General features: G+C 47.7%; 58 protein-coding genes and 2 pseudogenes (1 of these 60 running past the window's edge). 11 read left to right on the plus strand and 49 right to left on the minus strand.

What is annotated here, in order from left to right; translation table 11 throughout:
* Positions 1–120: 120 nt before the first annotated feature.
* A complete protein-coding gene (acnA, locus tag KNO76_RS04655; RefSeq protein WP_214883047.1) occupies positions 121–2835 on the minus strand; it encodes an aconitate hydratase AcnA in 2715 nt (904 codons plus the stop codon).
* Positions 2836–3029: 194 nt separating this feature from the next.
* The gene (locus KNO76_RS04660; protein ID WP_026825862.1) at positions 3030–4628 is read right to left on the minus strand and encodes a peptide chain release factor 3; all 1599 of its coding nucleotides are present in this window, start codon (positions 4626–4628) and stop codon (positions 3030–3032) included.
* A gap of 178 nt (positions 4629–4806) precedes the next feature.
* Between KNO76_RS04660 and KNO76_RS04665 the strand changes: the two genes are divergently transcribed.
* Complete coding sequence (locus tag KNO76_RS04665; RefSeq protein ID WP_026825861.1) at positions 4807–5238, plus strand: DUF2621 domain-containing protein; 432 nt, start codon at positions 4807–4809, stop codon at positions 5236–5238.
* Positions 5239–5552: 314 nt separating this feature from the next.
* Here the strand turns inward: KNO76_RS04665 and KNO76_RS04670 are convergent, their stop codons facing one another.
* Together KNO76_RS04670 and KNO76_RS04675 are read right to left on the minus strand one after the other, a co-directional pair.
* The gene (locus tag KNO76_RS04670) at positions 5553–6005 is read right to left on the minus strand and encodes a CcdC family protein (protein WP_214883383.1); all 453 of its coding nucleotides are present in this window, start codon (positions 6003–6005) and stop codon (positions 5553–5555) included.
* A 19-nt stretch (positions 6006–6024) separates the two neighbouring features.
* On the minus strand, positions 6025–6723 hold the full coding sequence (locus KNO76_RS04675) for a cytochrome c biogenesis CcdA family protein (protein WP_012726450.1): 699 nt from the start codon (positions 6721–6723) through the stop codon (positions 6025–6027).
* A gap of 188 nt (positions 6724–6911) precedes the next feature.
* Between KNO76_RS04675 and KNO76_RS04680 the strand changes: the two genes are divergently transcribed.
* Positions 6912–7094 (plus strand): aspartyl-phosphate phosphatase Spo0E family protein, encoded by a 183-nt coding sequence (locus KNO76_RS04680; RefSeq protein ID WP_214883050.1) that lies wholly within the window; start codon positions 6912–6914, stop codon positions 7092–7094.
* A 77-nt stretch (positions 7095–7171) separates the two neighbouring features.
* Here KNO76_RS04680 and KNO76_RS04685 read toward each other — a convergent pair whose 3' ends face one another.
* Entirely contained in the window at positions 7172–8935 is a 1764-nt protein-coding gene (locus tag KNO76_RS04685) for an ABC transporter ATP-binding protein (RefSeq protein WP_214883079.1), read from the minus strand.
* Complete coding sequence (locus KNO76_RS04690; protein WP_214883386.1) at positions 8925–10679, minus strand: ABC transporter transmembrane domain-containing protein; 1755 nt, start codon at positions 10677–10679, stop codon at positions 8925–8927. The genes KNO76_RS04685 and KNO76_RS04690 overlap by 11 nt, the downstream gene beginning before the upstream one ends.
* Before the next feature lie 144 nt (positions 10680–10823).
* Between KNO76_RS04690 and tnpB the strand changes: the two are divergent.
* Positions 10824–11995: pseudogene (tnpB, locus tag KNO76_RS04695) on the plus strand (IS200/IS605 family element RNA-guided endonuclease TnpB).
* Between the two features lie 175 nt (positions 11996–12170).
* Here tnpB and KNO76_RS04700 read toward each other — a convergent pair.
* The 5 genes from KNO76_RS04700 to KNO76_RS04720 form a co-directional block, all read right to left on the minus strand.
* Positions 12171–12404: a YneF family protein gene (locus tag KNO76_RS04700; RefSeq protein ID WP_026825854.1), complete on the minus strand. Its 234-nt coding sequence runs from the start codon at positions 12402–12404 to the stop codon at positions 12171–12173.
* Positions 12405–12529: 125 nt separating this feature from the next.
* Positions 12530–14521 (minus strand): transketolase, encoded by a 1992-nt coding sequence (tkt, locus tag KNO76_RS04705; protein WP_026825853.1) that lies wholly within the window; start codon positions 14519–14521, stop codon positions 12530–12532.
* Positions 14522–14720: 199 nt separating this feature from the next.
* A complete protein-coding gene (locus KNO76_RS04710; protein WP_026825852.1) occupies positions 14721–14954 on the minus strand; it encodes a DUF896 domain-containing protein in 234 nt (77 codons plus the stop codon).
* A gap of 60 nt (positions 14955–15014) precedes the next feature.
* Positions 15015–15659 (minus strand): YneB family resolvase-like protein, encoded by a 645-nt coding sequence (locus KNO76_RS04715; protein WP_214883391.1) that lies wholly within the window; start codon positions 15657–15659, stop codon positions 15015–15017.
* Positions 15660–15730: 71 nt separating this feature from the next.
* Complete coding sequence (locus tag KNO76_RS04720) at positions 15731–15967, minus strand: hypothetical protein (protein WP_214883082.1); 237 nt, start codon at positions 15965–15967, stop codon at positions 15731–15733.
* Between the two features lie 203 nt (positions 15968–16170).
* Between KNO76_RS04720 and lexA the strand changes: the two genes are divergently transcribed.
* The 3 genes from lexA to KNO76_RS04735 all read left to right on the plus strand — a co-directional run bounded on the left by lexA (position 16171) and on the right by KNO76_RS04735 (position 18298).
* On the plus strand, positions 16171–16791 hold the full coding sequence (gene lexA / locus KNO76_RS04725; protein WP_214883085.1) for a transcriptional repressor LexA: 621 nt from the start codon (positions 16171–16173) through the stop codon (positions 16789–16791).
* A complete protein-coding gene (locus tag KNO76_RS04730; RefSeq protein WP_214883088.1) occupies positions 16791–17231 on the plus strand; it encodes a metal-binding protein in 441 nt (146 codons plus the stop codon). The genes lexA and KNO76_RS04730 overlap by 1 nt, the downstream gene beginning before the upstream one ends.
* A 191-nt stretch (positions 17232–17422) precedes the next feature.
* Complete coding sequence (locus tag KNO76_RS04735; protein WP_214883091.1) at positions 17423–18298, plus strand: AraC family transcriptional regulator; 876 nt, start codon at positions 17423–17425, stop codon at positions 18296–18298.
* A gap of 94 nt (positions 18299–18392) precedes the next feature.
* On the opposite strand, the gene glnA is transcribed toward KNO76_RS04735, so the two are convergent.
* From glnA to hflX, 4 genes are all read right to left on the minus strand, one after another.
* Positions 18393–19733, minus strand: a complete 1341-nt coding sequence (gene glnA / locus KNO76_RS04740; protein WP_026825847.1) for a type I glutamate--ammonia ligase — start codon at positions 19731–19733, stop codon at positions 18393–18395.
* A gap of 47 nt (positions 19734–19780) precedes the next feature.
* Complete coding sequence (locus KNO76_RS04745) at positions 19781–20185, minus strand: MerR family transcriptional regulator (RefSeq protein ID WP_214883095.1); 405 nt, start codon at positions 20183–20185, stop codon at positions 19781–19783.
* A 92-nt stretch (positions 20186–20277) separates the two neighbouring features.
* Positions 20278–21576 carry a methionine gamma-lyase family protein gene (locus KNO76_RS04750; RefSeq protein ID WP_214883098.1) on the minus strand — a complete coding sequence of 433 codons (1299 nt, stop codon included), beginning with the start codon at positions 21574–21576 and terminating at the stop codon, positions 20278–20280.
* A 2-nt stretch (positions 21577–21578) separates the two neighbouring features.
* Positions 21579–22826 (minus strand): GTPase HflX, encoded by a 1248-nt coding sequence (gene hflX, locus KNO76_RS04755; RefSeq protein WP_214883108.1) that lies wholly within the window; start codon positions 22824–22826, stop codon positions 21579–21581.
* Between the two features lie 101 nt (positions 22827–22927).
* Here hflX and KNO76_RS04760 point away from each other — a divergent pair, with 101 nt between their 5' ends.
* Positions 22928–23932 (plus strand): tyrosine-type recombinase/integrase, encoded by a 1005-nt coding sequence (locus KNO76_RS04760; protein ID WP_214883111.1) that lies wholly within the window; start codon positions 22928–22930, stop codon positions 23930–23932.
* A 68-nt stretch (positions 23933–24000) separates the two neighbouring features.
* Here the strand turns inward: KNO76_RS04760 and KNO76_RS14235 are convergent.
* Positions 24001–24438: pseudogene (locus tag KNO76_RS14235) on the minus strand (enoyl-CoA hydratase/isomerase family protein); the annotation flags it as partial.
* A 114-nt stretch (positions 24439–24552) separates the two neighbouring features.
* Between KNO76_RS14235 and KNO76_RS04765 the strand changes: the two are divergent.
* Complete coding sequence (locus KNO76_RS04765; protein WP_214883114.1) at positions 24553–25101, plus strand: DUF4256 domain-containing protein; 549 nt, start codon at positions 24553–24555, stop codon at positions 25099–25101.
* Between the two features lie 145 nt (positions 25102–25246).
* On the opposite strand, the gene KNO76_RS04770 is transcribed toward KNO76_RS04765, so the two are convergent.
* From KNO76_RS04770 to KNO76_RS04880, 23 genes are all read right to left on the minus strand, one after another.
* Positions 25247–26428: a glycine C-acetyltransferase gene (locus KNO76_RS04770; RefSeq protein ID WP_214883117.1), complete on the minus strand. Its 1182-nt coding sequence runs from the start codon at positions 26426–26428 to the stop codon at positions 25247–25249.
* Positions 26429–26441: 13 nt separating this feature from the next.
* Entirely contained in the window at positions 26442–27518 is a 1077-nt protein-coding gene (tdh, locus tag KNO76_RS04775; protein ID WP_214883120.1) for an L-threonine 3-dehydrogenase, read from the minus strand.
* 122 nt (positions 27519–27640) lie between these two features.
* A complete protein-coding gene (locus KNO76_RS04780) occupies positions 27641–28261 on the minus strand; it encodes a histidine phosphatase family protein (RefSeq protein ID WP_214883122.1) in 621 nt (206 codons plus the stop codon).
* Between the two features lie 90 nt (positions 28262–28351).
* Positions 28352–28612 carry a stage V sporulation protein S gene (locus KNO76_RS04785; RefSeq protein WP_026825833.1) on the minus strand — a complete coding sequence of 87 codons (261 nt, stop codon included), beginning with the start codon at positions 28610–28612 and terminating at the stop codon, positions 28352–28354.
* A gap of 26 nt (positions 28613–28638) precedes the next feature.
* A complete protein-coding gene (locus KNO76_RS04790; protein WP_214883125.1) occupies positions 28639–29433 on the minus strand; it encodes a TIGR00282 family metallophosphoesterase in 795 nt (264 codons plus the stop codon).
* A 48-nt stretch (positions 29434–29481) separates the two neighbouring features.
* Positions 29482–31044 carry a ribonuclease Y gene (gene rny / locus KNO76_RS04795; protein WP_214883128.1) on the minus strand — a complete coding sequence of 521 codons (1563 nt, stop codon included), beginning with the start codon at positions 31042–31044 and terminating at the stop codon, positions 29482–29484.
* A 187-nt stretch (positions 31045–31231) separates the two neighbouring features.
* Positions 31232–32281 (minus strand): recombinase RecA, encoded by a 1050-nt coding sequence (gene recA, locus KNO76_RS04800; RefSeq protein ID WP_026825830.1) that lies wholly within the window; start codon positions 32279–32281, stop codon positions 31232–31234.
* Between the two features lie 76 nt (positions 32282–32357).
* On the minus strand, positions 32358–33584 hold the full coding sequence (locus KNO76_RS04805) for a competence/damage-inducible protein A (protein WP_214883131.1): 1227 nt from the start codon (positions 33582–33584) through the stop codon (positions 32358–32360).
* Between the two features lie 62 nt (positions 33585–33646).
* Positions 33647–34225, minus strand: a complete 579-nt coding sequence (pgsA, locus tag KNO76_RS04810) for a CDP-diacylglycerol--glycerol-3-phosphate 3-phosphatidyltransferase (RefSeq protein WP_026825828.1) — start codon at positions 34223–34225, stop codon at positions 33647–33649.
* A 32-nt stretch (positions 34226–34257) separates the two neighbouring features.
* Positions 34258–35130 carry a helix-turn-helix domain-containing protein gene (locus KNO76_RS04815; RefSeq protein WP_214883133.1) on the minus strand — a complete coding sequence of 291 codons (873 nt, stop codon included), beginning with the start codon at positions 35128–35130 and terminating at the stop codon, positions 34258–34260.
* 27 nt (positions 35131–35157) lie between these two features.
* Positions 35158–35934, minus strand: coding sequence for a YmfK family protein (locus KNO76_RS04820; protein WP_214883136.1), 777 nt, complete (start codon positions 35932–35934; stop codon positions 35158–35160).
* Between the two features lie 93 nt (positions 35935–36027).
* Complete coding sequence (gene ymfI, locus KNO76_RS04825) at positions 36028–36741, minus strand: elongation factor P 5-aminopentanone reductase (RefSeq protein ID WP_251127893.1); 714 nt, start codon at positions 36739–36741, stop codon at positions 36028–36030.
* Positions 36720–37979 (minus strand): EF-P 5-aminopentanol modification-associated protein YfmH, encoded by a 1260-nt coding sequence (gene yfmH / locus KNO76_RS04830; protein ID WP_214883138.1) that lies wholly within the window; start codon positions 37977–37979, stop codon positions 36720–36722. Before yfmH ends, ymfI begins: the two co-directional genes overlap by 22 nt.
* Positions 37976–39214, minus strand: coding sequence for an EF-P 5-aminopentanol modification-associated protein YfmF (gene yfmF / locus KNO76_RS04835; RefSeq protein WP_214883140.1), 1239 nt, complete (start codon positions 39212–39214; stop codon positions 37976–37978). The genes yfmH and yfmF overlap by 4 nt, the downstream gene beginning before the upstream one ends.
* 7 nt (positions 39215–39221) lie before the next feature.
* Positions 39222–39773 carry a cob(I)yrinic acid a,c-diamide adenosyltransferase gene (locus KNO76_RS04840; protein ID WP_026825823.1) on the minus strand — a complete coding sequence of 184 codons (552 nt, stop codon included), beginning with the start codon at positions 39771–39773 and terminating at the stop codon, positions 39222–39224.
* Between the two features lie 49 nt (positions 39774–39822).
* Complete coding sequence (locus KNO76_RS04845; RefSeq protein ID WP_251129032.1) at positions 39823–41529, minus strand: sensor histidine kinase; 1707 nt, start codon at positions 41527–41529, stop codon at positions 39823–39825.
* Positions 41529–42245: a response regulator transcription factor gene (locus KNO76_RS04850; protein ID WP_026825821.1), complete on the minus strand. Its 717-nt coding sequence runs from the start codon at positions 42243–42245 to the stop codon at positions 41529–41531. The genes KNO76_RS04845 and KNO76_RS04850 overlap by 1 nt, the downstream gene beginning before the upstream one ends.
* A 160-nt stretch (positions 42246–42405) precedes the next feature.
* Complete coding sequence (gene ccsB / locus KNO76_RS04855; RefSeq protein WP_214883144.1) at positions 42406–43590, minus strand: c-type cytochrome biogenesis protein CcsB; 1185 nt, start codon at positions 43588–43590, stop codon at positions 42406–42408.
* Positions 43590–45134 (minus strand): cytochrome c biogenesis protein ResB, encoded by a 1545-nt coding sequence (gene resB, locus KNO76_RS04860; protein ID WP_214883157.1) that lies wholly within the window; start codon positions 45132–45134, stop codon positions 43590–43592. Before resB ends, ccsB begins: the two co-directional genes overlap by 1 nt.
* Before the next feature lie 19 nt (positions 45135–45153).
* Positions 45154–45735 (minus strand): redoxin domain-containing protein, encoded by a 582-nt coding sequence (locus tag KNO76_RS04865; protein WP_051545970.1) that lies wholly within the window; start codon positions 45733–45735, stop codon positions 45154–45156.
* 117 nt (positions 45736–45852) lie between these two features.
* Positions 45853–46629: a pseudouridine synthase gene (locus KNO76_RS04870; RefSeq protein WP_214883159.1), complete on the minus strand. Its 777-nt coding sequence runs from the start codon at positions 46627–46629 to the stop codon at positions 45853–45855.
* 4 nt (positions 46630–46633) lie between these two features.
* Positions 46634–47227 (minus strand): SMC-Scp complex subunit ScpB, encoded by a 594-nt coding sequence (gene scpB / locus KNO76_RS04875; protein WP_026825818.1) that lies wholly within the window; start codon positions 47225–47227, stop codon positions 46634–46636.
* A complete protein-coding gene (locus KNO76_RS04880; RefSeq protein ID WP_214883162.1) occupies positions 47205–47975 on the minus strand; it encodes a segregation and condensation protein A in 771 nt (256 codons plus the stop codon). Before KNO76_RS04880 ends, scpB begins: the two co-directional genes overlap by 23 nt.
* A gap of 83 nt (positions 47976–48058) precedes the next feature.
* Here KNO76_RS04880 and KNO76_RS04885 point away from each other — a divergent pair, with 83 nt between their 5' ends.
* Positions 48059–48526: a DUF309 domain-containing protein gene (locus KNO76_RS04885; RefSeq protein ID WP_214883165.1), complete on the plus strand. Its 468-nt coding sequence runs from the start codon at positions 48059–48061 to the stop codon at positions 48524–48526.
* A gap of 141 nt (positions 48527–48667) precedes the next feature.
* Here the strand turns inward: KNO76_RS04885 and KNO76_RS04890 are convergent, their stop codons facing one another.
* The 8 genes from KNO76_RS04890 to KNO76_RS04925 all read right to left on the minus strand — a co-directional run bounded on the left by KNO76_RS04890 (position 48668) and on the right by KNO76_RS04925 (position 55200).
* Positions 48668–49024 (minus strand): GCN5 family acetyltransferase, encoded by a 357-nt coding sequence (locus KNO76_RS04890; RefSeq protein ID WP_026825815.1) that lies wholly within the window; start codon positions 49022–49024, stop codon positions 48668–48670.
* An 89-nt stretch (positions 49025–49113) separates the two neighbouring features.
* Entirely contained in the window at positions 49114–49554 is a 441-nt protein-coding gene (locus tag KNO76_RS04895; RefSeq protein ID WP_026825814.1) for a peptidylprolyl isomerase, read from the minus strand.
* Positions 49555–49667: 113 nt separating this feature from the next.
* Complete coding sequence (locus tag KNO76_RS04900; protein ID WP_026825813.1) at positions 49668–50969, minus strand: pyrimidine-nucleoside phosphorylase; 1302 nt, start codon at positions 50967–50969, stop codon at positions 49668–49670.
* A 28-nt stretch (positions 50970–50997) separates the two neighbouring features.
* The gene (locus KNO76_RS04905; RefSeq protein ID WP_214883168.1) at positions 50998–51807 is read right to left on the minus strand and encodes a purine-nucleoside phosphorylase; all 810 of its coding nucleotides are present in this window, start codon (positions 51805–51807) and stop codon (positions 50998–51000) included.
* Between the two features lie 13 nt (positions 51808–51820).
* Complete coding sequence (gene deoB / locus KNO76_RS04910) at positions 51821–52987, minus strand: phosphopentomutase (RefSeq protein WP_026825811.1); 1167 nt, start codon at positions 52985–52987, stop codon at positions 51821–51823.
* A gap of 23 nt (positions 52988–53010) precedes the next feature.
* Entirely contained in the window at positions 53011–53895 is an 885-nt protein-coding gene (gene xerD / locus KNO76_RS04915; RefSeq protein WP_026825810.1) for a site-specific tyrosine recombinase XerD, read from the minus strand.
* A gap of 182 nt (positions 53896–54077) precedes the next feature.
* The gene (gene fur, locus KNO76_RS04920; RefSeq protein ID WP_214883170.1) at positions 54078–54557 is read right to left on the minus strand and encodes a ferric iron uptake transcriptional regulator; all 480 of its coding nucleotides are present in this window, start codon (positions 54555–54557) and stop codon (positions 54078–54080) included.
* A 112-nt stretch (positions 54558–54669) separates the two neighbouring features.
* Entirely contained in the window at positions 54670–55200 is a 531-nt protein-coding gene (locus KNO76_RS04925; RefSeq protein ID WP_214883173.1) for an NUDIX hydrolase, read from the minus strand.
* 72 nt (positions 55201–55272) lie between these two features.
* Here KNO76_RS04925 and KNO76_RS04930 point away from each other — a divergent pair, with 72 nt between their 5' ends.
* Complete coding sequence (locus tag KNO76_RS04930; protein ID WP_214883177.1) at positions 55273–56103, plus strand: aldo/keto reductase; 831 nt, start codon at positions 55273–55275, stop codon at positions 56101–56103.
* Between the two features lie 5 nt (positions 56104–56108).
* Here KNO76_RS04930 and KNO76_RS04935 read toward each other — a convergent pair whose 3' ends face one another.
* The gene (locus tag KNO76_RS04935; RefSeq protein WP_026825807.1) at positions 56109–56651 is read right to left on the minus strand and encodes a PadR family transcriptional regulator; all 543 of its coding nucleotides are present in this window, start codon (positions 56649–56651) and stop codon (positions 56109–56111) included.
* 129 nt (positions 56652–56780) lie between these two features.
* Here KNO76_RS04935 and KNO76_RS04940 point away from each other — a divergent pair, with 129 nt between their 5' ends.
* A complete protein-coding gene (locus KNO76_RS04940; protein WP_026825806.1) occupies positions 56781–57095 on the plus strand; it encodes a thioredoxin family protein in 315 nt (104 codons plus the stop codon).
* 36 nt (positions 57096–57131) lie between these two features.
* Here KNO76_RS04940 and KNO76_RS04945 read toward each other — a convergent pair whose 3' ends face one another.
* Positions 57132–57671, minus strand: partial view of an NAD(P)/FAD-dependent oxidoreductase gene (locus KNO76_RS04945; RefSeq protein ID WP_214883180.1) — the 3' portion only. Its footprint extends 387 nt past the window's final position; the window shows 540 of its 927 coding nt (coding positions 388–927); its start codon lies beyond the right edge, outside the window; the stop codon is at positions 57132–57134.

Below are 57671 nucleotides of genomic sequence, written 5' to 3' on the forward strand. Positions count from 1 at the left end.
TTATGGGGGCAGAACGCCTCAAGAAACCGGGAACCACAAAAAAGGACGAACCAGGTCGCAAGATGCGACCTGGTTCGTCAACAAGCTGAACCTTCCTTTTTTCAAAGGAAGGTGTGCAGCTTATTTCAATTTGTTGCGGAGAACCATCTGTAAGATTCCACCGTGACGATAGTAATCGATTTCAACTTCCGAGTCAAAACGAGCGATGACTTTGAATTCTGTCACCGTTCCGTTCTCGTGTGTTGCTTTAGCGTTTAAGATGTCACGCGGACGAACAGACTCATCGACTTGGATATCAATCGCTTCCTCACCAGTCAAACCGAGTGATTCTGAAGATTCCCCATCTAAGAACTGAAGTGGAAGTACACCCATCATGACAAGGTTTGAACGGTGAATCCGCTCGAAACTTTGCGCGACCACCGCACGAATTCCAAGAAGGTTCGTTCCTTTTGCTGCCCAGTCACGGGACGACCCCATTCCGTAGTCGTTTCCAGCAAGAACGATGAGACCAGTACCTTGCTCTTTATACTTCATCGCCGCATCGTACATCGGCATGATTTCTCCAGTTGGCCAGTAAGTCGTGAATCCACCTTCTGTACCCGGAGCGACTTGGTTACGGATTCGGATGTTCGCGAACGTACCGCGCATCATCACTTCGTGGTTACCACGTCGCGAACCGTACGAGTTGAAATCGATTGGCTCCACTCCTTTTGAAAGGAGATATTGACCTGCTGGTGTCGTCTTCGAGAACGACCCTGCTGGTGAGATATGGTCCGTCGTGACCGAATCAGCGAACTTCCCGATAACGCGTAAACCATTCAACGCGTGCACCTCACCCGCTTCCGGTTCGAGTTGTTCAAAGAACGGTGGGTTTTGAATGTATGTCGACTCATCAGAGAAATCATACAAGTTTCCTTCTGGCACTTCTAGCGCGTTCCAACGTTCGTTTCCAGTAAAGACGGTTTCGTATTCTTTACGGAACGCTTCAGGGGAAACAACGTCTTGAACGACCATCTTGATTTCATCATTCGATGGCCAAATGTCTTTGAAGTAGACTTCATTTCCATCTTTATCCGTACCGAATGAATCATTCATGATGTCAAAGTTAACAGTTCCCGCAAGAGCATAGGCGACGACGAGCGGTGGCGATGCCAAGAAGTTCGCTTTCACAAGTGGGTGAACGCGTCCTTCGAAGTTACGGTTCCCTGAGAGGACTGATGAGACGAGCAAGTCGTTGTCTGTGATCGCCTCTTCCACTTCACGGTCGAGTGGCCCGGAGTTTCCGATACACGTCGTACAGCCGTAACCGACCGTATTGAAGCCGAGTTCGTCCAAGTAAGAAGTCAAGCCGGCCTTATCGAGATAGTCCGTTACGACTTTCGAACCTGGTGCGAGTGATGTCTTCACGTATTTTGGAACCGTCAAACCACGTTCTACCGCTTTCTTCGCAACGAGTCCAGCACCGACCATGACGTATGGGTTTGATGTGTTCGTACAACTTGTGATGGCAGCAATCGCGACATCTCCTGTGCTCATGTCGACTGCGCCGTCTTCGTAGTTAACTGTCGCCTTTTTGTCGAGTTCTGAACGGTCGAGACCGAAACCGCTATTTCCTGCAGGAGCGCTCAAGCTATCGATGAAGGATGTATGAACGTCTGAAAGGTTGATTCGGTCTTGTGGACGTTTGGGACCCGCAAGTGAAGGTTCAACTTTTGACAAGTCGAGCGTCAACACTTTCGTGAACGTTGGATCCGCTTGATCTGGCGTATAGAAGAGGTCGTTCGCTTTTGAATATTCTTCAACGAGTGTGATCAACTCTTCAGAACGGCCTGTCGTACGCATGTAGTTCAGTGTTTCCGTATCCACTGGGAAGAACCCACATGTCGCACCGTATTCAGGTGCCATGTTTGCAATTGTTGCACGGTCTGAAAGTGGCATCGTGTGAAGTGATGGACCGAAAAATTCAACAAATTTCCCGACAACTTTTTCATGACGAAGCATCTCTGTCACGACGAGCGCAACATCGGTTGCCGTCACACCTGGGTTGACTTCACCGATGATTTTGACACCGACGACGTCTGGTACTGGGAAGTATGAAGGTTGACCGAGCATGCTCGCTTCTGCTTCGATTCCTCCAACACCCCATCCGAGAACACCGAGACCGTTGATCATCGTTGTATGAGAGTCAGTTCCAACGAGTGAATCTGGGTAAGCTACTGTACCTTCCGTATCGCTCTTCTCAAGCACGACTGATGCCAAGTACTCCAAGTTTACTTGGTGAACGATTCCTGTAGCTGGTGGAACGGCACGATAGTTATCGAATGCTGTCTGTGCCCAACGTAAGAACTTGTAACGTTCTTCGTTACGTTCGAACTCGATATCCATGTTTTTCATCAATGCACCAGCAAAGCCGTACGCATCTACTTGAACAGAATGGTCAACGACGAGGTCGACAGGAATTTCTGGGTTGATTTTGTTTGGGTCCCCGCCAAGGTCTGCCATCGCTTTGCGAAGTGAAGCGAGGTCTACAACCGTCGGAACACCAGTGAAGTCTTGAAGTACGACACGTGCCGGCTTGAACGGTACGTCAATATCTTTCGAGACGTCGGCAGTACCCCATTTTGCCAAGTTCTCGACATGTTCTTTCGTGATGGCACGACCGTCTTGTTGACGGAGTACCGATTCGAGCAGAACACGAATCGAATAAGGAAGACGGCTGATGTCCGTTAATCCCTCTTCTTCTAACTTTTTCAATCGATAAAAATCATACGATTGCCCGTTCACCTCGAATTTAGTCCGAGATGAGAAGGCGTCTAAAACATTCGTCTGTTCCATTGCAATTTCCCCCTTTTTGAAAGCGCCGACCACACGACAATGCGTAATCGCTTACTTTTCACATATTTATCATAATACAAGTATAGCGTGACGTAAAATACATTCCGTCACAAATTAGTCATAAGTAAAACTTATTACGTTATTCGTTAGGAGTTAAACACAAAAAAACACCTCAAAAACGAGGTGTTTACAACTTATTCTTCTGTACCAATCTCTTCATTGACGTCAAGTGCCTCGACGAGAGTCAAGTCATCGGCATGACGTTCTGCAAAACGCTCAAACGTGAACTCGTTCGCGAATAGGAAGACCGGACGTTCCCAACGGTCAGTGACGAGCATATTCCGTGAGTCTTGGAACGGTTTCAGTGCTTTCAATTCCTTGTCTTTTACCCAACGTGCAACACTGTATGACACCGGCTCCATTCGGATATCTACGCCGTACTCGTTGTTTAAGCGATATTCGAACACTTCGAATTGAAGTTGTCCGACAGCACCGAGATAAATCTCGTTGTACTCGTTACGATAGACTTGGATTGCCCCTTCTTGTGCGAGCTGCTCCACACCTTTGTGGAAGTGTTTTGACTTGAGTGAGTTGACCGGCGATACGCGCATGAATAATTCAGGCGGGAAAGTCGGCAACGCTTCGAACGCAATCTTTTGTTTCGATGTCGTAATCGTATCCCCGATTTGATACGTCCCCGAGTCATAGATCCCGATGACATCACCGGCAAATGCCTGATCGACCGTCTCACGGTCGTTCGCCATCAACTGTGTCGACTGGCTCAATTTAATTTTCTTTCCAGTCCGTGTGAGCGTCACGTCCATTCCACGCTCGAATACACCTGAACAGATGCGGACGAATGCGATCCGGTCGCGGTGTGCCGGGTTCATGTTCGCTTGAATTTTAAAGACGAATCCACTGAAGTCTTCTGACGTCGGATTGATTGGACCAACGTTCGACTTACGTGCCTCTGGGGCTGGCGACATCTTTAAATAATGATTCAAGAATGCAGTCACGCCAAAGTCGACAAGTGCTGTCCCGAAGAATACTGGGGTCAATTTACCACTTTGAATCTCATTCACATCAATCTCGTTCCCGGCTCCGTCGAGAAGGTCAATCTCGTCGCGAAGATTTGTCAAGTTCTCTTCTGATAGATGATCAGCGAGCACCGGGTCGTTCACCCCATCCTCGCCCAGTTGAAGCGTCGACTTCTCACCACGGAACAAATGAACTTCATTTTTCATTCGATCATACACACCTTCGAACTGCATCCCACTCCCGATTGGCCATGTGATGGCAACAGAAGGCATGCCGAGCACTTCTTCAAGTTCCTCCATCAATTCAAGCGGATCTTTTGCCTGACGGTCCAACTTGTTCATAAATGTAAAGATCGGAATCCCACGCATACGACAAACTTGGAATAGCTTTTTCGTCTGTGCCTCAATACCTTTCGCTGCATCGATGACCATGACCGCGCTGTCGACCGATGTCAACACGCGATATGTATCCTCACCGAAGTCATTGTGTCCAGGTGTATCCATAATCGACACGACTTTATCTTGATAAATAAATTGCATGACGGACGATGTAACCGAAATTCCACGTTGTTTCTCGATTTCCATCCAGTCAGATTTGGCGTGTTTTGAATTTTTTCGTGCTTTGACCGTACCCGCCTCACGAATCGCACCACCGTGCAAAAGTAACTTTTCTGTTAATGTCGTCTTCCCCGCATCCGGGTGAGAGATGATGCCGAATATTCGACGTCTCTCAACTTCCTGTTTCAATTGGCTCATATACTATAGACCCTTCCTTTCTCGACTCAGATCATGCTTATTCTCGTAGCAACGCTCTCTATTCTAACGAAATCGATTCAGTTCGTCTATCCTAACAGGACGTGCGCCTTTTGCAATTTGATTCTTTTTTGTATACTTACGATGAAAGTAAGTGAATGAATAGAACGGGGGAAAGACGATGCCAGAAAACTTGATGATGTATTTCATTATATTCTGGGGATTCGTCATGATTGGTCTCATGACGATTGGCGGGTACTTCATGTTCCGCAAGTTTTTAAAACGAATGCCGAAAGAAGATGGACGTTCCCTACTTGATATTGAAGATGATTATATAGAGAGAACGCTTCACCTATGGACCCCGGAAACTCGGACGCTACTAGACCGGCTCGTCTCACCGGTTCCCGAGTTGTTCCGCGACGTCGCCATCCGAAAAATCGCCGGGAAGATTGGGCAGTTCGCACTTGAATCCCGGGCTAAAAAGATGACGACCGAACTCGTTGTAAAAGGATATATCGCTGCAACGCCAAAACGCGATCACAAGTTTCTAAAGAAAGCACTGGCCGAAGAAAAAATTGACTGGACACCTTACGAACATTATTTTCAGCAGTAGACTCTATCCGATTCGGCTAGAGTTTTTTGTTTATTAAATTGGGCGATTTGACTATTTGGAAATAGTAACTTTTCTCCCGAATTATATGACCTAAGCCCATCGTTCAATTTCCAGACAGCATTGAGAACGCTCGTAACTATCGTTGCCGGACTCGTCTTCTCAGCCGCTTCCTCATCCACTCATGACTTTTTTGAACACATCATTAATAGAGGATGCAACAAAACTTAACAAATATAAGAATCGATACGGAGACAGAAGTCGCCATCCTAAAAGAGAGGTAAACAAAAATGGAGCGGCATTGAGCCACTCCATTTTCATGTGATTGCGATTCGTTTATACTTCTGATACATCGCAATTCGCCACGGAACAATCATCCCCCACGCAATTAAATAGAACAATCCTCCAGTGGAGAATATATCGACTTCATGCCCGACCCAAACTTTCATCGCCGTGCGAATCGCAAGTAGTGCAAAAACCACGATAAAAAATGCTTTCGAGCGGGACAGATACACTTCCCCATCCCGTTTTTCAAAGTTTGATGTTTTGATTAAGAACAGGCTAAAGATCAGTCCGACCGCTAGCGCTTCAAGTACTTCAATCCATGACAAGCGAAACGCAGGAATTAAAAACTGAATCATCCCTGTTGTCATCGCAAGCGGTGGAATCAAGATTTTTTTTGCATTCGTCGGTTTCGCCGATGCTTTCACACGAACGAAGCTTGCCACGATCCCCATCAATAATGCAATAAGAGTCAATCCCCATAACATTGACATCTCAATCAACCCCTTAAAATCCGGTGAATCCGACAAGTTCGCTCATCCAGGCCGCGAATCGATTCATCCCATCAAAATATAATAGTACGCCGAACGCCATCATCAAATAGCCTCCAACTTTTGCAACTTTCGCGCTGTTTCGTGCTAAGTACTTAATTTTGCCTACGAAAGCGACCATCACTAAAAACGGAATCGCAAAACCGATGACATACGCCAACATGTAGCCGAGACCTTGGCTCGGATTCGTTGCGGCAAGTGCAATCACGCCCGCTAAAATCGGACCCGTACAAGGCGTCCAACCAGCTGCAAACCCAATTCCGATTAATACGGTTCCAAAATACCCACTCTTTCGTTCGCCGATATCCATTTTCTTTTCGCGCATCATAAATTGCGGTTGCCAAAGGCCCGCCAAAAAAACGCCGAATACGAAAATCAAGATGGCTCCGAACATCCGTAGACTATCTTTATACTGGATGAAGACGTCTGCAATCAACGATGTCGATAATCCAAGTACGAGAAAGACAATCGAAAAGCCGAATAAGAACGAAAATGTGTGGAACCAAGCTGTACGCTGTTTCAATCCTTCATTTTTTAATTCAGATACGGAAACCCCGGTAATATACGATAGAAAAACCGGATACAACGGGAGCGTACATGGTGATAAAAACGATAAGACGCCCGCCCCAAATGCGAGCCATAATGTGACTTCCATGACGATTTCCACCTTTCACGACCATTATAGCGAAAACCTATTTAAATTGCTCGCATCTTTTCCTTCGCATCTCAATATCATTTTGTAATTTTTGAAATGGAAATGAAACTTGTCATCTGTAAACGAAGGTGCTAAGATTTGGATATTCTAGTTCACAAAATTCTAACTTACATGATGGGGGAACGAACGTGGCAGTCACCGCAGCAGATACACTACACCAAGCCATTGAACAAAAACGTGATGAACTGTATGAAATCGCGTCAGAGCAATCTTGGACCTCGCCAGAAGTCATTTTGGTCAGTCAAGAACTTGACTCGCTGATTACTCATCACGTCATACCAAAATATAAAAAAGAACAGCTCAATACTTAATTTTATTGGCTCGTCACCTTGGGTGGCGAGCTTTTTTTCCATGGAAAAAGGACACCTAGGTAGGTATCCTTTCCAATTCAAGACATCAGACGTTGACCAGACTGAAGTTCATACATTTTTTTATAAAGACCATCCTGTTTCAACAACTCCTGATGATTTCCCCTCTCCACGATTTCCCCTCGATGCAAAACCAATATCAAATCGGCATCTTGAATCGTCGACAGGCGATGGGCAATCGCAATTGTCGTACGACCACGGCGCATCCGATCGAGTGCAATTTGAACACGTTCTTCCGTCTCGGTATCGATTGAACTCGTCGCCTCATCGAGAATGAGTATTTTTGGATTTCGCGCGACCGTGCGTGCAAATGCAAGCAATTGCCGTTCTCCACTCGAGAAGGTAGCCCCACGCTCCCCGACGATATGTCCATATCCGGCATCCAACTTCTCGATAAACGTATGTGCCTGAACAAATTCAGCGGCCTCACGCGTCCGTTCTGAATCGATGTTCGGATTGAACAGTTTTAAATTTTCTTCAATCGTTCCCGTAAACAAAAACGGGTCTTGAAGTACCAGTCCAACTTGCTGACGAAGTTCTTGTTCTTCAAATTGTTCGAGTGGCTGTCCATCGATCGTGATTTTGCCAGATCCATATGGGTAAAAACGTGTCAATAAGTTAATGATCGAACTTTTCCCGCTACCGGTATGACCGACGAGCGCGACCGTTTCTCCTGGCTTGGCGACGAACGAGATATGTTTCAACACATCGACTTCACCGTCATAACTGAACGTCACATCTTCGAATCGCACCTCCCCATCCGAAACACGAGCTTCTCCTGGCAACTGTTTTCCTGGAGATGGCTCATTTGTATCTAAAATTTTAAAGACGCGGTCCGCAGATACGACAGCTTGTTGAAACTCGCTCAGTCGTTGCATGATGTCAAGCACCGGTCGGAAAATACGCTCGATATAACTGATGAACGCGTAGACGACCCCGACTTGAACTTGCTCAGTCATCGAGAGGACTCCATAATACCCGAGAAGTCCAATGATGGAGAAGGCGAGCAACAACTCAATAATTGGACGGAGTAACATACTATCGAGCTTTAAGTTCCGATATCGTGCCTCTTGGTGCGCCTCATTCGTTTCTTCAAACTGACGGATGAGTCGTTCTTCTTGGCGGAATTGTTGAATGATTTCCATTCCATTGATGGATTCGTTCAACTGGGCATTGAGTTGAGACAACAGGTCTCGAACTTGAGCAAAATACTTCGTCGAGAAACGACGATACGCCCAGATGATGAGCCAAAAGAGTGGCAGTAGGACAAGTCCCATCGTCGCAAGTTGCGGCTCTAGTATGTATAGGAATATATACGTCCCAATCAATTGGACAGCCGACTGAACGAACGTACTCATGACACCGACGTATAGCTCTTTTACGGCCTCGGTATCATTCGTGATGCGGGATACGAGGACACCGGCTGGGGTACGATCAAAATAAGCGAGACGCATCCCCATGACGTGACGAAAAATATCCATTCGAATGTTCTGGACAATCTTCAATGCAATCTTTTGGAAGGAGATGGACTGCAGATAGTCAAATAGAATAGCTGACAAGTGCAGAATCATATAAACAGTGAAGAGGGCAATCACCCAGTTCGTCGGATAGACACCTGGCGTGACAAACTCATCGATGAACACTTTAATGAGAAATGGACCGGCCAACTTGGCACCTGTCGCAATCAATAGAAAAACGAAGGCGATACCGAGAGGTTTACTGTACCGTTTCGCGTAACTCAGCAATCGTTTGATGACTTGCCATTCTTGAATATCATGCTTCATCGTGCCCACCCCCTTCTACGATCGCCTCAAGCTGTTGACGGTCATATGTTTCTCGATACCAGCCTATCTCTTGAAGGAGTAACTCATGCCGTCCACGTTGTACAATTTTACCGTCTTCGATGACGAGAATCTCATCGGCATGTTCGACTGCGGAAAGTCGATGTGCGACGATGACTCGTGCCTGTTCCGGATTGCCGACACGAAAATGCTCGATAATCGATTCTTCGGTTTTCGCATCAACGGCAGATAGCGCATCATCTAAAATCAACACATCAGCCTCTGTCATGAGCGCCCGCGCAATGGAGATACGCTGCTTCTGTCCTCCTGATAATGTCACACCGCGCTCACCGACGAGCGTCGCGTACCCTTCAGGGAGGCGGACGATATCTTCATGTACCTCTGCGACCTTAGCCGCTTCGATGATTTCCTCCATGCTGGCGTCGGGTCTTCCGAATGCGATATTGTTTGCGATAGAATCAGAGAATAAGAAGTGGTCTTGCGGCACGACTGCAATTTTATCCATGAGAAGTGACTTTTTCACTTGGCGGATATTGATTCCACCGATTTTGATTTTGCCATCTTTCACATCATACTCACGGGTCAACAAGCGTACAATTGTCGTCTTGCCTGCCCCCGTCCTTCCGACGATCCCAATCGTTTTCCCACGCTCGATTCGGAAATGAACGTCATCGAGTACGATAGTCTCATCATAAGCGAACTTTCGAACGGCAACTTCCACCTCTGAGTGCGCCAGAGTCGTCGCAGCCATACGATCGTCTTGAATCTCAGGCTTGACGGCAAGCATTCGCTCGATGCGGTCGTATGAGGCACGTCCCCGTTCCACAATGTTAAACAGCCAACCGAATGCTAACATCGGCCACGTCAAGAGTGCCAAATAGGCAGTGAAGCTGACAATCTGTCCAATTGTCAATTCGCCCTGCTCGATTAAGACTGCCCCGTATCCGACAGAAAGGATATAGGAAAGACCGACAATTCCGAAGATTGTCGGATCATATAAGGCATCGATTTTAGCGACACGGACGTTTTTCGCCATGACCTCACTCGATAAGTTTTCAAATGAATCCACATCCCGCTCGACTTCCCCGGTCGACTTTAAGACACGAACACCACTTACACTTTCCTGCACTTTGTCATTCAATTCTGAAAATGCCGCTTGAGCGACCCCGAATCGGCTATGTAACATCTTTCCATATCGTGTCGTCAAAGCGACCATGATTGGGAGTGGCAGTAAGGCGACGAGCGTCAGTTTCCAACTGATTGTCGTAATCATCGTGATGATCACGAACGTTCCGAGCGTCACGCTATCAACAAGCGTCAAAATCCCCGCTCCGGCCGTCATCGATACGGCCTGTACATCATTTGTCGCATGTGCCATTAAGTCACCGACACGTGATTTTTTATAAAATCGCTGGTCGAGGTCCGTAAAGTGCCGATACAATTGACTGCGAAGCTTTCTACCTAGACGAATTGAAGCACCAAAGATGAAATAGCGCCAAAAGAAGCGGGCAACATAATTCCCAATCCCGACCGCAGCTAGTCCTCCGAGTAAAATCCAAAGCGTGTTCGATGCGAGTGAATCACTGTTTATTTCATCGACGACTCGTCCGATGATGCGTGGAGGAATCAACTCTAACCCTGCCACGAATATGAGTAAGACGATACCGATTGCATACGTCTTCCACTCGAGACGCAAAAACCAAGACAATTGTTTAAATACACGAATGAGAAACGCCCCCTTCTATCTTTATCAAAATTATGCGAGAATACTCCCACTTCTAAACGTTAAGGACAGGACTTGCGTGAAAGTGGGCGATGAATCGCCAACCTCTCTTTCGGGTAAAATATCTTCAAAAGGAGTGAACGTCACATGGTGAAGCACAAGGGCTATAAATTTCAGATCTATCCTACGAAGGAACAGGAAATTCTGATTGCCAAGACGATCGGCTGTTCCCGGTTCGTGTTCAACCATTTCCTGTCGAAATGGGACGCGGCCCATGAAGCACCGGCAAGGGACTGTCGTATGATGCCTGCTCGAAAGAACTTCCCATACTCAAGCAAGAATTCATTTGGTTGACGGAAGTGGACAGTACGGCCGTCCAGAACAGTGTCAAACACCTGGCTGACGCGTATAAGAAGTTCTTCAAGAAGGAGGAAAATCATCCCCGTTTCAAGTCGAAGCGAAACCCCGTCCAATCCTATACGGCGAACATCCGAGGGAAGTCCCAGCTCCCCGAGGTCTCGATCGTCGGGAACAAGCTCAAACTCCCCAAGCTGAAATGGGTGCGTTTCGCCAACTCGAGACAGGTCGAGGGTCGCATCCTGAACGCCACGATCCGACGAACAGCTTCGGGTAAATATTTCGTCTCCCTTCTCGCAGAGCAGGAGATCGGTGAACTGCCGAAGACCGGTTCATCGGTCGGCGTCGACGTCGGGCTGAAGAATTTTGCCATTCTATCGGACGGCACATTCTACAAGAACGACCGTTACTTCCGCACCCTCGAGAAGAAACTGGCGCGGGAGCAACGCAAGTTGTCCCGTCGTCAGCTCATCGCCCTGAACAAGAAGGTGAGACTTTCCGAGGCGAAGAACTACCAGAAGCAGAAGCGGAAAGTCGCACGCATCCATGAGAAGATCGCCAACAGACGCACCGACTTCCTGCACAAGGTGTCGACAGAGATCGTCAAAAACCACGACGTCATCGGCATCGAGACCCTGCAGGTGAAGGACATGCAGCAGGACCGCAAGTTGAGCAAGTCGATCTCCGAGGTCAGCTGGTCGGAATTCCATCGGATGCTCGAGTATAAGGCCGACTGGTACGGGAAGACCGTCGTGAGGGTCGGGAAGACCTTCGCCTCGAGCCAGCTCTGTTCGAGTTGCGGCCATCGACACAAAGACGTGAAACATCTTGGCTTGCGTGAATGGACATGCCCGAACTGCGGACTCCATCATGACCGTGATGTGAACGCAGGTATGAACTTGAAATTAGAAGCTGAACGCATGTTAGCTTCTTCAACCGTCGGGACGACGGGGTTAGCCTGATCACGTTTCTCTCGTTAGAGAGGATGACTCAGGAATCCTCCACCTCTAAGCGAAGCGTAGGTGGAGGTAGTTCAAATGAAGATTATTTCTTAATCGTAGCGAAAGTTCGTTCGATTGTCTAACAAAATGAGGAGACAAAAAAGCACTTCGAGGACCGAAGTGCTTTCACGACTCATTATGACTTCTTTTCATCTTTCATCTGCACGTTCATGGCGCGCATCACTTGGTTGACTTTCTTCTGTGATGGCTTTTGACCCATCTGCATCATCAACGTACGAATCATATCTTCATTGATTGGCGGGTTTTGTTCAAGGTAGTTCATCATGTATTTACGCGCGATGAAGAATCCAATCGCGATACCCCCGATGAGTGCTGCCACGACAAGAAGAATCCAAAATAATGTACTCAAGGCTTTACCTCCTCTACCATATGAAACATCGTTTTTTACTATACACTAAATCGAACAACTTCGCTAGTCGTCCAGAAAAAAAGTGACGGCCAAATGAATGGCCGTCATAAATAATCAATTTTAGATTAAAGTGATTTTACTGCATCGACGACGTTGTCGACTGACATGCCGTATTCTTTCATGAGGAGATCTCCAGGCGCTGAAGCTCCGAACTTATCGATTCCGAGTACTTTCCCACCAAATCCGACATACTTGTACCAACCAAGTGTCGCACCCGCTTCAAGTGACACACGCTTTGTGATTGAAGACGGAAGGACAGATTCTTTATACTCAGCAGATTGTGCTTCGAAGAGTTCCCATGACGGCATCGAGACAACTGCTGCGTTCACACCAACAGATGCGAGCTGTTCACGTGCTTCAACGAGGACATGTACTTCTGAACCTGTACCAAGTAAGAGAACGTCTGCATCTTTCGATTCACCCGCAACGACGTATGCGCCTTTTGCTGCGGTTTCAATCGATGTGCCTTCGAGTTCAGGCAATGCTTGACGAGTCAAGACGAGAAGCGATGGTGCCGTCTTCGATGTCACAGCTTGTTTCCAAGCAGCAATCGTTTCTTTACCATCTGCCGGACGAAGAACAGAAAGGTTTGGCATCGCGCGGAAGCTCATCAAATGTTCGACCGGCTCGTGTGTTGGACCATCTTCACCAACTGCGATTGAGTCGTGTGTCAAGATGAACGTCGATGGGAGTCCCATGAGCGCAGCAAGACGAACTGCAGGGCGAAGGTAATCTGAGAAGACGAAGAATGTCGCACCGTATGGAAGTACTCCACCGTGAAGCGCCATACCGTTTACAGCTGCCGCCATCGCAAATTCACGTACACCGAACCAGATGTTACGACCGGCCGGGTCTTCATCGAAGTCCACTGCACCTTTGATCATCGAGTTGTTTGAACCTGCAAGGTCAGCCGATCCACCGAAGAGTGTCGGTACTGCTTTCGCGATTGCGTTCAACACTTCGCCACTCGTTTGACGTGTTGCTTTTTTCGAACCGATTTCAAATGTCGGCAACTCGCTGTCCCAACCTTCAGGAAGCTCATTGTTCATCGCAAGTTCGAACTGTGCACCAAGCTCTGGATGGGCCGCTTTGTATGCTTCAACGAGCTCGTTCCAGTCTGACTCGTACTTCGCGCCGGGCTCGACCACTTTCTCATTGAACAAGTCGTATACTTCGTTTGGAACGTAGAACGACTCGCCTTCCCATTTGTAGAACTGTTTCGTCAATTCGATTTCAGCATCTCCAAGTGGTGCCCCGTGCGAAGCCGACTTCCCTGACTTGTTCGGTGAACCAAATCCGATCACCGTCTTGACTTCAATCAATGTCGGTTTCGACGTCTCAGCTTTCGCTGCATCAATTGCTTTTGCGATTGAATCGATATCTGTTCCATCTTCGACACGAATGACTTGCCATCCATAGGCGTTGAAACGGTCTTCAACGCTCTCAGAGAATGACTTGTGAAGGTCACCATCGAGTGAGATGTCGTTTGAATCATAAAGGACAACGAGTTTACCAAGTTTCAAGTGACCAGCGAGTGATGCCGCTTCCGCCGAGACACCTTCCATTAAGTCCCCGTCTCCGCAAATTCCAAATGTGTAGTGGTCAACGACGTTGAACTTGTCGCGGTTGTAAGTCGCTTCTAAGTGTTTCTCTGCCATGGCCATCCCGACAGCCATCGCAATCCCTTGTCCAAGTGGACCCGTTGTCGCATCTACCCCAGCCGTGTGACGATACTCTGGGTGACCTGGTGTCTTCGAGTCCATTTGACGGAATGATTTAAGGTCGTCCATTGACAAATCATATCCAGACAAGTGAAGGAGCGAGTACAAGAGCATCGATCCATGACCCGCAGAAAGCACGAAACGGTCGCGGTTGAACCAGTTCGGGTTTTTCGGGTTGTGACGCATTTTGTCTGTCCAAAGTGTAAACGCCATCGGTGCAGCACCCATCGGCATTCCTGGGTGACCAGAGTTTGCTTTTTGGACCGCATCGATTGAGAGCGTCCGAATCGAGTTAATCGCTAATAATTCTTTAGTAGTTGTTTCCACTAATTTCATCCTCTCTGTGTTAAGAAAGTTTTCTACCCGTCATATTCTATCATACTCATTCGTGTGTCACAACTAATTAATTAGTATAACACATTACATGAAATCGTTTCCTTCAATTGCATGAAAAAGAACGCAATCCGTTCGTCTGATGATTGTTCGTGTATAACAAAAATGCACATCCTATGCGAAATAGGATGTGCATTCAGCATCACTCACCACGATGGCGTTTTTGTTCTTCTTTCAATTTCTCTGGCGTGACGTCGTTTCCTTCTGGGTCAACGACTTTCATGCCCATCATTTGAGACTTGAAAGATTGACGGAACGCCTTCAAATATTCTTGACGCAAGTCTTGTTGTTCGTTCATCTCTTCTTGAGATAGTCCTTCCGTCTTCGCTTTGTTGGCGAGGAAATTAATTCGCTCCAATTGTCCGGGTGCTAACATATGACTCGCCCCCTCTCTCGTGAATTTGTTCTTCTACTTTACAAAATCAGAGAGGAAGAATCAAGTTTCAGCAACTGACCGGTGTTCGAGATAGCGTCGGTTGACCGTTGCTTTTGATACTTCGTATCCGAATCCGCGAAGTGTCGCCGCAATCTCGGCAAACGTCAACCCCCGCTCGCGCAATTGAATAATCTCTTCAATCGGAACTTCAATCCGATGTCGGCCACCTTGATCATTGTTCTCAATATTACGTTGTGGATTGAAACCGTTGGCGACCGCACGACGCATTCCGCGGGAAATCTTCGCGTTATGAATTTTCCGTTGATACTCTTCGACGACACTAACAATCTCTAACACCATCTTCTCAGCATCAGAAACAACGTAATCCGAATTCGACTGCATCGTCAACAATCGCACATCATGCTTCATTAATGTGTGTAGTATCGCAATTTTGGCATTTCCTCGTCCTAAACGACTGTCATCGGTGACGAGCACGGCATCCAACTGAGATGTCGATACGTGGTCAAGTAAATTGAGCAGCCCCTGTCGATTAACTTCATAACCGCTCTCTTGTTCTGTGATGACATCTATAATGTCGGCCCCTAAACGCGAAGCTAGTTCTTGTAATTCTTCGACTTGCCGACTGAGTGATGTCTCTTGGGTAGACTTGTTCGTCGATACCCGACAATAGATGACGACTCGCATCGCATCACTCCCTTTCATCGCATTCATTCCTTACGATACACAGTTTGAGAACGGTTCGCAATGCTGAACGATCACTCAGCGGCATACCATTTTGTTTTTCGTTCATTATGTTCTTCTCGCTCTGCCATGATTTGCGCTTCAATCGACTCTGCCTCGACATTGGCGACCTCTTCTTCAATCGTACGTTCCGATGTCATGATCGGTTCAACTGGTGTCGTTCCCCCACGTACCTCCCCAGCTAAATAAAAGGCGAACATCCCGACTAAGAGCATTCCGACTAAAATGATTCCGTTGAGTGTATCTTTCATGATTCCCTTACCTCCTGTATAAGAATATATGTTCGTTAGAACGTTTGTTCGTTTATCTGTTCTTATCATAAAACAAGAACTCGTGTTCGGTCAAGGGAAAATAACGAACGAATGTTTGTACGCTCATGTGTTCTTGTGTTACACTAAATACATAAAGAATAGGATGCGATTGCAGTTTATTCGATTATATCGAGGTGAACATAATGAAAAAAATGTCAGCGCGACAACAACAGATTCTTGATTTCATCAAAGACGAAGTTCGGGCAAAAGGCTATCCACCTTCTGTTCGTGAGATTGGAGAAGCAGTCGGTCTTGCCTCTAGTTCGACCGTACACGGTCATCTAGATCGCCTAGAGAAACGCGGTTTGATTCGTCGGGATAAGACGAAGCCCCGTGCAATTGAAATTCTGAGTGAAGATGCATCCACAATGGATGAGCAAGAGTCCGTCATGTTCGTTCCGGTCATCGGGAAAGTCACCGCGGGGACACCGATCACCGCCATCGAAAACGTGGAAGAGCACTTCCCTCTTCCGGCACATATCGTTGGTTCAGATAACGTCTATATGCTGTCCGTTTCTGGAGATTCAATGATCAATGCAGGGATTTTGGACGGAGACCGTGTGCTCGTCCGCCAACAGAGCACTGCCGACAATGGAGAGATTGTCGTCGCCATGACAGAAGAGGGCGAGGCGACTGTGAAGCGTATTTATAAGGAAGCTTCAAAAGTCCGTCTTCAACCGGAAAACGACGAGTTAGAAGCGATGTATTTTGACAACGTCTCAATTTTAGGGAAAGTTATCGGCGTATACCGGACAATTCATTAATGGCTAGCGGTAAGACCCATACCCGTACGAATCTTGTGGCAACCGGCGCACTTGCGGTTGCCACGCATTTTATTGATTTAGACGTCCCGCTCGCATTCATAATTGGTGCGATTATTGGAACGCTCTGGCTCTCCCCGGACCTCGATTTAAAATCAGATGCGTATTATCGATGGGGACCACTCAAATTGATTTGGCTCCCATATGTGAAACTTATGCCGCATCGCTCTCTACTATCGCATTTTCCTGGTTTGAGCGATGTGATTCGGATTATATATATCGGTTTCCCACTGGTGCTTCTCTTACCATTCACGGCATACGAAACGGAAATTCGCTCATGGGTGGACGTTCATGGCATGTCTTTCTTTCTAGGACTCGTCTTCGCGACGACACTCCATACGACGCTCGACTATACTTCAACGTTTTTCAAAAAAGCGTTTTAACCAACAAAGGACCACCTTCGTGAAGTACAGAAGGTGGTCCTTTGTTTTAATTGGAATGATAACGTGTTATAGGGTATCCATTTTATGAATGAAATGCTTAAACTAATACGACCCGATCTTTCCTGCACGCAAATTATCGAGATGAGTTGGAAGAAATCCGATATTGTCAAACTATGAAGGAGGAGAACTTGATGGTAAAAGCATTAAATGAGCTGATGGACTTTATCGAACAGCACTTAACGGAAGAACTCTTAGATTCAGAGATCACAAAAATCACCGGACTATCTGCTCACCATTTTAAGAGGATGTTTTCGTATATGTCAGGAATGACACTTCACACTTATATACGAAATCGACGGTTTACTATCGCAAATGAAAAATTGGTTCATGGTTCGAGCGTAACAGAAATCGCATATCTCTATGGATATCAATCGGTCGAAGGGTTTTCCAGAGCATTCCGAGATTGGTCTGGTCATTTGCCTTCCGAAGTCATGAAGAATCACATTCAAAAGACGTTCCCTCGCTTCACGTTTTATATCGATATAAAAGGAGGAACATCAATGGAGTTCAAGTTAGAAGAGAAAGAAGCTTTTCAAATCGTTGGAGTTTCAAAGCGTGTCCCTATTCAATTCGAGGGAGTCAACGAAGAAATCGTGGAACTAGCGAAGTCGATTACGGAACAGCAACGGGCTCACATGCATGAATTGGGCAATTTATATCCGTATCGTGCCTTAAACGTATCGTTCAATTTTGATGACGGTCACTTAGAAGAAGAAGGTTATTTGACACATATGATTGGTTTCGCCACGACAAGAAAAATTAAGTATGACGATCTTGAAATGATCTCAATTCCAAGAAGTTTATGGGCAGTCTTCCCGAACACAGGGCCATTCCCAAGCACTCTACAAGAGACGATGGCAAGAACTTATGCAGAATGGTTACCTTCTTCGGGATACGCACTTCAAGACTTGCCAAGCATTTCATTTAGCAAAATAGAAACAGGATATGACAACGTATATAGCGAGATTTGGGTCCCTGTTAAGGTTAGAGAAGAGCCACAATCTTAAAGATATCACTTCCGCTATTATGATTTATCAAAAAAGAGTATGGAGCACCCCCCAATCGAGGGATGCTCCATACTCTTTAATATATCTCTTCTATTTAGTAGAGCGTCAAGTACTGATCTCGTTCCCACTCTGTTACTTGCATACGGAACATATCCCACTCGATTTCTTTTAACTCGAGGAAATGTTCACCAATGTGTTCACCGAGCGATTCCATGACGACCTTGTCTGCACGAAGGACTTCGAGTGCGTCAAAGAGTGTCGCCGGAAGATCGTCGATTCCGTTCGCTACACGCTCTGGCTTGTCCATCACGTAGATGTTGCTGTCGATTGGTTTTGGTGCATTCAAATCTTTTTCGATTCCGTCAAGACCTGAAGCCAAGAGCGCAGCAAGTGCGAGATACGGGTTCGCTGCCGGGTCAACCGAACGTACTTCGATACGAGTCGAGAGACCACGTGCTGCTGGCACACGTACGAGCGGTGAACGGTTGCGTGCGCTCCATGCAACGTAGCAAGGTGCTTCGTAGCCTGGTACGAGACGCTTGTATGAGTTCACAGTCGGGTTACAAACTGCAGTGAAGGCACGAGCGTGCTCCAAGATACCAGCTGTGAACGCGCGTGCTGTGTCAGAAAGTTCCATGTCGCCGTTCGGATCGTAGAAGACGTTCGTGTCGCCTTTGAAGAGTGACATGTTCGCGTGCATTCCTGAACCGTTCACACCAAAGAGTGGCTTCGGCATGAATGTCGCGTGAAGACCATACTTCGCAGCGATCGTCTTGACGACGAGTTTGAACGTTTGGATGTTATCTGCCGTTGTGACAGCATCGGCGTATTTGAAGTCGATTTCGTGTTGTCCTGGTGCGACTTCATGGTGTGACGCTTCGATTTCGAAGCCCATGTTCTCAAGTTCGATGACGATTTCTTTACGGCAGTTCTCACCAAGGTCAACTGGTGCCAAGTCGAAGTATCCACCTTGGTCGTTAAGCTCAAGTGTCGGACGACCTGAAGCGTCTTTCTTGAACAAGAAGAACTCTGGCTCTGGTCCAACGTTGAACGCTGAGAAGCCAAGCTTTTGCATCTTTTCAAGGTTACGTTTGAGCGTACCGCGTGGGTCACCGCTGAACGGTGTACCGTCCGGGTTATAAATATCACAAATTAAGCGAGCGACTTTTCCGCTGCCATTTGTCCACGGGAAGACAACCCATGTGTTGAGGTCTGGATACAAGTACATGTCTGATTCCTCGATGCGGACGAATCCTTCGATTGACGATCCATCGAACATCATTTTGTTATCAAGTGCTTTGTCCAATTGGCTGATCGGCACCTCGACGTTTTTGATTGTTCCGAGGATGTCCGTGAATTGAAGACGAATAAAGCGTACGTCTTCCTCTTGTGCGATGCGTTTAATGTCTTCTTTTGTGAACGTTTTTCTGGCCATGGTAAAATGTCCCCTCTCACATTGCGTAATGGTTGATGTGTGTGGCGTTATCGATAAAAACGAGAAAGCTCGCCTTGAATGAGCGACGTCTTATTGAAGCGACCGGCTTCTTGAAGCTGTGTTTTCAACAAATGATGTAACTCTTTTTCTGAAATCTTCGGAGTTTCATCAACCGGTGTAGCCGGAGCGGACGTTTCTGGTCCTTTTCCACCTTCTTGCTCTAACATATGGCGAATCGCTGCCAAGTTAAAACCTTGGTCAATGTAATCCTTGATTGCGAGTAGACGTTCGACATCATTAAAGGAATAAAGTCGTCGTTTCGATTCTGTCCGACTAGGAGAAACCAGACCCTGTTCTTCATAATACCGAATCTGCCTACCAGTCAGCTGCGTCAAATCTTGGACGATTCCAATCGGAAACAGCGGGTTGGAGCGACGAAATTGATCGGCCATCCTTACCCCTCCTTTTCTGTCTCACAATGTGAGAATAATACATGACAACAATCCTGTCAATAGATGTTAACAAAGTTAACATGACAGAACAGTTACAAATGCGTTGACTGATTTTGCTCGTCGAATGCTACTAAGCCCTTACCGTGTAATTGGCTCAACGCCAACATCAAAGCGACCTTTACGTGAGCATACGTCAGACCACCTTGGACGTACGCTGTGTATGGTGCTCGAAGTGGTCCATCAGCCGAAAGTTCGATGGACGAGCCTTGAATGAATGTCCCCGCCGCCATGATGACATCACCTTCATAACCCGGCATATAGGCCGGCACAGGTAATGCATGTGCATTTACAGGAGATGCCATTTGGATGCTTTGACAAAACGCGATCATCTTGTCACGGTCACGGAACGTCACCGACTGAATCAAATCCGTTCGTTCAGTCGTATAGTGCGGGTCGGTCTCAAACCCCACTAGTGACAAGAGACTGGCCGTCAAGTGTGCTCCTTTCAGCGCTTGCGCAACCGTATGAGGAGCCATATAGAAGCCTTGATACATCTCTTGAAGCGAGTAGAGCGATGGACCGGCTTCACTTCCGATTCCCGGGGTCGTCATCCGGAACGAACAGCGTTCAATCAACTCTTTCGTACCCGCGATATATCCACCCGTCTTCGCCAATCCACCGCCCGGGTTCTTAATGAGGGAGCCGGCCATCAAATCTGCCCCGACATGCGTCGGCTCCATCGTCTCGACGAATTCACCGTAACAGTTGTCAACGAACACATACACATGCGGATGCGCCGCTTTGATGCGTTCGATGGCAACTTTGATCTCTTCGACTGGGATACTGCGACGGTTCGCGTATCCTTTCGAACGCTGAATCCCGACAAGTTTCGTTTCAGGACGAATCCGTTCGATGACGCAATCGATATCGATTTCACGATTTTCTTTTAATTCCACTGTGTCATACAAGATACCGAGCTCTTTCAACGAGCCGCGACCATCGCCTCGGATGCCGACAACCTCCTCGAGCGTGTCATACGGCTTCCCTGTGATATAGAGCAGTTCATCACCTGGTAGAAGGACACCGAACAAGGCAATCCCAATCGCGTGGGTACCAGAGATAATCTGTGGTCGACATAGCGCGAGCTCGGCTCCGAACACATCCGCATAAATCGACTCGAGCGTGTCTCGACCAATATCATCATACCCGTACCCCGTCGTCGGATTGAAGTGGAAATCAGACACCTTGTGTTTCTTAAAAGATTGAAGGACGCGATACTGGTTGTATTCGGCTGTTTCTTCAATCTTCTCAAAAAATGGTTTGACCCGCGCCTCCGCTTTTTTCACGAACGGCGCGAGCGTATCATAATGTTCAATCTTTTCTTGCCACATACTTACACCTCAAATCGTTTTAGCGTCGCGTATAGACGCGTGTCTTCTCTCATATAACCGACCAATTCGACAGAGCCATCCTCTAAGAAGTTTTCTTGAAGACGATACATCACCTCTTTGGCTGGATGATAATGTTCAAAAGCCGTCACCGGTAGGATGACATGAACTTTTATCAAAATGTCCGCAATCTTATCCTCGAGCGCACCTGTCAACGTCTCGATATCTTCTGGTGCGATTGCCGAGATTAACAACGGTCCGCCGACAAAGTCTGTCGTGAGACGGTCTTTTTTATTATACACCTCGAGTTGGGGCACCTCACTCGCACCGAGTTCTTCAAGTACCGCATTGGTCGTATCGATCTGGTTCAAGTAATGTGGATTTGATGCATCAATCACATGGAGAATCAGGTCGGCACCGACCACCTCTTCTAATGTCGAACGGAACGCAGCGACAAGCTTAGTCGGTAGGTCGCGAATAAATCCGACCGTATCCGTGATGAGCACTTTCCCACCACGCGGGAGTTCGAGCTCACGCGTCAACGGGTCGAGCGTCGCGAACAATTCATCCTGCTCATACGTGTCCGCATCCGTCAACCGGTTGAAGATTGTCGACTTCCCAGCGTTCGTATACCCGACAAGAGCGACTTGGAACACACGATTTTCTTTCCGGCGTTCTCGGTAACGATCACGGTGCGCGACTGTTCCTTCGAGTTGTTTTGTGATCTCATCAATGCGACGCTTGATATGGCGACGATCCGACTCAAGCTTCGTCTCACCAGGACCACGTGTCCCGATCCCTCCACCGAGCCGTGAGAGCTGTGTCCCTTGTCCGATTAGACGGGGAAGCAAATAGTTCATCTGCGCGAGTTCGACTTGTAGCTTCCCTTCACGTGACTGGGCACGACTTGCAAAGATGTCTAAGATGAGTTGCGTACGGTCGATCAGCTTCATCTCGACCGGGTCGTTCAGGGCGATGCGAATGTTCTTCGACTGCGCAGGCGTCAACTCGGCGTTGAAAATCAACAGGTCCGGCTCGAACTGCTCGACGAGCATCGCAAGTTCTTCTATTTTTCCTTTCCCGATAAAGGTACGACGGTCGATTTGTTGGCGTTTTTGGTCGAGCCGGGCAACGACGTCACCTTGCGCCGTGTCCACGAGTTCGACGAGCTCGCCCATCGACTGTTCATATGTCCAATCATCGACATTCGGTAACTGACAGCCGACGATAACAACTTTTTCACGTTCAATCATGTAATCCCTCATTCCATAAAGTCTCACCTTTCATCTTACCACGAATCAGCGCATAGAGAACGTCCGTTTGTGGTAGGATAAAAGAAGAAGGAGGCTTGACCATGACGAAACGTAGAAAAGACTATCCGCTTCCCGAGTTTATCGAAACTTACTTGTATCATCTCGGTGCAAGCGGTCGTCAACCCTCGACGCTCAAACGATATCGCTACGACTTGATTGACGTGCATAAATACTTTCACGACCACAATGTCGAACTAAACGAACCGACGGACTGGCTAGACGTCCCAATCGAATCGTGGAAGACGTTCGTGAACGACTTCTTAATCGAAGAGAAGCACTATCAACAGGCGACCGTCGCCCGCATCGTCACGGTCATCAATAGCCTGACCAACTTTTTAAATCCGCTTCGGAAAAAGATGCTTGCCTATTCACAGCCGGCGCATACGCTGACAATCGATCAAATCGCACTCGAGTCTGAATTTGACCGGCTCGTTCAAACGATTCGATCGACGAGAGGATTGAGTGAGAATCAGCTCCAAGCTCATCCCTATCTTGTCAATCGGAACGAACTGATTGTGACACTCTTCTATAAATATGGATTACGTGTCCATCACATCATTCGTTTGCGAATGAGCGACTTACATTTGGCCGACCAGACCTTTGATGTGTATGACCGGCTCGGCAACCAGTTCACGTTGAAGCTGTCCCAAGAAGACCAATCGTTACTCATGAACTACTTGGCCGATATCCCGACGCCAGTAAGACCACGCTGGTATTCAGAAGACCCCGTCTTCGTTTCATTCGATTTCGCACGGATGACGTTCCGCTGGGTGTACGCGAAAAATCAACCGAAGCAATTGACGATCGTCATGATCACGAAGATGATGCGTCAATTAAATGAACGGAGCGGATTCGCACGTTCCGTCACCCCGTCGATGCTCAGGAACGCCCACGTGTTAAAGACATATGCGACAGATATGACGCCAATCGAGCGGATGAACATCACGTGTATGCATAAAGAGTCTTCCCTTCGCCGGTACGAGCAGGCGTATGAGGAGTTCGGAACCGAACTATTCGATTCAGACGAAAGACCCGCCCTCTCGTAAAGGGCGGGTCTAGTACTGTTATTAAACGTAAACAATCCATCGCTATACCGTTTCAAAAAAAAAGAATCAACTTGCCGTTCTGTCACTTCGCTAAGTGTAGAAGGATTCCATTTCGGAGTACGATCTTTATCAACAAGAACTGAACGAACCCCTTCATAGAAATCATGACATTTCATAAAATGCAATGCGAGGTTTTGTTCCATATCAAAACACGCTTGAAGAGATTGCTCTTTCCCTTTCTGCATTTGACGAAGGGTCACTTTCAATGACGTGGGTGACATAGATCGGAGTGTCTCTATCGTTTTCTCTGCCCACTCATCGCCTGTTCTCGCACCTTGTTTAAGTGATGAAATAATCTCTTCAATTGTTTCAAACCGAAAGTACTGATCGATTTTGTCTTGTACAGATGATATTGACGAAGGAAGAGAAACAGGTCTCCGGAACGAATCCAATAGCTGATTGAGATCCGTTTCAACTGAATCAGGCGTCCAACGTTTTTCCATCATGCCTTCTTTTAAAAGACTTTCCAACTGATAGATTACCCTTTCTCACAACGGATAAGATAAACTGTAGCGATTCATATCGTATACTAAAAGAAACGAATCATTGGAGTGATTTTCATGTCGAAACTTTCACAGGAAGAAACCCTCGAATTACTAAATACTCTAGAGTCTCGCTTTACTGCGAACGTTGAACGTCCTCCTGACGTTGTCTGGTCGGACGTATTTGAACGAATTCAAGGTGATCAGGACAAATTGATTACACTCACTTTAATGGAACAGAGCGGAGGAGAACCTGATGTGATTCGTCTACCTAACGGAGATTTCGCTTTTTGCGACTGTTCAGTCGAGAGTCCGAGTGGTCGCCGAAGTCTCTGTTATGACGAACCAGCGCTCGAAGCACGTAAAAAGAATAAGCCTGTCGGAAGCGCGGTCGCCTTATCTGAACAGATGGGCATAACCCTTCTCGACGAAGACACATACCGACACTTACAAACACTCGGTGCATTCGACTTGAAGACATCGAGTTGGATTCAAACACCTGATACCATCCGTCAAAAAGGTGGCGCACTGTTTTGCGACTATCGTTATGATCACATATTCCTCTACCACAATGGTGCAGATTCTTATTATGCCGCTCGAGGATTTAGAGGGATACTCATGATTTAAGCAAGGCATTTCGCCTTGCTTCTTTTTTTCATTGTAATTATTTAATCACAATGCGGTAATTGAAATATCAATAGTTTGTTTAGGTATTTTTCTTGTTTTTAAGATTCCATCAAAAAACTGCAGACAGATTGTCTGCAGTCCTCGCTTACGCGTGTAGTGTCACATTCAACTCTTGCGCGACCGTTTTGAACGCTTCGAGTGCTCGTTCGAGGTCGTCTCGCGTATGCTCCGCTGTGACGATGGTACGGATGCGTGCTTTCCCGCGCTCGACCGTCGGGAAGGCGATACTTTGAGCAAATACACCATGGTCCTTCAACTTGTCCGAGAACATATGCGCAAGCGTCTCTTCGCCGAGCATGACCGGTGTGATCGGTGTCGTCGCATGTCCGATATCGAAACCGAGGTCACGTAGACCGTTCTTGAAGAACTCCGTGTTTGCCCATAGCTTGTCGAACAACTCTTCTTCCTCTTTCATGACACGGATCGCTTCACGGTTCGCCGCCACGACTGCCGGTGGATGTGATGTCGAGAAGAGGAACGGGCGACCTTTATGGATCAAGTAATCGCGTACGTCTTGTGAACAGGCGACATAGCCACCTAAGACACCGATTGCTTTTGAGAGCGTCCCGACCTGTAACGCGACGCGACCGTCCAATCCGAAGTGGTTGACCGTCCCCCGTCCGTTCTTCCCGAGGACGCCGGATGCGTGGGCATCATCGACCATAACCGCAGCGTCATATTTCTCTGCGAGTTCGACGATGGCAGGAAGCGGTGCGATGTTCCCATCCATCGAAAATACACCGTCCGTCACGACGAGACGCGTGCGATAATCTTGTGTCTCTTTCAACGCCTTCTCCAAGTCTTCAAGGTCGACGTGCTTATAAATACGACGCGCCGCTTTCGTAAGACGAATCCCATCAATGATGGACGCATGGTTAAGGGCGTCACTAATGACGACATCCTCCGGTCCGAGCAGTGCAGACAACACCCCGAGGTTCGTTGCAAATCCTGATTGGAAGACGAGTGAGGCCTCCGTATGTTTGAACTCGGCGAGCTCACGCTCAAACGCTTCGTGCATCTCGAACGTCCCGGCAATCGTCCGGACCGATCCCGTTCCTGCCCCATATTGCCCGACCGCTTCAATCGCCGCTTGTTTTAATCGCGGATGGTTCGCGAGTCCGAGGTAGTTGTTCGAGGACAACTGGACGAGTGATTTCCCATCGATTGTCACTTCATTCCCTTGTGCCGATTCGAGTGGGACGAGCTTACGGAACGTCCCCTCTTCTTTCATCTCATTGATTGCTTCTGTAATATGTTCAAATGCCATGTTGTTTCCCCCTTTAAGGTATTAAGACGACCTTTCCACATTTCCCTGCCCGCATGAGTTCGAACCCTTTCTCGAACTCCTCGAGCTTAAAGACGTGCGTGATGATTGGTTCGACGTTCAACTGACCCGTCGCAAGCATCGTCGAGACTTGGCTCCACGTCTCATACATTTTTCGTCCTGTGATCCCTTGGACACGGACCCCTTTAAAGACGACGTCCCGCGTGAGGTCGATGGCGACCGGACGAGCCGGGAGTGACAAGACATTGACGTCTCCACCTGCCGTGACCATCTTGAACGCCTGATCGATCGCAATCGGGTGTCCGCTCATCTCGCAGACGACATCAATCCCGTCTCCGTTTGTCTCACGCTCGATCAATTCGAGCGGATTCTCTTCTAAACTGTTGATGACGACATCCGCCCCCATCTCCTCAGCGAGTTTTAAGCGATACGGATTGACGTCGACCGCGTATACTCGGCTTGCGCCTGCTGCTTTGGCGACGCCGACCGCCATGAGTCCGATTGGCCCACAACCGACGATGGCGACCGATTTGGCAGACACGTCACTCGCCAATACCGTATGAACCGCATTCCCGAGTGGTTCTTGAATCGAAGCAAGTTTCGCTGGCATCGACTCCGGGTTCACCCATAGATTCTCTTCAGGCATGACGACATATTCTGCGAAGCAGCCTTGCGTGTCCACACCGATGATTTTTGTGTTTTTACAGATGTGGTACTGACCGCGCAAACATTGCTTACATTGATGACAGACGATATGTGTTTCAGCAGACACCGCCTGCCCGACTTTGATCCGTTTCGTCCCTTCGCCGAGCGCCACGACTTCCCCCGAAAACTCATGACCGAATACGTACGGTGGTTTGACGCGGCTTTGTGACCATTCATCCCATTCATAGATATGGACATCGGTCCCGCAAATCGATGTCGCTTTAACTTGAATGAGTACTTCTCCAGGTCCTGGTGTCGGAACTGGTACGTCGACCAGTTTTGCCCCAAACCCGGCCGTGTGTTTTTGAATCGCTTTCATTACTGGTGTCGTTGATTCCGTCTCTTTGGTTGACACAAGTTGTTCCATTGAAAACGTCCCCCTCTTGTTTCTCATGATCGAACGATACGTTCTTTATCATCTTGTCATAAAATGACGAAACTGAGAAGATGCATCATGATTTTTTTATGACATTCTTCTGAGAGTTCGTCTTAGCACGTCTCACTTAACTGATGTGAGATATCACCAATCGCCACTTCCTTATATTGATTGTTCGAATACTCAATCACTGTCAAGCTCGTCCCTTCAATCTCATCATCAAACCACAACTCAGATATATTTGCTTCCCTGATTTCTCGTAAGATCGCTTGAATGACCATTCCATGTGTCACAACCAGAACATTGCCACTCATATTCGCTTGAATGATATGTTGCATTGCAGATGAAACCCGATTCGTGAATGTCAACATGGCTTCTCCATGATTCAACCGATGATCATATTGACTCGGATTTGACCAAAATGTTTCAAATACATCCATTCGTTCGATTTCGTCTTCCGCCTTCCCTTCCCAGACACCAAATGAAATTTCATCCAACTCATCTAAGATATGTACCGGTGAATCTAATGATACGTCCATCGCTTCTAACGTTTGAATGGCTCTACCACTGGGGCTCACATACACGGTCTCAAAAGCTATCGTTTGAAGTCGGTTTCCTAACTTTTCCGCATTCAAGACTCCCTCGCTCGTTAACGGCGAATTTTGCCGGCCTTGTAAACGTCTTGCTTTATTCCACTCTGTTTGTCCATGCCTGACGATATATAACGTTAACATCTTAATCTCCCTTTCCTCTCTACATTAAAAAGAGGAGCCATCCGCGCCGATGGCTCTTCTTCACAAGAATAGGACCTATGTCCCTACTGCTCATCGTGGCTCGATGATGAGCTTGATGGCAGTACGTTCCTCACCGTCTATCATAATATCCGTAAAGGCTGGAATGCAAATCAAATCGAGACCGCTTGGCGCGACAAAGCCTCGGGCGATTGCGACGGCTTTGACGGACTGATTCAGCGCACCTGCCCCAACCGCCTGTATCTCACACGTTCCTTTTTCACGCAGCACACCCGCTAAAGCACCCGCAACGGAGTTAGGGTTCGATTTTGCCGAAACTTTGAGTACGTCCATTCTTGTTTCCCCCTCGGGTAGGTTGTTCAATCAAACCAGACGGTCTGATCATCTAGGTGAATTCGTTCGATTTTTGTCGCTCGTTTCGTCTGATCATCGATTGTAATGAAAACTCCATTAAGTTGTTCCCGTCCCTCGGCAACTTCAAACCGAACTGGGAGTTGTGTCATAAATTTTTTTAAGACGACCGATGCATCCATCCCGAGCACCCCGTCTAGTGGACCGGTCATGCCGACGTCTGTAATGTAGGCCGTTCCGTTCGGTAGGATGCGTTCGTCTGCCGTTTGCACGTGTGTATGTGTCCCAACAACGGCTTGAGCGCGTCCATCGAGATGATACCCCATCGCAATCTTTTCACTTGTCGCCTCGGCGTGGACATCGACGAAGATGGCATCGACCTCATCCCGCACTTTTTCAATGAAACGGTCGACGGTACGGAATGGGCAGTCAAGAGATGGCAAAAAAACATTTCCCATTACGTTGATCACGGCCAATTTCTTCCCATTCTGCTTTAGCTTCATCATCCCAACACCAGGAGTCCCATCCGGATAGTTGGCCGGACGAACAATCCGGCCTGCATCGTCGATCCAGTCAAAGATGTCGCGGTTGTCCCACGTATGGTTCCCCATCGTTATCCCATGAAAGCCGAGCTCCAAAAACTGTTGATAAATCTTTTTCGTGAGACCGCGTCCGTTCGCCGCATTCTCCCCGTTGACGAGCATGAACGTCGGGTTGTATTTATCTTTCAACCGACCAATCTGATTGCTTAAAATATCTCGACCTGGTTTACCGACCACGTCACCGATAAATAAAATTTTCATATAAAATCCTCCCTCAAACAGAAAAAGCGGAGAAATTCTCCGCTTCGTTTACTTCGCATAATCGACGGAACGTGTTTCACGAATGACCGTCACTTTAATTTGTCCAGGATAATCGAGTTCATCCTCGATTCGCTTACAAATATCGCGTGCCATCTTGCCGGCGACTACATCGTCGACGACATCAGGACGAACGATGATTCGGACTTCACGTCCCGCTTGAATCGCATACGATTTTTCGACACCTTCAAACGACTCACAGATTGACTCGAGTCGTTCGAGACGGCGAATGTAGCTTTCAAGTGTCTCTTGGCGAGCTCCAGGACGAGCTGCTGACAAGGCGTCGGCCGCTGCCACAAGTACCGCAATCGTCGATGTCGCCTCGACGTCCCCGTGGTGGGAAGCAATCGAGTTGATGACGACCGGATGTTCTTTGTACTTCGTCGCAAGTTCCACACCGATCTCGACGTGACTACCTTCGACTTCGTGATCGATCGCTTTACCGATATCGTGTAAGAGCCCTGCCCGCTTCGCGAGCGTGACATCTTCCCCGAGTTCGGCTGCCATCATCCCGGCAAGGTGTGCCACCTCGACCGAGTGAGACAAGACGTTCTGACCATAACTCGTACGATAGCGCATGCGACCGAGTGTTTTGACGAGGTCTGGATGGAGTCCATGAATCCCGGCTTCGAACGTTGCTTCTTCTCCGTACTCACGAATGCGCTCATCCACTTCCCGACGCGATTTCTCGACCATCTCTTCAATTCGAGCCGGGTGAATCCGACCGTCTTGAACGAGTTTTTCAAGCGTCATTTTGGCGATTTCACGGCGAACCGGGTCGAAACCTGACAAAATGACGGCTTCTGGTGTGTCATCAATGATGAGGTCAATCCCAGTCAACGTCTCGAGCGTCCGGATGTTACGACCCTCACGCCCGATGATGCGACCTTTCATCTCATCACTCGGTAAGTTGACAACAGATACCGTCGTCTCAGCGACATGTTCAGCAGCGTATCGTTGCATCGTGAGAGATAAGAGGTGTTTCGCTTTTTTATCCGCTTCTTGTTTTGCTTTTTGCTCGATTTCTTTTTGAAGGAGAGCAGCATCGTGAAGCGCTTCCTGCTTCGCTTCGTCCATGATGATGGTACGTGCTTCATCTTTCGAGAGGGATGCCACGCGTACAAGTTCTTGGCGTGCCTCTGCGTATAAGTCCTCCACTTTGCTTTCAAGCATTTCTGCTTCACGCTTGCGCTTTTCGAGTCCTCGTTCCTGTTCATCAAGTGAGTCTTCTTTCCGCTCGAGCATGTCTGCTTTGCGTTCGAGAAGCTCTTCTTTTTGAACGAGGCGATTCTCTTTCACTTTCTGGTCTTCGCGACGTTCACGCAATTCCTGTTCCGTCTCATTACGAAGTTGAATCATCTCTTCTTTTACTTCAAGCCGTGCTTCTTTTTGCATCGCTTCCGATTGTTGTTTGGCTTGCTCCACAATCTTAGTCGCTTCCGTCTCGGCACCTTGAATCTTCGCTTCGGCGATCGATTTACGCACAAAAAAACCTGCAACAAAAGCTATCGGCAAAAGGAGGATCAGAATAAGCCAGTATAGCCATTCCATCATGTTCACCTCCCTTTCGCAAGGTTATTTTATTTTTTTAATAAGTGAGTAGCACGGGCAAGCCCGCGCATAACTTTATTGTACTTATTTAAGAGTGAGAATGCAATGCACGGACAGGATAGAACTACCAATCGTCTAAAAATTATACTAAAAAAATCTCACTCGGATGATTCCAAGTGAGACAATCTGTTTATTCGTCATCGAGAAGTGAAATAACTTCGTCGTCTTCCCCTTCGACTGTGACCGTTTTTTCTCCGTTCAAGCCGTAGTGGTCGCGAATTTGTCGTTCCACTTCGGCAGCGATTGCTGGGTTTTCTTTCATGTACTGCTTCGCGTTCTCACGGCCTTGACCGAGACGTTCCTCATTGAATGAATACCAAGCTCCACTCTTTTGAACGATATCGAGGTCTGCACCGATGTCGATGAGCTCCCCTTCACGTGAGATCCCTTCTCCATACATGATATCGACTTCTGCCGTTTTGAATGGTGGCGCAATCTTGTTTTTAACAATCTTGATCTTCGTACGGTTCCCGACCATATCTTGACCTTGTTTGAGTGTTTCTGCACGACGAACTTCAAGACGCACCGAAGAGTAGAACTTCAAGGCGCGACCACCTGGAGTCGTTTCCGGGTTACCGAACATGATACCGATCTTCTCACGGATTTGGTTGATGAAGATCACAATCGTCTTCGACTTGTTCGTCGCACCAGACAGCTTACGAAGTGCCTGAGACATCAAACGGGCTTGAAGACCAACGTGTGAATCTCCCATTTCCCCTTCGATTTCGGCTTTTGGTACGAGTGCCGCAACCGAGTCGACAACAAGGATATCAACCGCACCAGAGCGAACGAGCGCTTCAGCGATCTCAAGCGCCTGCTCCCCTGTATCCGGTTGAGAGAGAAGCAACTCATCGATGTTGACACCAAGGTTTTTAGCATACTTCGGATCGAGCGCGTGCTCGGCATCGACGAATGCAGCTTGACCTCCGCGTTTTTGAACTTCCGCAATCGCATGAAGGGCGACAGTCGTCTTACCTGAAGATTCTGGTCCGTATACTTCAATGACACGACCACGTGGATATCCACCTGCTCCGAGCGCGACATCGAGAGCGATTGACCCTGAAGGGATGACCGACACTTGTTGGTCTGTATTTTCACCAAGGCGCATAATCGAGCCTTTACCGAATTGTTTTTCAATCTGGCGCAATGCCATTTCTAACGCTTGTTTACGATCACTCATAGATAAATGAGCCTCCTTTAATTGATACTTTCATTATACGTGAACAGTTGGCGATACACAAGTTTTTTACGAACATTTATTCGCCTTTTTCAATTCGCTGGATGAGGGCCCACAACCCGTCTTTTGCAGCTCTCATACGAATCATATTACGTTCCTGATGTGGATACGTTCGCTCGATGACCTCGGTTCCCCCTGTCGTTTTCACTCCGATATAGACCGTTCCGACCGGACGACCCGAATTTGATGTCGGTCCAGCTTCGCCTGTGAATGAAAGGGCATAATCGGCTTTCGATTCATGAGCCAAGCCCACGACCATCTCATAGGCAACTTCTTTTGAGACGACTGAGTGCTGTTCAATTGTATCAAGGGCGACCCCCAAATACCTATTTTTTAGCTCATCCGAATACGTCACCATTCCTCCTAAAAAAATAGCTGATGAACCCGGTGTCGATGTGATCATCGACTGGACCTCACCACCGGTCAATGACTCGGCAACAGCGAGCGTTCGATTCATGCGAGTCAGCAATTGAACAAGATGCGAGGCAATCGTTTCTTCATCCGATCCGAAATAATATGAACCGACCCGTTCTAAAATTTTAGACTTCACTTCTTGAATCATCGCTCTCGCCGTCATCTCATCGACAGCACGAGCGCTGATTCGGAGTCTTGCCTCTCCAGTCTCGGCATATGGCGCGACGGTTGGATTTGCACCGTTCAATAAGTCTTTCACTGCATCGTCGAGAGCCGATTCACCAATCTCATAAAATCGTAGCGATTCCGAGACGAGCGTCGCACCTGAAAACTTTTTCGGAAACGTCTCATCGATGAGCGCTCGCATCTCACGCGGTACACCTGGGAGTAGCATCCATGTCGTATCACCAGGAATCCACATACCCGGAGCAAGCCCTACTGGATTTTGTAGCACGTCTGCTCCGCTCAACACATCGGCTTGGCGTGCATCCCCCTCATTCATCGGGCGATTACGCGAGCGAAGGAATCGTTGAATCGTCTCAAACGCTTCCTCATCCCGTACGATCGGACGTTCGAGCAGTTCAGAAAGGACCTCTTTCGTGACGTCATCCGCTGTTGGACCTAGCCCACCTGTGACGATGACCAAGTCAGAACGACGACGGGCGATCTCAAAAGTCTCTCGCATTCGTGCCGCGTTGTCCCCGACAACTTGATGATACAAGACCGGCACGCCGTACTTCGACAGTTGTTCTGATATGTAACTGGCATTCGTATTGATGATTTCTCCTAAGAGCAACTCGCTTCCTACCGCAATGATTTCGGCTCGTTTCATCTTAATTCCTCCTCGACTTCAAAAAAAAGACGAGCTAGATCAACCAACTCGTCTCTGTCGACTTACATCGACTTCACAATTATCTTGTAGTTTTGTGCGAAGTACTCAGCACCTGAATAAATCGTCAGCGCGAGTGCCAACCACATCGCCCATTCGCCAAATGGGATTCCGACATAGCTGAAAATCGGATTACCGAATAGTAAGAAGATGATGGCAAATAGTTGCACCCACGTCTTCGCCTTCCCAGATTTTCCGGCCGCGACGACAATCCCTTCGTCAGCAGCGACAAGACGAAGGCCAGTGACAGCGAATTCGCGTGAAAGAATCACGACGACGACCCAAGCCGCAACGAGGTCCATCTCGACGAGGAGAACGAGTGCCGCCGTAACGAGAAGTTTGTCTGCGAGCGGGTCCATAAACTTACCAAAGTTCGTGACCAAATTGTGTTTGCGGGCCAAGTGACCATCCAGCCAGTCCGTAATGGCCGCAATCGTAAAAATCACACCAGCAATAAATTGGTGAAGTGGGATGTCAGCACCTAAAAAGGCGATGTTGCCCCAATCAAAATCAATAGCAAGTAAGACGACGAATACGGGTATGAGTACCACGCGTAACATCGTCAATCGGTTAGGTAGGTTCATTTAGAACGCCTCCTCTTAGAAGGAGAGTCGACTTATTCAGTGTCAACTCTCTTTACAAAAATATTTTGTGTGACCGGAGACTCTTGAAGCTCGAGATCGCGACCGTTGACGACGATTTTCTCAACACCTGCGATGAGTCCGATTCGAATACGTAGCGTGTCCGTTTCAGCGTCTTCAATGACAATCGGGTTTTGTTTCGATTGATTTGGATATTCAGGCGCTAGGAATGCTCCTTCAAGTGATGTATCACGTACGCCAACATATGAGGCCGGGGACTCTTTTACATAAATCTCAGTTGATAATTTTTCACTCGTCATAAGTTCATATGTGATATCCGCACCGTTCGATTCTGTCACCGCAACCGGACCGGATTCTGCAGGCGGTTCTTCCTCAGCCGGATTTTCTTCAGACGGTTCTTCCTCGACAGGCTCATCTGCCGGAACATCCTCGTTTTGGTCGACCGTAACGCTAGAACTTGGCGGTTCAGTAGGACTCGCATCCTGCCCACCGAAGTCGATGCTTCTCACCGCAAAATAAACCGCAGTGATGAGCAAAAAGACAGTGAGGACAAGCAGTACTTTTGGAACCCACCTTGAAACCCGGCTCGTAGACTCCGAAGCCTTGGAATACGTTTTCTTCCGAGATAACTGAGCGGTCGGCTGTGCCTCGATTTTTGGTAAGTCTTTTGCATATGTTCCGTACAGTTCATCTACATCTAGACCGAGTGACTCCGCATACGTTTTAATGAACGCCCGTGCATAGAAAGAGCCAGGGAGATTTTTGTAATCACCTTCCTCGATCGCGATGATATAGCGCTTTTGGATCTTCGTCGTCTGTTGGATTTGGTCGAGCGTCAATCCGCTCTCCTCACGCTTTTGTTTCAAAAAAGTCCCTAGTTCTGTCACAGGGGTCCACACCTTCCATTCACATTATTATTCAAACCATTCTGACTCACGATGTGTTTCTTGTGGGATGATGATCGTTTCATCCAGGTTGTTTCTCAATTCAATAATATAATCAAAGTCTTCATACACGCAATCGGTGTTACGGACATATAAGTCAGGATGTTCAATAACTTTCACTGCAGGCAATCGCATGACTTCACGGATGAGCTGTCGATGTCGTTCATCCATTGTACGAGTGGAGACGGCTCCATCAATTATGTATACGTGATCGCCTTCCCGTTCTTCTTCAAATAATGAGGTTCGAACGGTCTGTTTCATCAGTGTTGATGACAAAAACAGCCATCGTTTGTTTGCACACACACTCGCCGCGACGATAGATTCCGTCTTTCCGACGCGAGGATTACCGCGTACGCCAATCAATAAATGACGCTCTTCCTTCATCAACTCTGCGACAAAATCGACGAGAATCCCTAAGTCTTCTCGCACGAAACGGAACGTTTTTTTATCATCACTGTCATGGTCGATGTATCGACCATGTCGAATCGCTATTCGATCCCTTAATTTGGGACGCCGTAACTTGATGACAGCGATAGCTTCCATTCGCTTCAAAATATGTTCGAGCCGATGGACATGATCAGCAGCCGGGGCTTTTAACAACATCCCACGGCGCTGTAGATCGACTCCATTGATGGTGACGATGGATATTTGAAGCATTCCCATGAGAGACGCGATATCTCCGAGGATACCCGGTCGATTTTGACACAGTTCATACTCGAGATACCACTCTTCGAATTTATGTTCCATCCCCAACCATCCTTTCGAGCGAGTTCACTACCTAGCCTATTTTAAATTATTTTAGAAGAATTGAAAAGAACTCGTTTATGTACAGTGACTAGATCATTGCCAGCCACCGTCGATGCGTAACACCGTTCCTGTCATATAGGAGGCGTCCGTTGAGCATAAAAAACGAATGGTTTTAGCAACATCTTCAGTATTCCCGAGTCGTCCAAGTGGAATGTCGTTCATCACGGATTCCTTCGACTCTTCTACCGTATCATTCATTGGCGTATCAATCCACCCTGGTGTCACCGCATTGATTCGAACATTGAACGGTCCCACTTCTCTGGCAAACGCTTTGACGAAGCCGAGCTGTGCTGCCTTGACTGTGGAGTAAAATACCTCGGCGGCCGCACCTACCTCACCCCAGATGCTTGAGACAATGACAATATCGAGTTGATGATCATACGGCTTCTTAGCTACAACGGACTGGACCAATTGAATCATCGCACGGACATGAATTTCATAGAGACGGTCGAGCTCATCGATTGCTTGGTCGACGACGAGACCATGAAGAGCGTGTCCGGCCACGTAGACGATTCGGTCGACGTTCGGCATTTCTTGTACCCACGACTCAACGGCACCTCGGTCTGTTAGGTCACAAGGTAAAAGTTCTGCCGAAAGATTTTCTTCATCAATCAAATGACGTAGTCTTTCGTGACCCTCGTTCGCATGCAAAATCAATTCATCTTCACGAAAAGCGAGCGAGACGGCACGTCCGATGGCACCGCTCGCTCCAACAATCAACGTCTTCATGGCTTTTTGACGATGCATACGGTCCGTTGCTCTTGACGGAACAACCGCTCGTACGCTTCGTATAGTTCATCTAATGTGATGTCATCAATCAAATTCAGAATCTCGAACAAGTTTCCGTCATTGAGCGCATAACGAGAAAACTGATTGGCGATGAATTCCGGTGAATTCAGTGCTTTTAAAAATTGACCTTGCATCATGCGTTTCTTACGGTCAAGCGTTTCCTGATTGAGTTGAAGTGGACGTTCCAGTGCCTCCGTCACACGACCGACAAACGCATCGACTTCCGACGTCTCCATCGACAACGCAGCAAAGGCGAATGTTTCTTCTGACGTATAGTCAAACGAGAAGGCATCGTCAATCAGTCCTTCAGCATACAGTTCAGTATAGAGAGGGGCTGTCGTATCAAACAGTGCATGCATAAGCAATTCTACCGTCAACTCTTGCTTCAGACCCGCTTCGCCAGCTTGCGGGGCATCTTTATAGCCAATCATCACTTTCGGGACAGAGACATCCATCTCGATGACTCGTTCCGACAAACGAACCGCGATCGGCTCTTCAACCGTTTCACGGGCACTCAGCTTCGGTGCATCGAATGATTTGGTCGACTGATTGTTTCGAATCAATTCGAGCATCTCATCCGGTTCAATGTTTCCAACGACGAACAACGTCATATTGCTCGGATGGTAGAACGCTTGATGACAAACGTATAAATCTTCTGCAGTGATCTTCGAAATCGATTCGATAGTGCCCGCAATATCGATTTTAACGGGATGTGTCTCATACATTGCTTCAATCAAACCGAAATAAAGACGCCATCCCGGATTGTCTTGATACATTTGGATCTCTTGACCGATGATGCCCTTCTCTTTCTCCACCGATTCTTCCGTGAAATATGGAGTTTGAACGAAGTCGAGCAACGTTTGAACATTTTTCTGAATGTTCGACGTCGCACCGAACAAGTACGCCGTCCGTGTGAAAGAGGTGAAAGCGTTCGCCGAAGCGCCTTGATGTCCGAACTGTTGGAAGACGTCGCCATCTTCTTTTTCGAACATCTTATGTTCTAAGAAGTGCGCAATACCATCGGGAACCTCGATCCAGTCTTCTAGTTTAAAGCGTCGGTCAATCGATCCATATTTGGTCGTGAACGTCGCGAATGTTTTTTCATATCCAGTCTTTTTCAACAAGTAAACGGAGAGGCCATTGTCGAGCACGTGGTGATGTAATGTCTCTCCGACGTTTGGAAAGTCTAGTTTCATGCTTCTCCTCCTTTCAAACAATAGACAGCTTCAAGCTCTATCTCATTCGCAAGGGCGATGACATGATCGCGTGTCGTGTTTTCGATAATCGCAATCTCTTCGACTAACGAGAATGGACGAACGTCCGCTCCGCTCATCCAAGCAATCAACTGACGCGGACTATCTCCGAGTTGGCGACGTTGGTGGAACAAGAGTTCTTTCGTCTGTTGTAGCGTTTCATCTTCAAACTCGCCCGCTTGTAAAGCCTTCAATTGCTCTTCGATGATCTGTTCAGTCTTCTGCTGATTCGTCGCATCAATTCCTGCGTATACGAATAACTTTCGGCTGAGTGAACTATATTGTGAAGCAGCATAATATGCCAAACTTTCTTTTTCACGGACGTTCATAAACAGTTTCGAATGAGGAAATCCACCGAATAACCCGTTTACAATTTGCATACGTATCGCGTCTTTTGTACGTGGGTCGACATCGAGCGCATAGGCGAGATGAAGCTTGCTTTGTTTGATATCTTGATGCTCCTCTAACCGCTTAAACTCACCTCGACTCGCTTCAGGTAACAGGCGTGGTTGACGTGTCCCAAGAGATTCCAATGGGTTAAAGGCCTGTTCGACTTGTTCACGACTGACATCCCCGACGACATAAATGTCGACACGGTCGTCTTGAATCATCGATTGATAGGCATCGTACAACGATTTTGGCGTGACATGGTCGAGTTGTTCAAGCGTACCGAGTGACGGGATTGCGAGTTCTCCTCCGAGCATCTCTTGTAGACGCTGTTGGGCGAATCGCATCTTGTCATCATAGACCGATTCGATGCGCTGGCGTTGTAGACGGCGCTCTTGCTCCACAATGAGCGGTTGGAATGCACCGTCATAGACGTTTGGACGAAGCAGTACGTCTTCAAGCAATTTGATTGCTTGGCTCAGGACGTTTTCCCCGACAAGGTTGTCGTTGACGACTTCAAGTTGGAATTGGATGACATGCTCTTTTCCAATTTTTGAAGCGCCTGCATACAAGTTTGTGTCATACAAATCTTCTAGCGGTGTGTGAAATAACTCAATCGAAGGATAGGTCTCCGTCGATTTTTCCATAATGAATGGAAGTAGGGCTCGATCTGCTACCGTATCTGTAGAAAGTGGTGCAGCGAATGAGACGAGACAAGTCGTCGTCTTAAATTTCTTGGTCGGATAGACCGAGTAGTGCAATTGATGCTCGAACTGCTCGATTCCTTTCATCAGCCGATCACTCCTTTTTTCGTTTTGGTTGGAACACGGCAGCGCCGCGTGCATATTCTTGGTCCGGTATGCCTGCCACGACATTCGCGTAACGTGCAACCGTGAATAAATAATCACTCAATCGATTAAAGTACGGAAGCTGCCGGTCGGCGACACCGAGTGCGGTCAAGTCACGCTCGACCCGTCGGCAGACAGAACGGGCCACATGCAGGCTCGCTGCGGCAACACTGCCACCCGGAAGGATGAAACGTATGAGCTCCGGGCATGACGTCTCCCACTCATCTATCCAGTTTTCAAGCTCCGTTACGATTGACAGATCGACCTTTTTTGGAGGTTCTCCAGTGTACATCAGTTCCGACCCGAGATCGAATAGGTCGTGTTGAACCTTCGTCAGCTGTCCACGAAGTGACTCGTCCTCTTGATGGGCAATCGCCAAACCAATGTGACTATTCAACTCATCTAGATGACCCATCGCTTCGATTTGAGGATGATGTTTGTCGACACGGCTACCGATTAAAGAAGTTTCACCCGTGTCGCCAGTTCGTGTATATCTTTTCATACGACTCCCCCCTTAAAATGCCACAAATGGTGACTCAAACGAGTCACCATTACGAGATGTGTGGTTGTTCAAATGGTAAGTAAATCTCAAATGTCGTACCGACACCAGCTGTACTCGATACGTTGACCGTCCCATGATGGGCGTCGACTACATTCTTGACGATGGCAAGTCCAATCCCGGTCCCTGTTTTCGAACCACTCGTCCGCGCCTTATCGGCTTTGTAGAATCGCTCGAACACGAACGGTAAGTCTTCTTTCGGAATCCCGTGACCCGTATCGGTCAATTGAATCTGTATCCCGTCGGACATTTCGGTCGCCTCGATTCGAATCTCTCCGGAGTCGGTATGGGCGATGGCGTTGCCGATCAAGTTCGTGAACACTTGTTCGAGTCGGTCGCCGTCCGCTTCGATGAGTCGATGCGGTACGTCTGTCTGTAATTGAATTTCCTTCTCAGACGCCATTTGGTTAAACTTCCGCATGACGCGCGGCAAGAACTCCCCGATATCGAACGAGCTGAACTGCATCGTCTCTTTACCCGATTCGATGCGTGCCAAATCCAGCAAATCGTTGACGAGTCGGGCCAAGCGTAGTGATTCGTCGTAGATGATTGAGGCGAACTCCTTCGTTGCCTCGTCACTCTCTGTCATGCCGTCGATAATCGCCTCTGAATACCCTTGAAGCGTCACTAGCGGTGTCCTGAGTTCATGACTGACATTCGCCACAAAATCGGTCCGCATCTTATCGAGTCGATGACTCTCAGACGTGTCCCGAATAACGACGACGGCCCCTTCAAAATCATCCTCACCCACGAGCGGTGTGACCGTCAATGTGTAGTAGCGGTCATCCTGTTTCACTTCAATCGTCTTTTCAGATGTCCCATCCATCACTTCCTCATAAAGAGAGAGCACGACTTCATGGGGCTGCCCGTCTTGAAGCAGCGGGCTCGCTTGCGGATTCGTGACAATGATGTTCGCATGACGGTCGAGCGTAATGACACCGTCCGCCATCGAACGTAGAATCGATGCAAGTTGCAATCGTTCGCGGTCAAGGGCATCGACATACTTCGCCAACTGGCTACTCATCGCATTGAAGGAAGCGGCGAGTTCACCGATCTCATCTCGCGTCTTCGTCTCGAGACGTAAATCGAATTGCCCTTCACCTGTCTTGTTGACCGCGTCCCGCATTTCTCGAAGAGGCGCCGTGATCCGTGTCGATAAGAAGAACGCGAACACGGTTGTGACGATGATTGCCGAGGCGACGGTCCACAAGATGATGGTCCGCGCACCCGCATTCGCACTCGAGATTGCATCAAGGGGTTCTAGTAAGTACAGCGTATATTGACCGTTTGATAACGAGAATGTCGTTCGGTAAGCAAGGGCCGCTTGATCGTTAAACGATGAGAAGTTCCCGATGGCCGTTTCCCCGACCGCCTGGTACGTTTCCCAATCTTGTCGCTCAAGCTCAACCATCAAACCGTCCACTTGATTGCCAAAGTTGGATCGAACCGAACCGTTTTCGAGAGTATAATTCGCACCATAAACTTCGATGATTTGATCAATCGTCTGTGACGTATCCCCTTCATTCAACAATACCGATTGAACCTGACCTCCGAGTTTGGCGAGATGCCCTCGTTCTTGGTCGATGTGAAAGGAATTAAAAAATTCAAGCATCAATACCGAGACAATGAATAAGATCACGCTGACCAAAACGAGAATCGTCAGCCACAGTTTCGTGACGATACTATTTCGACGAATCATCATTCACTGGCAGCTTCGAACTTGTACCCGACACCCCATACAGTCGTGATCATATGAGCGGCGTCTGGAGAGACCCGATTCAATTTCTCACGAAGACGTTTCACATGTGTATCGACGGTCCGAAGATCTCCGAAAAATTCGTAGTTCCATACTTCTTTCAATAACTGTTCACGCGAAAAGACTTTGTCCACCTGTTTTGCGAGGAAGAATAATAATTCGTACTCTTTCGGTGTGAGTGCGATTTCTTCCCCATCTACCGTGACGCGGTGAGCATCGTTATCGATTGTCAGGTGTGGAAAGACGATCAAATCTTTTGACTTTTCGCTCGTCTGCATGAATTTTGTTGAGCCTGAACGACGAAGGAGCGCCTTGACGCGAAGCACAACTTCACGTGGGCTAAACGGTTTGACGATGTAATCGTCCGCTCCGACCTCAAATCCTTGAACACGATCGATTTCTTCCCCTTTCGCCGTGAGCATAATGACGGGTGTCGCTTTTGTTTTTCGAAGCTCTGTACACACTTCAACACCATCCATCTTCGGCATCATCAAATCGAGCAAGATGACATCGTATTCGTTTTCAAGGGCGAGGGCGAGTGCCTCTTCGCCATTGACTGCCTCTTCAATCACATATTGTTCGCGTTCTAAGTACATCTTCAAAAGTCGGCGAATTCTTTCTTCGTCGTCGACTACTAAAATTTTCGTTTTCTCAGCCATTCCTGAAACCCTCCTAAGACCCATTACGAGTTGTAGAGAATGTTGCACATTTGTGAACATTCTACTCTCTGCCATAACTATACCACTCTATTATTTCGCTTCACAACGATGATTTGATGGACCAAATGAAAAAGAAGTCACAATCGTGACTTCTTTTAAGTCAAGCATACGAATGTAGGCCCGCAATGACCAAGTTGACGAAGACGAGGTTGAACATGATGATGGCAAATCCACCGACACATAACCATGCTGCTTTCGTTCCTGTCCAGCCGCGCTGAATACGCATATGCAAGTAATATATATAAATGAGCATCGTAATGAGGGCCCACACTTCTTTAGGGTCCCAGCCCCAAAAACGGTTCCAGGCGATCTGTGCCCAAATCATCGCGAAGATGAGGCCGCCGAGAATGAAGACAGGTAATCCAATCGCAACCGAGCGATAACTGATTTCATCAGCAAGGTCGAGGTCGACTTTTTTCGCAAGCGGTTGAAGCGCTTCTGCGACACGTTTCCGCAAAATGACGAAGCGAAGCAACGCATAAATCACGACACCGCCGATGACCGACCAAAGAAGTGTGTTCAACTTGAGTGTGTTGATCCAGTTTGGAAGTTCAAGCGACAATCCGCTTGCGCCAGACAACAGTTGTGCTCCTTCTGGGGCGAACAAGATTGGCATGAAATATTCATACGTTTCTACTTGACCACGGTCATTCGTAAATTCGATGACCCCACCGGCACCAATTCCCTTAAAGAGTATCGATACGATGATGAAGCCAAGCGTACACATGAGGACGAACATTGTCACTTCAAGCCACGTCCGCGATTTTGACTGTTCTTTCATCGACGTCTCATTTAACAAGAAAATAAGACCCGATGCAAAGCTGATCGCCAAAATGCCTTGACCGAGTGCGGCCGTCGTAACGTGGATTTTCAGCCAAACACTGTTGAGTGCAGGGATTAGCGGTGCGACCTCGCTCGAGAACATCGAGGCGAAGGCGATGACGAGTAACGCCACCGGCATCGCGAACAATCCAAGTACATCATTTCTATAAATACCGTATACGACAAGGAACCCTAGCACCATCATCATCCCAAAGAATGTCGTATATTCATACAGGTTTGATACCGGCGCATAACCGACACCTGCCCAACGCATAAAGAAATACGTCAATTGAGCAACAAAGCCGATCACCGACAAACTGAATGCATATTTCCCATAAGCGACTCGGTTGACGTTCCGATCTTTACGCATTCCACTCACGGCGATCGTAAAGAGCACCGTTGAGATTGCATAAAGGAAGAACGCGATAAACAGCATCTGGCTGCTCCATTCAATCCATTCCATCAAGATTCCCCTCTTTCATCTGTTGACTCATTCTCCGATTCCGATGTGAATCTCGCCTGGTCCTCCCACATCGGTAAGCCTGTCTGTTCTAATAACGGCGAAACTTCCCGGCGGAGCGAAGACGGGTTTTTGTTCGTAAAGCCTGCAACGAGCACGCTGTCTTCGTGACGGCGAACCCATATGCGTCGATGCGGCCAGTACATGCCCATCACAATCCCAATCATGAAGATGGTGGCACCGACAATTAAGATTGGATACGTGGAATCACTCTTCACACGGAGTCCGCTCGTGCTCGCCATTTCTGTACCTGCAAACTGGACATCATAACGGTTCTCTTCATCGGCGACGTTGAGACGAATACCGACCAAGTTTGATTCCGTCTCTCCTTCAGGTGATTCGATATTGAAGAAGAAGGCAGGGTTCAGAGCACGAGGTGATTTCGTGTTCGGTTGCCCATCTTTCACTTCAAAGTCCGGATACAAATCTTTCAAGGTGACAGTGACCCCATCAACCTCATAGGATTTCTCTGGATTCTCCAAATCGACTTTGAACGGACCATATTCGTCGCCGGTTTCTTTATCTGCCAACATGAACGACATCGATAAGAATTCCGGACGGCTCGAATATTGTTCCTGATACACTTCAAATTGATCAAATTTAAACGGGTGGTTGACTTTCGTCGAACCGACATCGACTTGTTCGAGTTGCGGCGATCCGTCCTCGTTCGTTCCCGTTTTTTTGAATAACGTCAGTTCTGTCTCATAGTTTTTCGGAACGGCCCCCGCTTTTTCAATGGCGGCTGCGAACTTCGCATCCTCCTCATTGTTCTCCGGGTCGTACATCTCAAGAATGAACTGATCGTTCCGTAAATAATACTCCCCATCAGTCGCTTCTAGTGAGACCGTATCTCCTTCACGCACCCACTCGAGTGTGTCTGTATGAAAAGCAGGGAATGCTCGGAGCATCGCCCCGAGGAAGAAGATGACAAGTCCGACGTGGTTGACATACGGACCCCAACGACCGAAGCGGTGTTTCTCCGCTAACAGGGCATCGCCGTCACGTTTGACGGTATATCGTTTCTTTTTGAGTAAAGTTGTGACTTCGTCGATTTGAGCCTCTGTCCCTTTACCTTGACCGAAGAGACGTTGACCTTTCATGAAGCGTTCTGTCCGTCTGACCGGTTGTTTCTTGAGCGCTTTATAAAGTGGGATACCACGGTCAATCGACACAACGATGAGCGAGAGTGTCAGCATGACGATTAAGCTGATATACCACCATGACGTATATAAATTATGGAATCCGAGCGAATGATAAATGGATCCCGGTGTCCCGTATTCCTGCGCATAGTATTGTTCAGCAGGTAACTGTTGCGGAATATACATTTCTTGAGGAAAAATTGTTCCGATTGCCGAACCGACAATAATCAAACCAATTAACCACAACCCCACTTTGACCGATGCAAAAAAATTCCACACGCGGTCAATGATCGATTTCGGACGACGTTTCGATCGTAAATCGGCGCCTTCATATTTCATATCTAGCATCAGTGCGTCCCCCGTTCGTTTACAATGACTTCTCGGCTAGCTCCATCAATTTTTCTTTCGAAAGTTCACCTTCATACTTTTCAATTACATTCCCTTCACCATCGATGACGAATGTGACGGGTAAATTATAAATGCCATAGGCTCCCTCGACTTCACTCTTCGTATCCATCAAAATCGGATAATCGAGACCTACACCGAGGTCGTTGATGAAGTTGTCGACGCGAAGTGGCGTTTCGCCCACGTTCACAGCCCAAAAATCGACGCCCATATCCTGAAGTGTCGCATAATTCTCTTGAACGACAGGCATCTCTTTCTTGCATGGTTCACAGAAAGTGCCCCAGAAATTCAATAACATACCCTTTCCTTCGTAGTTATTTCGCTCGTAAAGGGTCGAGCCGTCGAGTGTGACGAGTTTGAAGTTCGGTGCCTCGTCTCCCGCCTCGATGCGTCCGTCGTTACCGGCCTGGTCGAACAGTTGCATGACGGTGATAGCTCCCGCAAAGAGAACGACAGTCATGATCATCAATCGCCAAAATGACCTCTTTTTCTTTTTTGCGACCGCTTGTTCCATCCGGTCGTCTTTGTTTTGATCTTTTGTCATCGTTTTCACACCATCCTTCAGTTGCTATTGTACTGAAAAAACACTAAAAACGCACATTAACAGACTTTTTTCATTTTTTTGTCACACAATTTACACAATCAAAAAAATCATCCCATTTCAGGACGATTTTTTATTGTTATTTTTTTTCTTTTTGCCTCGTTGTTTCGGCGGAACAGTCGGGTTCGCGAGTTCACGAAGCTTACTGATTTCTTTGTGTGAGAGCTCACGCCAGTCACCTGTGTTGAGACCGTCCAGTGTCAAGAAACCGAACTGTTCACGTTTGAGTTTAATGACCTCGGAACCGACTGCCTCGACCATGCGACGAATTTGACGATTATGCCCTTCTGAGATGACGATTTCAAGAATCGCCGTGTTCTTCTTGTGGTCCACAGACTTCATCTTCACTTTCGCGCTTCCTGTCTTAAAGCCATCATCGAGCTCCACGCCTGACTCAAGTTGTTTAATCGCCAAGTATGACGGGACATTCTTCACTTTCGCCACATACCGCTTTTGGATTTTATATTTCGGGTGCGTCATCATGTTTGAGAACTCTCCATCGTTCGTCAAGATGATGAGACCTGTCGTATTGTAGTCAAGACGTCCGACAGGGAAAACACGTGCCCCTGGTGGTACGAGGTCTGTGATGACTTTGCGCCCTTTGTCATCTTCTACCGTCGATACATAGCCGCTCGGTTTGTATAGTAAGTAATAGACATGTTCTTCTTGTTCGATTTTGACACCATCGACCTCAATCTCCGTTTTCGGTCCAACTTTTGTCCCGAGTTCCCGGACAACTTTCCCATTGACGCGGACGCGACCATCTAAAATCATTTCTTCTGCTTTCCGGCGTGAGGCGATCCCCGCTTGTGCGATTACTTTTTGTAAACGTTCCATATCATTAATCCTTCTCCAATCTCTCTTCTTGCTTCGATGATTCCTGACCGAAGAACAAATCTCCTTCGTCCGTCAGTTCATCCTCAAATGTTAATGGTGGTAATTCCTCGAGTGAATTAAATCCGAAGTGATCGAGGAAGTGCTCAGTCGTGCGATATAACTTGGCACGGCCGATCGTTTTTGCACGTCCTGCCGATTCAATTAACCCTTTCGACAGTAGCGTATGAATGACACGCTCCACTTTGACACCACGAATTTCTTCGATATCTGCCCGTGTGACCGGCTGTTTGTAAGCGATGATGACCAAAGTCTCCATCGCCGCACGCGAGAGCGCCTGCTCAGCCATCGTCCCGACATACTTTTGAATGTAGGGAGCAACGTCAGGAATGGTCACGAGCTTGTAGACTCCTGCCGACTCCATTAGTTGAAACGGTCGATTCGATTTGTTGAATGAAATCTCTAGCTTACTGAGCTGTTCGCGTGCCGCGGCTTCTGAGATATCGAGTGTCTCGGCGAGAGCACGCACTTCCATTCCCTCATCACCGACGACGAATAGCAATCCTTCGATAATCGTTTCATAAGACAACAACCGCTTCATCCCCTTTCTTTGATGATTCGATGAACGAAATTTGAATGTCTTGGTCGAGTTGTTTCGTCTCGACGACCCTGAGCTTAATCAACTCAAGGAGCGCCATAAACGTCACCACGAGATCCGAGACATTCGGTCGTTCTACAAAGAAAGCGAAAAACGATGTTTGTCGCGTCGAGGACACGTGGTCATGAAGTCGTGTCATCTGTTCTTCAAGAGTTCGCTCTTCACGTTTGATCGTCTTTTTGCGTCGCTCTTTCCAACGTTTACGTTCAATCATCTTTGAATAGGCGTGGAGAAGATCCGAAAAGTTGAGGGGGCCGTCATACTTCGACACCTCGTCTGACATGTACGTCGTCAAATCTTCCCCTGGTCGCGTATACAGTTCAAGACGGTTTTCTTCTTGTTCGCGCATAAAAACGACTGCTTCTTTATAAGCTTTGTATTCAATCAATTGACGAATGAGTCCTTCACGCGTCGGTTCATCACTGAAATCTGGAACATCCTCGACATCCTCGACCGGAACGGGCGGTAGCAACTGCTTACTCTTCAATTGGAGCAACGTCGCCGCCATGACCAAGTATTCACTGGCCACGTCGAGTTCAAATTTTTGCATCGTGCGAATATAGCCGACATACTGGTCAGTGACTTCTGCCACGGAAATGTCGACGATATCAATCTCCATTTTTCCGATCAAATGGAGCAACAGGTCGAGTGGACCTTCGAACGTATCAATTTTAACGTTATAGGCTTCCATAGAGACACCTGCCATTTTACATTTTTGCGCTTTAGTATAACATGTTTTATAACACCGTGGACACGAAAGGAGAAAATTGATTCATGACCCCTTTTATTCATTATACGTTGCTTTTTGAATGTCATGCCGATTATTTCGAATGTCATGAGGTATTAGAAGAGGCATGGCAGGAAGGTGGACGACAACATCACGGCTATGCGGCACTCATTCAATACGCCGTCATTCACTATCATCTTCGGCGCGATAATCTCATCGGTGCGAAAAAGAGCTTGCGTCTCTTACGTCAAAAAGTCGACGTCGCTTCTCCCTATTTGAATAAGCTCGGTCTAGATGTCGAAGCATTCATCTCACAGCTTGATGAATGGCCGTTAATAACGACACTTCCCTTGCAACAAGAAGTTCGTGAGACTGTCGAAGCACTGAAACCGTCGTTCCCGACGACGGAGCTGTCGTTCGAGGAGCTCGTGCACAAGCATCTTCATCGTGACCGCAGTAACGTCATCACGGAACGGGAGTTAGCGCTTTTAGAACGGCAACGCGCGCGAGGATGATCCTGAGCCTTTGAAAAATCATACGTTGTGTTTTTTCAAAAGCTCGAACTCAATCAATCAGCTCTCCAGATTGCTTCGATCAACTCATAACGACGTGTAAAACCCCCGCAGTCACGGATGTGATTGCGGGGGTTTTTGTCATCAGACGACCAATTGATTCCATTTGTCCAATAAATCGCCCGTCTTGCCTGTACCGGTTAACGTCAAATCAAGTGGAAGGACGTTTCTTACCTCGTCTAGAAGCTCGTAAGAACGTTTCTCGCCACGGAATGATGGCGACAAGGCGATATGGTCGATGACCATCGTCGTGCCTTTTTGCTCCATACCAATGATACCAACGAAGTCTTCACCGACTTTCCACAAGTAGAGGAACTTCGACTCCTCCTCGTCGTACAATCGGACGAGTTCAAGCAAGCTGAGCGGAGATTTGTCACTACATGAGAATGCGAGTAGACCCATCGCCGTCTTTTCATGAGAACGTTTATATTTTACCAGCATCGCTGGGTTCACCACCTTTAGTCATTCAAGTTTCACGACGTGAACACGTGAGAGACATGGTTCATTGTGTCATAACCTTCAGGCAAAAATCAATTCTCGTCCCAAACTTTCACTTCAGCCATCTTCGTTCCTTGACGAAGCTTGACTGCGTGCTCAAGTCCAGATGTCACTTTACCGAATACAGTGTGAACCCCATCCAAGTGTGGCTGTGGCTCATGGACGATGAAGAATTGTGAAGATCCTGTGTCACGTCCTGCGTGTGCCATCGACAGTGACCCTGCTTCGTGTTTGTGAGGGAACGATGTCGATGTCTCGCATGGAATCGTGTAGCCAGCGCCGCCCATTCCTGTCCCTTGTGGGCAACCGCCTTGGCTGACGAACCCAGGGATGACACGGTGGAACGTCAATCCGTTATAAAAGCCGCTGTTCGCAAGTTTTTCGAAGTTTTCAACCGTGATCGGTGCTTCATTGTGGAATAAATCAAATTCAATCATTTCGCCATTTTCAAGTTTCATTGAACCTTTTTTCATGTGTCAAGCAACCCCTTTTCGTATATGTATCCTGCTATTCTTCATTCACATTACCCATCTTATCAAAAAAACACGTCTGTCTCCACTTTTTTTGTGGAAACAGACGTTCTGTCTTATTGGATGACAGCGTGAACGAGTGGACGGGCTTCTGGTTTCGTCGCACCAATCGTATACGCATGGTCTAAACGTTCGACAGCTGAAGACATGTCTTCGATGTTCGAGCGAAGTACTGCAATTACGTCTCCCGCCTCGACACGGTCACCGACTTTCTTCTCAAGCGTGATGCCTGCCGCAAAGTCGATTTTATCTTCTTTCGTCGCGCGTCCTGCACCGAGGAGCATCGCCGCGACACCCACTTCGTCTGCGATGATTGACTCGACGTATCCAGCCTCTTTCGCAACGAATGTCGTCTCGTACGAAGCTTGTGGCAATTTGGTCACGTCATCGACGAGTGACGCGTCTCCACCTTGTGCTTCGATAAATTTGCGGAACACCTCGAGGGCATGACCGTCCGCAATCCGTTTCTCGAGGTCAGCATACGCTTCTTCGAAAGTTGGATAGAAATCACCGAGTACTGCCATATGTCCTGCGATTGTGAGAGCAATTGTTTTCAAGTCTTCAACTTCTTTACCAGACAGAACTTCAATCGCTTCTTTCACTTCGTTCGCATTGCCGATCTCAAATCCGAGTGGTTGGTCCATATCCGTGATGACAGCGACCGTCTTACGGCCTACGTTCTTCCCAATCGCGACCATCTCTTCTGCGAGTGCTTTCGCATCATCAAACGACTTCATGAATGCACCAGAACCTGTCTTGACATCAAGGACGATACTGTCTGCACCCGCTGCGATTTTCTTCGACATAATTGAGCTTGCAATGAGTGGAATCGACTCGACTGTAGCCGTTACATCACGAAGCGCATAGAGACGCTTGTCCGCTGGCGTCAAGTTTCCAGTCTGACCGATGATTGACATCTTGATGTCGTTCACTTGTTTCGTGAATTGTTTTTCTGTCAATTCAACGTCAAACCCTGGGAATGATTCGAGCTTATCAATCGTTCCGCCAGTGTGGCCGAGTCCACGACCGCTCATCTTCGCGACCGGGATACCGATTGATGCGACGAGTGGTGCCACAATCAAGCTAATCTTATCACCGACTCCGCCTGTTGAGTGTTTGTCGACTTTCTTCCCTTCGATATTCGAAAGGTCAATCGTGTCCCCTGACTTGACCATTTCCATCGTCAAAGCAGCCGTCTCATTTTCAGTCATCCCGTTGAAGTAGATGGCCATTGACAATGCAGACATTTGATAGTCAGGAATCGACTCGTTCGTGAATCCTTCGACCACAAAGCGAATCTCCTCTTCGTTTAATTCTCCACCGTTACGTTTTTTCAAAATCAAATCGACCATACGCATAATTGTCGTCCTCCTAAAATAAAGTTACTTACATGTTTTTAATCGTGCCACGAACGAGTGACAGGAAGTCTTGACGAACACGTTCTGTTGTCTCGATGACTTCTTCATGATTGAGTGGTTGATCTAAAATTCCCGCAGCCATGTTCGAAACACATGAAATCCCGAGGACACGCATATCCGAGTGACGTGCGACGATCACTTCCGGGACCGTCGACATTCCGACGACGTCTCCACCGAGATGACGTGCCATTTTGACTTCCGCTGGCGTTTCGTATGTTGGACCCGTATTACCGAAATAAACACCTTTTTGTACAGAGAGCCCAAGATCTGATGCCACGTGTTCCGTCAATTTCACAAGTTCCTTATCATACGCTTCTGACATATCCGGGAAGCGTGTCCCGAATTCGCTCGCGTTCTTCCCGATGAGCGGGCTCGTCCCAAAGAAGTTGATGTGATCTGTGATAATCATCAAGTCACCTGGGTTGAACGTTTCGTTACATGCACCTGCTGCGTTCGTGACGATGAGTGTTTCGACTCCGATCAATTTGAGGACACGGACCGGGAACGTCACCTGTTCCATCGAGTATCCTTCATAGAAGTGGAATCGTCCTTGCATCGCGACGACGCGCTTTCCCTCAAGCTCTCCGAACACGAGTTGTCCTGCATGTCCTTCGACAGTCGATACTGGGAAGTGCGGGATTTCCTCATATGGAATGGCGACCGGGTTCTCGATTTCGTCCGCGAGGACTCCAAGCCCCGACCCGAGAATGAGTCCGATTTCTGGTGTATCGCCCATACGCTCTTGCAAATACGCTTTTGTTTCATTCCAATTTACCATGAATATTGCCTCCTCAAATTTCGTTTAAGAAACTCTTTCCGTTTGATGGTGCCGCGACGTCAAAGTTTTCAGCAACGGTCGCGCCGATGTCTGCGAACGTACCACGAATGCCTAAGTCCGCTGATTTCGCCCCGTTATGGTGAACGATGAGCGGCACGTATTCACGCGTGTGGTCTGTCCCAGCATGAACCGGGTCATTCCCGTGGTCCGCTGTGATGATGAGTAAGTCATCTTCCCGAAGACGCTCCATCACTTCAGGAAGTCGAGCATCATATTCTTCAAGTGCGACCGCATAGCCTTCTGGGTCACGACGATGACCGAACAAGGCGTCAAAGTCGACCAAGTTCAAGAAGCAAAGTCCTTCGAAGTCTTCTTCGAGCGAATCGACCAATTTGTCCATTCCGTCCATGTTCGATTTCGTACGAATGGCCTTCGTTACGCCTTCCCCATCATAAATGTCACTGATCTTCCCGAGGGCGATGACGTCTTTACCATCCTCTTCAAGTGTGTTCATGACCGTCTTCCCGAAAGGTTTGAGTGCATAGTCATGACGATTTGCCGTACGGACCCACGCTCCAGGCGTCCCGATGAACGGACGGGCGATGATGCGGCCGAGCATGTACGGGTCTTCACGCGTGATTTCACGCGCGTATTCACAGATTCGATACAACTCATCAATTGGCACGATGTCTTCATGTGCAGCGATTTGAAGGACCGAGTCTGCAGATGTATAAACAATCAGAGCTCCCGTATTGACGTGCTCTTCACCGAGCTCGTCAAGAATCTCTGTACCTGATGCCGGTTTATTCCCGATTACTTTACGGCCACTGAACTCTTCTAGGCGATGAATCAAATCGTCCGGGAACTTTTCAAAGACACGGAACGGTGTCTCAATATGAAGGCCCATGATCTCCCAGTGACCCGTCATCGTATCTTTACCAGCTGAAATTTCTTCCATACGACCATATGCACTTGGTGCATCAGATACATCGATCCCTTGAATCGGTTTGATGTTTGAGAGTCCGAGTTTACCCATATTCGGCATATTCAATCCGTTATGCTCACGTGCAATATGTCCGAGCGTGTCGGCTCCTTTGTCACCGAACTGTTCAGCATCCGGTGCTTCACCGATGCCGACCGAGTCCATGACTACTAAGAAAATACGTTTAAACTTCTTCACAAAAAATTCCTCCTTTTCGATGTCTAGGCACGAGGGTGATGCTTGCGATACACATCATGCAAGCGCGACTTGTTGACGTGTGTATACACTTGTGTCGTCGCCAGGTCCGCATGACCGAGCATCTGTTGAATGGCACGTAAGTCCGCTCCATTCTCGAGCAGGTGTGTCGCAAAGGAATGACGGAGTACATGAGGTGTGATTTCTTTGTCAATTCCAGCAAGTTTGGCACGTCGTTTGATTATCTTCCAAAATCCTTGACGGCTGAGCCGGCCTCCTCTGCCATTTAAAAAGAGCGCCTCTGTCTCTCTACCGCCGAGTCCGTTACGAGCTTGTTGAATATAGCGCTCGACAAACCCTTGGGCGACCGAAGAAACCGGAATGATTCGTGCGCGCTCGCCTTTCCCTTCACATTGTAGATACCCCAATTCGAACTGTAAATCATCCAAGTCAAGACCTAAAAGTTCACTGACCCGCATCCCGGTCCCATACAAGAGTTCAAGCATCGCCCGGTCTCGTAACGAGAGCGGGTCGGATGTCGGGACACTATCCAATAGACGTTCGACTTCCGCTTGTGACCAAGTATCCGGAAGTTGTTTCTCTGCTTTTGGCGTCTCTAGATAGAGGGACGGATCGGTCGTCGTGATCCCGGTCATCTTTAAATGATGATGGAACATTCGGATTGAACTGACAGCCCGTCTCAAAGACGAGGAAGCACGTCCGGCTTGAGACAATTCTTCGATATGTTTGACGATATGCGAACGCGTCACTTCGTTCCAATCTTCCACCCCGAGTTGGGTCAAAGTCGATGCGTATTGCGTTAGATCGCTCGCATACGCCTGTCTCGTGTTTGCGGACATCCGCTTTTCAACAGTCATATATTGAAGAAATGACTCGATATGCGAACGCATCATACCCTCCTCCTTCCTTGTTTCACCTGAATACGCTTACAGCATATCACTTATGTAAACCGTTGTGAAGATGTCTGACCTCATTTTTTAATCACTTTTTTGTGACAAAATAACAGTGACTATTTTTTTCTTATGATGACAATAAAAAACCATCCTCATTCAAGGATGGTTTGCATGTAAGGTTAACCGTTGATGACTGCTTTATGACCTTCAAGCGTGACGCCTTTTGATTGGCATACTTTACAAATGCCATGAAACGTCAAGCGATGGTCTTTAATAAGAAATTCATATTTGCTCTCGACTTTCTTCTCAACGTCGACAAGCAAGTCTTCCATGATTTCTTCAACCGATCCGCATTCGACACAAACGAGATGATGGTGCGAATGGTTCGCCCCTTCCGGTCTCAGGTCAAAACGCGCGACCCCGTCACCGAAGTTGACTTTATCGACGACACCAAGCTCAGTTAACAACTCAAGTGTCCGATACACAGTAGCAAGTCCGATCTCTGGCGCGATGCTCTTGACGAGCATGAACACGTTCTCCGCACTTAAATGGTCGCTCTCATTCTCGAGTAAGATGCGTACCGTCGATTCACGCTGTGGTGTCAGTTTATATCCTTTGGCGCTCAATTGCTGTTTAATTCGTTCAATTCGCGTTTCCATAAGGCGCCCCCTCTTTACATAGTTCACTACTCAAAGCATACCGAAGTTTTAGGCAATTTTCAATTTAAAATCATTACTATGTAAGTTTACCATATAAAATTACAGATTAGAATTATTTCAATCTGGACAATTGCCACCATTGAATCGCCATGATTGTCTTCGCGTCGGTAATGATGCCTCGGTCAAGCAAATCGACAGCTTCGTCAAAGGTGTATTGTTTCACATTTAAAAATTCATCTTCGTCCAAGTTCATCTCACCCGCAGATAGTCCTTTTGCGACAAACACGTCAACTCGTTCACTACAAAATCCCGGTGCCCCGTAGAACGAAAAGATTTTTTCAAGCGACTCGGCGGTATAACCCGTCTCTTCTTCTAATTCTCGCTTGGCACTCGCTAGAGGTTCTTCTCCTTTTTCCAATTTACCGGCAGGAATTTCGAGTGACATCGATTCGAACGCCTTTCGATATTGTTCCACCATGACGATTTTTTCTGATTCATCGACGACGAGGACGGCGACCGCCCCGTTATGATAGACGAGTTCTCGCACAGATGTGTTTCCATTCGGAAGGGAGACGACATGTTTTTCTACGTCGAAGATTTTGCCTTGATAGATGACTTCCCGCTCAATCGTTGTTTCTTCCATATGATTACTCCTCACTTTTCGATATACTCTGATTATGAGTCAAACCTACATTTCGAACAAGGAGGAATCCATATGAGCGAACTCGGGCTCGGGACGATGACGATTTTAAAACATGGTGAGAACGAGGCGAAGCGAATCCTCGAGACGGCCATTCAATCAGGGATTCGTCATATCGATACAGCAGATGTCTATGCACGACAAGATGTCGAACGCGTTATTGGCGAAACGTTAGGTCCCGAACGAAAGCACCTCTTTTTGACGAGTAAAGGGGGGAATGAGCTGACTGAGGAGGGGATGCGCTGGAATCCAAATCCATCCTACTTAGACGTAGCACTCCACGGGTCGCTTGAGCGATTGCGTACAGATTATCTCGATTTGTACTATATTCACGGTGGTACGCTCGAGGATGACCTCGACGCCACGATTGAATGGGCACAAAAACAAAAGCGAGACGGTGTGATCCGCCAAATCGGCCTCTCCTCGATTCGGCCGAACGTCATCAAACGATGGGTCGAGTCAGGTGCTCTCGATATGCTCATGACCCCATACTCGCTTCTCGATCGGCGTCCGGAAACGCTTGACTACTCCATATCGATTGTCGGTCGTGGCGTGCTCGCCAAAGGACTTTTGACAAATGAATGGGAGGCACGCCTTGGTGACAAAGGTTTCGAGGCATGGCGAAAAGAGGACCTTGCAAGCGAGCTTGCCATGATGCCTAAACCGATTCAGGCATATGCACTCGGAGCCGCAAAGCGGTTTTGCGACGTCGTCTTACCTGGCGCATCTTCAGTCGAACAGTTGCAACAGACGATCCGTGCATTCGAGACTAAAATTGATGAGGACGTACTTGACCGACTACTCGCCCGTTTACCGATTCATTCTTATACAAAACACGTGACCTGATTCGTTCAGGTCACGTGTTTTTCACTGCGTGCTTTTATCTGTTCGATTGCCCAGTCTGCCCATCCGGCATAGTTTTCCATCATTCGAATGGCATATTCACTCGTCAATAAGTAGCCGAGTGTATCTTCGTCTGATTGATGCTCCTCCTGAAACATCCGGATCTGTTGCGCGACTTGTTCGTGATGAGCTTTCGTTTCTTCGATATACCGGACCGCTTCCTCGACTGGCAACAATTGAAGCAAACTGACTCGTAACAAATTCTCATCCTTCATTTTCGGCTGGAAAGACGTCGGTTGACGCAACCAATTGATCAACTCTTCTCGTCCTTGATCCGTGATGGAGTATATTTTTTTATCCGGTAACTCTTGCTGTGAAATGTGCTCCGCTGAGACGAGCGCGTCGTCTTCCATCTTCAACAGTTCCCGATAAATCTGTGTATGATGTGCGTTCCAAAAATGAATCATCTGCGCCTTGAACGTCGCGTTCAGTGCATACCCGGTCGCAGGCTGATGGGTCAATAACCCAAGCAATGCGTGACGTAACGCCATATCCATCACCTTTTCCTTATCATGCTATTTTTATAAGTGTATCACATTCTCTCACGGATTCGAGAATGCCAATCTGTTGACGACTTGTTTAAAACCCGACAAAATAGATAGAAGAAAGGAGAGTTGTCTATGCAACCGATTCATTCATCACAACAATTTGACGAAGCTACAAAAGATCATGGAATGGTGGTCTTCACCACATCATGGTGCCCGGACTGCAAACGCCTGGACATGTATGTCGACGAGCTCGTCAAAGACTATCCACAGTTCAACTGGCATGTCGTCGACCGCGACGAACTCCCAGATTTATCTGATGCACAAGAAGTTCGCGGTATCCCTTCACTTCTCTACTATAAAGACGGGGCAAAACAAGAACACCTCCACTCAGCAAACGCCAAGACGGAGATGCAAATCCGTTCATTCCTCGATACGATTCAAGCATGAACTGATTCCTGCAGACCATTCGGCTGCAGGAGTTTTTCAATTGTAATGACGTACATACCGCGAGTCGATGAATCGCTTCAAATAATATGGAAGTCGTCCATGCCAACTGAAACGTCCGAACGTCAACAGTGCGCGTCCCGTTGTCGTCAATAAAATGTTCATCGATTGACGTTTCCGAAACGGTCGCGTCGTTTCACCGAGCAATCGTTCCGCAACGTATCGACCAGATCGGACAGCATCGACCCCACCGTTTAGAGCGGAGGCCATGTCTCCCGTCACATATATGTTAGGAAACTGATAATGGCGAAGATACTCATCCGTCTCAATAAACTGATCCGGGTTTGCGAGGCCCGATTCAGACCACCAGTTCACTGGAACGACCCCTGTTGCATCAAGCACAAGTCCTTCAGAGGACTCATCGTTTTTCCTTTGTTTTATGACCACTACTCCAGACCTTACCAATAAGCGTTCCATCTGTTTCTGTCGGCGGGTCGACACGTCGGGTAAGACTCGCTTCGCATACAGCGTGACTTTTTTCGTCCGGACGCACGTAAATGCCAATTCAACGCCCGCTTT

Origin of the sequence: Exiguobacterium sp. s101, from assembly GCF_018617835.1 — a bacterium.
GTDB lineage: Bacteria > Bacillota > Bacilli > Exiguobacteriales > Exiguobacteriaceae > Exiguobacterium > Exiguobacterium marinum.

Bases quoted from the DNA above. Each gene is read 5' to 3' on its own strand.
- KNO76_RS04935 (WP_026825807.1), bottom strand. From the start codon at position 56,651: ATGGCGTTACGTCACGCATTGCTTGGGTTATTGACCCATCAGCCTGCG.
- KNO76_RS04840 (WP_026825823.1), bottom strand. From the start codon at position 39,773: ATGAAAAGATATACACGAACTGGCGACACGGGTGAAACTTCTTTAATC.
- lexA (WP_214883085.1), top strand. From the start codon at position 16,171: ATGAAAAAAATGTCAGCGCGACAACAACAGATTCTTGATTTCATCAAA.
- ymfI (WP_251127893.1), bottom strand. From the start codon at position 36,741: ATGCATCGTCAAAAAGCCATGAAGACGTTGATTGTTGGAGCGAGCGGT.
- KNO76_RS04895 (WP_026825814.1), bottom strand. From the start codon at position 49,554: ATGAAAAAAGGTTCAATGAAACTTGAAAATGGCGAAATGATTGAATTT.
- fur (WP_214883170.1), bottom strand. From the start codon at position 54,557: ATGGAAACGCGAATTGAACGAATTAAACAGCAATTGAGCGCCAAAGGA.
- rny (WP_214883128.1), bottom strand. From the start codon at position 31,044: ATGATGGAATGGCTATACTGGCTTATTCTGATCCTCCTTTTGCCGATA.
- KNO76_RS04745 (WP_214883095.1), bottom strand. From the start codon at position 20,185: ATGGCCGATCAATTTCGTCGCTCCAACCCGCTGTTTCCGATTGGAATC.
- KNO76_RS04925 (WP_214883173.1), bottom strand. From the start codon at position 55,200: ATGGAAGAAACAACGATTGAGCGGGAAGTCATCTATCAAGGCAAAATC.
- KNO76_RS04845 (WP_251129032.1), bottom strand. From the start codon at position 41,529: ATGATTCGTCGAAATAGTATCGTCACGAAACTGTGGCTGACGATTCTC.
- KNO76_RS04785 (WP_026825833.1), bottom strand. From the start codon at position 28,612: ATGGACGTACTCAAAGTTTCGGCAAAATCGAACCCTAACTCCGTTGCG.
- xerD (WP_026825810.1), bottom strand. From the start codon at position 53,895: ATGCGTTCGCATATCGAGTCATTTCTTCAATATATGACTGTTGAAAAG.
- KNO76_RS04735 (WP_214883091.1), top strand. From the start codon at position 17,423: ATGGTAAAAGCATTAAATGAGCTGATGGACTTTATCGAACAGCACTTA.
- yfmH (WP_214883138.1), bottom strand. From the start codon at position 37,979: ATGAAACTAGACTTTCCAAACGTCGGAGAGACATTACATCACCACGTG.
- pgsA (WP_026825828.1), bottom strand. From the start codon at position 34,225: ATGAACCTACCTAACCGATTGACGATGTTACGCGTGGTACTCATACCC.
- KNO76_RS04850 (WP_026825821.1), bottom strand. From the start codon at position 42,245: ATGGCTGAGAAAACGAAAATTTTAGTAGTCGACGACGAAGAAAGAATT.
- KNO76_RS04790 (WP_214883125.1), bottom strand. From the start codon at position 29,433: ATGAAAATTTTATTTATCGGTGACGTGGTCGGTAAACCAGGTCGAGAT.
- ccsB (WP_214883144.1), bottom strand. From the start codon at position 43,590: ATGGAATGGATTGAATGGAGCAGCCAGATGCTGTTTATCGCGTTCTTC.
- KNO76_RS04770 (WP_214883117.1), bottom strand. From the start codon at position 26,428: ATGGCATTTGAACATATTACAGAAGCAATCAATGAGATGAAAGAAGAG.
- KNO76_RS04665 (WP_026825861.1), top strand. From the start codon at position 4,807: ATGCCAGAAAACTTGATGATGTATTTCATTATATTCTGGGGATTCGTC.
- KNO76_RS04940 (WP_026825806.1), top strand. From the start codon at position 56,781: ATGCAACCGATTCATTCATCACAACAATTTGACGAAGCTACAAAAGAT.
- KNO76_RS04870 (WP_214883159.1), bottom strand. From the start codon at position 46,629: ATGGAACGTTTACAAAAAGTAATCGCACAAGCGGGGATCGCCTCACGC.
- KNO76_RS04765 (WP_214883114.1), top strand. From the start codon at position 24,553: ATGTCGAAACTTTCACAGGAAGAAACCCTCGAATTACTAAATACTCTA.
- scpB (WP_026825818.1), bottom strand. From the start codon at position 47,227: ATGAAGCGGTTGTTGTCTTATGAAACGATTATCGAAGGATTGCTATTC.
- KNO76_RS04715 (WP_214883391.1), bottom strand. From the start codon at position 15,659: ATGCGAGTCGTCATCTATTGTCGGGTATCGACGAACAAGTCTACCCAA.
- KNO76_RS04900 (WP_026825813.1), bottom strand. From the start codon at position 50,969: ATGCGTATGGTCGATTTGATTTTGAAAAAACGTAACGGTGGAGAATTA.
- yfmF (WP_214883140.1), bottom strand. From the start codon at position 39,214: ATGAAAGGAATCGAGCAGTTCGAGCATCAATTGCACTACTCGGTCTAT.
- KNO76_RS04885 (WP_214883165.1), top strand. From the start codon at position 48,059: ATGACCCCTTTTATTCATTATACGTTGCTTTTTGAATGTCATGCCGAT.
- KNO76_RS04710 (WP_026825852.1), bottom strand. From the start codon at position 14,954: ATGTTAGCACCCGGACAATTGGAGCGAATTAATTTCCTCGCCAACAAA.
- tkt (WP_026825853.1), bottom strand. From the start codon at position 14,521: ATGAAATTAGTGGAAACAACTACTAAAGAATTATTAGCGATTAACTCG.
- KNO76_RS04865 (WP_051545970.1), bottom strand. From the start codon at position 45,735: ATGACAAAAGATCAAAACAAAGACGACCGGATGGAACAAGCGGTCGCA.
- KNO76_RS04820 (WP_214883136.1), bottom strand. From the start codon at position 35,934: ATGGAACATAAATTCGAAGAGTGGTATCTCGAGTATGAACTGTGTCAA.
- KNO76_RS04880 (WP_214883162.1), bottom strand. From the start codon at position 47,975: ATGGAAGCCTATAACGTTAAAATTGATACGTTCGAAGGTCCACTCGAC.
- glnA (WP_026825847.1), bottom strand. From the start codon at position 19,733: ATGGCCAGAAAAACGTTCACAAAAGAAGACATTAAACGCATCGCACAA.
- KNO76_RS04930 (WP_214883177.1), top strand. From the start codon at position 55,273: ATGAGCGAACTCGGGCTCGGGACGATGACGATTTTAAAACATGGTGAG.
- KNO76_RS04670 (WP_214883383.1), bottom strand. From the start codon at position 6,005: ATGTTATGGGGATTGACTCTTATTGCATTATTGATGGGGATCGTGGCA.
- hflX (WP_214883108.1), bottom strand. From the start codon at position 22,826: ATGATTGAACGTGAAAAAGTTGTTATCGTCGGCTGTCAGTTACCGAAT.
- KNO76_RS04890 (WP_026825815.1), bottom strand. From the start codon at position 49,024: ATGCTGGTAAAATATAAACGTTCTCATGAAAAGACGGCGATGGGTCTA.
- resB (WP_214883157.1), bottom strand. From the start codon at position 45,134: ATGCTAGATATGAAATATGAAGGCGCCGATTTACGATCGAAACGTCGT.
- KNO76_RS04685 (WP_214883079.1), bottom strand. From the start codon at position 8,935: ATGAAGCATGATATTCAAGAATGGCAAGTCATCAAACGATTGCTGAGT.
- acnA (WP_214883047.1), bottom strand. From the start codon at position 2,835: ATGGAACAGACGAATGTTTTAGACGCCTTCTCATCTCGGACTAAATTC.
- KNO76_RS04805 (WP_214883131.1), bottom strand. From the start codon at position 33,584: ATGAAACGAGCCGAAATCATTGCGGTAGGAAGCGAGTTGCTCTTAGGA.
- KNO76_RS04660 (WP_026825862.1), bottom strand. From the start codon at position 4,628: ATGAGCCAATTGAAACAGGAAGTTGAGAGACGTCGAATATTCGGCATC.
- KNO76_RS04905 (WP_214883168.1), bottom strand. From the start codon at position 51,807: ATGGTAAATTGGAATGAAACAAAAGCGTATTTGCAAGAGCGTATGGGC.
- KNO76_RS04760 (WP_214883111.1), top strand. From the start codon at position 22,928: ATGACGAAACGTAGAAAAGACTATCCGCTTCCCGAGTTTATCGAAACT.
- KNO76_RS04675 (WP_012726450.1), bottom strand. From the start codon at position 6,723: ATGGAAGTCACATTATGGCTCGCATTTGGGGCGGGCGTCTTATCGTTT.
- KNO76_RS04720 (WP_214883082.1), bottom strand. From the start codon at position 15,967: ATGAAAGATACACTCAACGGAATCATTTTAGTCGGAATGCTCTTAGTC.
- KNO76_RS04780 (WP_214883122.1), bottom strand. From the start codon at position 28,261: ATGTTAACGTTATATATCGTCAGGCATGGACAAACAGAGTGGAATAAA.
- tdh (WP_214883120.1), bottom strand. From the start codon at position 27,518: ATGGAACAACTTGTGTCAACCAAAGAGACGGAATCAACGACACCAGTA.
- KNO76_RS04730 (WP_214883088.1), top strand. From the start codon at position 16,791: ATGGCTAGCGGTAAGACCCATACCCGTACGAATCTTGTGGCAACCGGC.
- KNO76_RS04750 (WP_214883098.1), bottom strand. From the start codon at position 21,576: ATGTGGCAAGAAAAGATTGAACATTATGATACGCTCGCGCCGTTCGTG.
- recA (WP_026825830.1), bottom strand. From the start codon at position 32,281: ATGAGTGATCGTAAACAAGCGTTAGAAATGGCATTGCGCCAGATTGAA.